General features: G+C 60.1%; 34 protein-coding genes. 25 read left to right on the top strand and 9 right to left on the bottom strand.

Annotated elements, in window-relative coordinates; genetic code table 11:
• The 6 genes from VGG64_08010 to VGG64_07985 form a co-directional block, all read left to right on the top strand.
• Nucleotides 1-1046, top strand: a 1046-nt coding sequence (locus VGG64_08010) for an efflux RND transporter permease subunit (protein ID HEY1599530.1), incomplete at its 5' end; no start/stop codon positions are given.
• A 286-nt stretch (nt 1047-1332) separates the two neighbouring features.
• Entirely contained in the window at nt 1333-3120 is a 1788-nt protein-coding gene (locus VGG64_08005; protein HEY1599529.1) for a TolC family protein, read from the top strand.
• A 1-nt stretch (nt 3121) separates the two neighbouring features.
• A complete protein-coding gene (locus VGG64_08000) occupies nt 3122-4408 on the top strand; it encodes a hypothetical protein (GenBank protein HEY1599528.1) in 1287 nt (428 codons plus the stop codon).
• Nucleotides 4409-4594: 186 nt separating this feature from the next.
• Entirely contained in the window at nt 4595-5488 is an 894-nt protein-coding gene (locus VGG64_07995; protein HEY1599527.1) for a TIM barrel protein, read from the top strand.
• 133 nt (nt 5489-5621) lie between these two features.
• Nucleotides 5622-6074: a hypothetical protein gene (locus tag VGG64_07990; GenBank protein ID HEY1599526.1), complete on the top strand. Its 453-nt coding sequence runs from the start codon at nt 5622-5624 to the stop codon at nt 6072-6074.
• A 148-nt stretch (nt 6075-6222) separates the two neighbouring features.
• The gene (locus VGG64_07985) at nt 6223-7260 is read left to right on the top strand and encodes a methyltransferase (protein HEY1599525.1); all 1038 of its coding nucleotides are present in this window, start codon (nt 6223-6225) and stop codon (nt 7258-7260) included.
• An 18-nt stretch (nt 7261-7278) separates the two neighbouring features.
• Here VGG64_07985 and VGG64_07980 read toward each other — a convergent pair whose 3' ends face one another.
• Both VGG64_07980 and VGG64_07975 read right to left on the bottom strand, forming a co-directional pair.
• Complete coding sequence (locus VGG64_07980) at nt 7279-7845, bottom strand: hypothetical protein (protein HEY1599524.1); 567 nt, start codon at nt 7843-7845, stop codon at nt 7279-7281.
• Between the two features lie 11 nt (nt 7846-7856).
• Nucleotides 7857-8633 (bottom strand): phytanoyl-CoA dioxygenase family protein, encoded by a 777-nt coding sequence (locus tag VGG64_07975; GenBank protein ID HEY1599523.1) that lies wholly within the window; start codon nt 8631-8633, stop codon nt 7857-7859.
• A gap of 321 nt (nt 8634-8954) precedes the next feature.
• On the opposite strand from VGG64_07975, the gene VGG64_07970 reads away from it, so the two are divergent.
• The 6 genes from VGG64_07970 (at nt 8955) to VGG64_07945 (ending at nt 17831) form a co-directional block, all read left to right on the top strand.
• The gene (locus VGG64_07970; protein ID HEY1599522.1) at nt 8955-9203 is read left to right on the top strand and encodes a hypothetical protein; all 249 of its coding nucleotides are present in this window, start codon (nt 8955-8957) and stop codon (nt 9201-9203) included.
• A gap of 322 nt (nt 9204-9525) precedes the next feature.
• Entirely contained in the window at nt 9526-10845 is a 1320-nt protein-coding gene (locus VGG64_07965; GenBank protein ID HEY1599521.1) for an adenylosuccinate synthase, read from the top strand.
• Nucleotides 10846-10990: 145 nt separating this feature from the next.
• Nucleotides 10991-11665: a polyprenyl diphosphate synthase gene (uppS, locus tag VGG64_07960; protein HEY1599520.1), complete on the top strand. Its 675-nt coding sequence runs from the start codon at nt 10991-10993 to the stop codon at nt 11663-11665.
• Between the two features lie 467 nt (nt 11666-12132).
• Complete coding sequence (locus VGG64_07955) at nt 12133-14757, top strand: hypothetical protein (GenBank protein ID HEY1599519.1); 2625 nt, start codon at nt 12133-12135, stop codon at nt 14755-14757.
• A gap of 370 nt (nt 14758-15127) precedes the next feature.
• Nucleotides 15128-15766, top strand: a complete 639-nt coding sequence (locus VGG64_07950) for a VTT domain-containing protein (protein ID HEY1599518.1) — start codon at nt 15128-15130, stop codon at nt 15764-15766.
• A 79-nt stretch (nt 15767-15845) separates the two neighbouring features.
• Nucleotides 15846-17831, top strand: a complete 1986-nt coding sequence (locus VGG64_07945) for a YjhG/YagF family D-xylonate dehydratase (protein ID HEY1599517.1) — start codon at nt 15846-15848, stop codon at nt 17829-17831.
• A gap of 60 nt (nt 17832-17891) precedes the next feature.
• Here the strand turns inward: VGG64_07945 and rpiB are convergent, their stop codons facing one another.
• Entirely contained in the window at nt 17892-18344 is a 453-nt protein-coding gene (gene rpiB / locus VGG64_07940; protein ID HEY1599516.1) for a ribose 5-phosphate isomerase B, read from the bottom strand.
• 152 nt (nt 18345-18496) lie between these two features.
• Complete coding sequence (locus VGG64_07935; protein ID HEY1599515.1) at nt 18497-19618, bottom strand: L-threonylcarbamoyladenylate synthase; 1122 nt, start codon at nt 19616-19618, stop codon at nt 18497-18499.
• A gap of 372 nt (nt 19619-19990) precedes the next feature.
• Between VGG64_07935 and VGG64_07930 the strand changes: the two genes are divergently transcribed.
• From VGG64_07930 to VGG64_07905, 6 genes are all read left to right on the top strand, one after another.
• On the top strand, nt 19991-20998 hold the full coding sequence (locus tag VGG64_07930) for an NHL repeat-containing protein (GenBank protein HEY1599514.1): 1008 nt from the start codon (nt 19991-19993) through the stop codon (nt 20996-20998).
• Nucleotides 20999-21057: 59 nt separating this feature from the next.
• Nucleotides 21058-24099 carry a VWA domain-containing protein gene (locus VGG64_07925; protein ID HEY1599513.1) on the top strand — a complete coding sequence of 1014 codons (3042 nt, stop codon included), beginning with the start codon at nt 21058-21060 and terminating at the stop codon, nt 24097-24099.
• A 138-nt stretch (nt 24100-24237) separates the two neighbouring features.
• Nucleotides 24238-25254 (top strand): MoxR family ATPase, encoded by a 1017-nt coding sequence (locus VGG64_07920; GenBank protein HEY1599512.1) that lies wholly within the window; start codon nt 24238-24240, stop codon nt 25252-25254.
• Nucleotides 25255-25317: 63 nt separating this feature from the next.
• Nucleotides 25318-26208 (top strand): DUF58 domain-containing protein, encoded by an 891-nt coding sequence (locus VGG64_07915; GenBank protein ID HEY1599511.1) that lies wholly within the window; start codon nt 25318-25320, stop codon nt 26206-26208.
• Nucleotides 26205-28175, top strand: a complete 1971-nt coding sequence (locus tag VGG64_07910; protein ID HEY1599510.1) for a BatA and WFA domain-containing protein — start codon at nt 26205-26207, stop codon at nt 28173-28175. The genes VGG64_07915 and VGG64_07910 overlap by 4 nt, the downstream gene beginning before the upstream one ends.
• A gap of 60 nt (nt 28176-28235) precedes the next feature.
• A complete protein-coding gene (locus VGG64_07905; GenBank protein HEY1599509.1) occupies nt 28236-28973 on the top strand; it encodes a class I SAM-dependent methyltransferase in 738 nt (245 codons plus the stop codon).
• A gap of 85 nt (nt 28974-29058) precedes the next feature.
• Here the strand turns inward: VGG64_07905 and VGG64_07900 are convergent, their stop codons facing one another.
• A complete protein-coding gene (locus tag VGG64_07900; GenBank protein HEY1599508.1) occupies nt 29059-30348 on the bottom strand; it encodes a glucuronate isomerase in 1290 nt (429 codons plus the stop codon).
• A 399-nt stretch (nt 30349-30747) separates the two neighbouring features.
• On the opposite strand from VGG64_07900, the gene VGG64_07895 reads away from it, so the two are divergent.
• From VGG64_07895 to VGG64_07885, 3 genes are all read left to right on the top strand, one after another.
• A complete protein-coding gene (locus tag VGG64_07895; GenBank protein ID HEY1599507.1) occupies nt 30748-33174 on the top strand; it encodes an MMPL family transporter in 2427 nt (808 codons plus the stop codon).
• 296 nt (nt 33175-33470) lie between these two features.
• Nucleotides 33471-34883, top strand: a complete 1413-nt coding sequence (glnA, locus tag VGG64_07890; GenBank protein ID HEY1599506.1) for a type I glutamate--ammonia ligase — start codon at nt 33471-33473, stop codon at nt 34881-34883.
• A 233-nt stretch (nt 34884-35116) separates the two neighbouring features.
• Nucleotides 35117-35845, top strand: a complete 729-nt coding sequence (locus tag VGG64_07885) for an RraA family protein (protein ID HEY1599505.1) — start codon at nt 35117-35119, stop codon at nt 35843-35845.
• Nucleotides 35846-35927: 82 nt separating this feature from the next.
• Here VGG64_07885 and VGG64_07880 read toward each other — a convergent pair whose 3' ends face one another.
• From VGG64_07880 to VGG64_07870, 3 genes are all read right to left on the bottom strand, one after another.
• Nucleotides 35928-36695 (bottom strand): 3-hydroxyacyl-CoA dehydrogenase, encoded by a 768-nt coding sequence (locus tag VGG64_07880; protein ID HEY1599504.1) that lies wholly within the window; start codon nt 36693-36695, stop codon nt 35928-35930.
• 113 nt (nt 36696-36808) lie between these two features.
• Nucleotides 36809-38110 (bottom strand): Gfo/Idh/MocA family oxidoreductase, encoded by a 1302-nt coding sequence (locus tag VGG64_07875; protein HEY1599503.1) that lies wholly within the window; start codon nt 38108-38110, stop codon nt 36809-36811.
• 229 nt (nt 38111-38339) lie between these two features.
• Entirely contained in the window at nt 38340-40640 is a 2301-nt protein-coding gene (locus VGG64_07870; protein ID HEY1599502.1) for a DUF4159 domain-containing protein, read from the bottom strand.
• A gap of 292 nt (nt 40641-40932) precedes the next feature.
• On the opposite strand from VGG64_07870, the gene VGG64_07865 reads away from it, so the two are divergent.
• Nucleotides 40933-42195 (top strand): VCBS repeat-containing protein, encoded by a 1263-nt coding sequence (locus VGG64_07865; protein ID HEY1599501.1) that lies wholly within the window; start codon nt 40933-40935, stop codon nt 42193-42195.
• 41 nt (nt 42196-42236) lie between these two features.
• On the opposite strand, the gene VGG64_07860 is transcribed toward VGG64_07865, so the two are convergent.
• The gene (locus VGG64_07860; GenBank protein ID HEY1599500.1) at nt 42237-43160 is read right to left on the bottom strand and encodes a PQQ-binding-like beta-propeller repeat protein; all 924 of its coding nucleotides are present in this window, start codon (nt 43158-43160) and stop codon (nt 42237-42239) included.
• Nucleotides 43161-43530: 370 nt separating this feature from the next.
• On the opposite strand from VGG64_07860, the gene VGG64_07855 reads away from it, so the two are divergent.
• From VGG64_07855 to VGG64_07845, 3 genes are all read left to right on the top strand, one after another.
• Nucleotides 43531-45978 carry a PSD1 and planctomycete cytochrome C domain-containing protein gene (locus tag VGG64_07855; protein HEY1599499.1) on the top strand — a complete coding sequence of 816 codons (2448 nt, stop codon included), beginning with the start codon at nt 43531-43533 and terminating at the stop codon, nt 45976-45978.
• Nucleotides 45979-45981: 3 nt separating this feature from the next.
• Nucleotides 45982-47454, top strand: coding sequence for a DUF1501 domain-containing protein (locus VGG64_07850; GenBank protein HEY1599498.1), 1473 nt, complete (start codon nt 45982-45984; stop codon nt 47452-47454).
• A gap of 208 nt (nt 47455-47662) precedes the next feature.
• The coding region (locus tag VGG64_07845; GenBank protein HEY1599497.1) for a hypothetical protein at nt 47663-48955 on the top strand (1293 nt) is incomplete at its 3' end.

The raw sequence follows: 48955 nt of genomic DNA, 5'->3' as shown, positions 1-48955 counted from the left end.
AGACAGTTTCTCAAATGATCGAAGGTGAAAAGTCGTTCGACGTCACGATTCGCTGGCCGCTACGGTTGCGGGAAGACGAGACCGATATTCTCGACATACCCGTGGATGTCACCGGCCATCAGGTGACTGTCGGTTCTCAGGCCTCGTCACAGGTTTCAGGGTCGTCGGTCGGCATCGCTTCGAAGGGATCGAGCGGCACGTTGCCGTCTCCGGTAGGGAGCTTGCGTGGCACATCGACGCTAGAAGCCACGACCACGCCGCGCGAGAGGCTGCGCGACCTGATCACGCCGCTGGGCGAGACGGATGACGACAGGCTGGACGCCGAAGGAAAGTTCGTTCGTCCCGGTGCGTCGACGATTGCTCGCGAAGAGGGGAGCCGGCTGCTTGCCGTCAAGTTTGGCGTGCGCGGCCGCGACCTGGCGAGCGCCGTGGCCGAAGCGAAGAAGAAAGTGAACCCGCTGATTCCTAAAGGTTATCGCGCGGAGTGGAGCGGAGAGTTTCAGCAGATGGAAGAGGGCGAGCGCCGCCTAATGATTATCGTTCCGTTATCGCTGGTGCTGGTCTTCGTCTTGTTGTATCTGGCGTTCCACTCCATGCTCGATGCCCTGGTCGTGCTGGCAAATGTGCTGGCCTTGTCGTTGGGCGGAATCTGGGCATTGTTTCTGACCGGCACCAGCTTCAGCATCGCCGCGGCCGTGGGATTCACGTCGATTTTCGGCGTGGCCATCATGGACGGGTTGCTGCTGGTATCGAGCTTCAACCAGTTGCGGTCCGAGGGCATGCCGCTGCGCCAAGCCATCATGCAAGGGGCCGAGCGGCGCGTGCGGCCGGTGATGATGACGGCCTTGACGGCGATTTTCGGTCTTTTGCCGGCGGCCATCTCGACCAAGATCGGCGCTCAGTCCCAGAAGCCGCTGGCTATCGTCGTGGTGGGCAGCATGATAGCAACGCTGGTGCTGACGCGCTACTTGATGCCGGTTCTGTACAGCTTCTATGGGCATCGCGAGCCGCCCGAAGGCGCTAGCGGGCTTTCTCACGACGAGTAAGCAACGTCAGCTAAATCTTGCGCCTGCCGCGCGAATTGCGCCTCTTCGCGCATCAGGTCGGGAAATTAAAACCGACTAATCTTGCGCTCTCTTCGCCACCGATAAAGCCGCTTGAAGCGCGCTAGTCTTCCCGACCGGAAAACCCGATTCGGCAACTCCCGCCCTGGACGACGGTCCGGTCGGTATGCCGGAATGCTCGGACCGTAACGCCCTGTGGCGATACGAACGGCGTCGGGCAATCACCTGGCGAATCTTAGTGGCCAACTGCACACCACACACTGCTGCCATGGCGCGGCGCCCGAAATGGCGTTCGGTCCTGTGTGGCTGCGCAGTCGTGCTGTGGGCCGGCTGTGCGGCGCCACTAGCGCCCCGCTCGTTGACCGAGACGAGGCAAGCGCCCCCGGTCATTCCCGACGAAAAAGTAAATCGTCTGCCGCCGGTCGAACGGCCCTACATGGACCCGCAGGTACAGCCAGCGGGTTTGGTTGTGCCGAGTGGGCCTGCGGCCTCGGGCCCTGGTGGTGGCGGCGAGACGTCTCGTTCGACAGCCGTAATCAACGCCGTCTCGACAAGCTCGGCGCCACCTGTCGGACGCGCGCCCGTGCAGGAGGAGGTGCCAAGGCCGCGGTACAGCGTCACGCAATCCGATCCGCCGACACTCCCCGATCGCTTGAAAATGCCGCCCGGTCTGCCGGGGGTTAATGTGCCGCCATTGTGGATCCCGGCCGATCCCCAGCAGAAGATGCAAGCCATTGAAACATTATTCCCCGACTTGCCGCCCATGCCCAAGTTGATCCAACCGGTGCGCGGGGATCAGATTTATACGCTCGCAGATCTGGAGCAGATGGCGGTCAATAGCAGCCCCATCATCGCGCAAGCACAGGCCAACATCACGGTGGCGATGGGGCAAGCAATCCAGGCCGGTGTCTATCCCAACCCTGTGTTGGGTTACGAGGCCGATACGGTCGGATCGGCCGGAACCAGGAACTACCAGGGCGTGTTCGGCACGCAAGTCGTCAAGACGGCTGGCAAGCTGGGCCTGGCACGTTCGGTGGCCAACGTGAACGTGATGAACGCTCAGTTGTCGATGCGTCGGGCGCGCATCGACTTAATGGCGCAGGTGAAGGCCAATTATTTCGCAATCCTCGTCGCGCAACAGAGCGTTTCTATCAACGAGGCTCTCGTGCAATTGACGAACGAGGCCTATCGCATTCAGGACGACAAGCTCAAGGGAGGCATGGCCACGCCCTACGAGCCGGCGCAGTTGCGCAGCCTGGCCGTAGTAGCGCGCACGGCCCTGGCCCAAGCGCAGATGAACTACATCTCGACCTGGAAGCAGCTAGGAGTGACCCTCGGCATGCCAGGACTGCCCATGGCCAGGCTGCAGGGAAGCGCCGAGATGCCGGTTCCGCGCCTCACGTACGAGGCGGCGCTCGTACGTTTGCTGAACGTGCATCCGGATGTGCAAGCCGCGCGAAACTCGCAGGGTCAGGCCCGCTTGCAGCAGCGTCTAGAGTTGGTAACTCCCGTTCCCGATGTGAACGTGTACGGCACGTTCCAGCGCGACTTTACCACGCCTAACGTGCCGCGCACTACCTACAACATTCAGTTCGGATTGCCGGTGCCGCTGTTCGATCGTAACCGCGGCAATATCATGTCGGCACAAGGTAACATCGTCCGCACCGCCGAAGACGTCCGCCGCGTCGAATACATGCTGACGCAACAACTCGTCGATGCCTTCAACCGTTTCGAGACCAGCCGCATTCTGCTGCAATACAACCGCGAGCAGATTCTGCCCGACCTGGCTCGCTCTTACCGCGGAGTCTACGAGCGCTACCAGCAAGAAGGAGAAGGACGCCGTGGCCAGCCGGCGGGCGTTGGATTCAGCGACATCGTCTTCGCGCAACAGAACCTGACGTTGCAGTTTGGCGCATATATTGGGTTGCTCGGGACGCAATGGGCCGCGGTGGCGGATCTGGCGCGATTATTGCAAGTCGAAAACCTGAGCGAATTAAATCTCGGACCGGGCGACGTGCCGGTGGCACCACAACCAGGGGAGGCCGCACCGAGGTAATATGAGCCCTGCACTTCTTATCCGCTGGTTCTTGCTGTCAGGCATGCTCGTGACGAGCGTGCTGGGCACGAGCGCGCTCGCGCAGACGCCGCCAGCGGTTGTTCCTGCGCAAGGCGTGCAAGTGCTTCCTCAGGATCAGAAATTGCGCATCGAGCCGCCTCCCGCGGACCCGGCACCCGCCAACTGGGGCGATTATGTGCAGCCCTCGCCGCCCCCCATAGCGCCGCTGGTTTTGGAATACTCATTGGCTGCGCCTCCCTCGGGTATTATTCAACAGGATGTTCCCGGCCAATACCGCGCGCCAGTCGTGGAAGCGGAAAATGTGTGGGCGCGAGATGCCTTGCTGAATCAGGCTATCGACCTGCGTCGTCCCGATGGCCTGGCGCCCGTGGGCGTATTGCAGGATGCCACGTTGCGGACCGGTCAATTCCTGTTCTCTTACCGATTCAACTACCAGGCGTTCGACAATAACTATGTGGGCGCGCATCGTGTCAGTGATGCCTCTGTGGGAGCGGCGTATCCGTTTACTCCCACGCAAATGAACATCAACCGGAATCTGCTGATCCTGCAATACGGCATCACGGACGACTTCACGTTCTTCGGCGAGTTGCCCTTCCAGCACGCGGCTTTGGATTACACACAGACCGGCGGCGCCGACTACCGCACGGGTTTTACAAACCCGAGTGACATCACGTTGTCGACGATGTACGTGCTGTGGCGTGGCGATCGGCAGCAGATCCATATGAACCTGGGCATGGACTTCCCTGTCGGTTTCCTGGATTACCTGGGGAACGTACCGTCGCCAACGATGCCGAATCTGCCCTACGTGATTCGTACGGGCTCTGGCACCTATGACCTGATGCCTGGGTTGACCTATCGCGGCCAAACCGACAATTGGACCTGGGGAGTGCAAAGCATTGGCACGATACGACTGGGGAGCAACAGGCTGGACTATAAGCTGGGGGATCGGGCCGACCTGACTGCCTGGGTCGCGCGCCGCTGGGGCGAGCGCCTGAGCACGTCGTTCCGTGTCGACAATCAGTGGTGGGGCAATGTGCGTGGTGCCGACCCGCGTTTGAATCAGGCCCTGTCGCCGACGAACGATCCCACGCTGCAAGGCGGCACGCTCACCGAATTGTTGTTTGGCATCAATCTTTTCCTGCCAGATACCAAGCTGCCAGGCCAGCGCTTCTCGGTCGAGGCCGGTGCGCCGGTGTACCAGTCGCTCAACGGACCGCAACTGGGGACTAGTTGGACGCTTACGGCGGGCTGGAACCTGGTTTACTAATCAGATCACGTTCCGACGATTCAGTGGGCGCTATTGCCCACAGCCGCGAGACTGCCCGGCAGAGCGGTTTTGCCCTGGCCGCGACACATTCCGCTGCAAACTTGCGCGGTCCATCTAGTTGGCCTATAATCGCCCCAGCGCACCACCAGACGCGCCTCCAGGTCAACCTGCAAGGAACTTCGCATCATGCCCGCTTTCGACCGTCGTTCTTTTCTTGGTTCGTCATTGGCCGCCACGGCGTTGCTGGGTGCGGGGGGAGCAGCGCGGGCCCACGCCGAGGATGAAGACACACGCAACCTCGGCCGTACGCCGCACTCCAAGTTCGCGGTCAACGTCGAAATGTGGTGGAGCAAACTTCCCTTTCTCGAACGTCTGAAGATGGCGGCTGCTTACGGATTTCCAGCCGTCGAATTCTGGCCGTGGGAGAAAAAGGATCTGGCTGCCATTGCCCGCTTGAGCAGGGACCTGGGCATCGCGATTGCGCAGTTCACGGCTTGGGGCTTCAGTCCCGGTCTGAATGATCCACGAAATCATGATGCGTTCATCAAAGCGATTCACGACGGTTGCCGCGTGGCCAAGCAACTCGACTGCAAGAAAATGTGCGTGGTCGGCGGCGACGATCAGCCGGGCATGACGCAAGAACAGATGCACGAGAACATCATCGCGGGGCTCAAACGCGCTGCACCTATCGCGGAAGAGCAGCAGGTGATGCTGATCCTCGAGCCAATGAACATTCGGGTGGATCACAAGGGACATTGCCTGTACGGCAGTCCGGCCGCGGTGCGTATTTGCCGCGAAGTAAACTCGCCGATGGTGAAGATCAACTGGGACCTCTACCACATGCACATCTCGGAAGGAGATTTGTGCGGTCGGCTCAAAGAAGGTTTCGACCAGGTCGGCTATTTGCAACTTGCAGATCACCCGGGCCGCAACGAACCCGGAACGGGCGAGATCCACTACAATCGCGTTTTGAAGGAGGCGTATAGCCTGGGGTATCGCGATTTCGTGGGCTTGGAATGCCGGCCCAAGACGACCGAACTAGCCGCAGCTCAGGGCGTGGCTGCGGCCGACATATGGTAATGGTCGCTCTGCCGCGCGCCGGTTTCTTTCCTCCGACAATCGCGCTCCAGATTCTCTCGCCGCCAACGAATACTTGGCGGCCGTGTGATTCACGCCATTGTTATGCCTGAGCGAATATCGGAACTGGGGAACAATGTTGCGACTAGTCTTGATATTTCCCACCCACCTCGTGCTGCTTGTGTTCGCATCGACCTCGTATACCATCTTGGCCGGGCGTGCCGACGCGTTGTCGTGGCAGTATTTTCGAGTCGCCTTTGTGACCGGATTTGGGCAGCCCTATCAATCGTCCTACACGCTGCCGGTAGTAATTACGTACGCGCTGGCGTACGGTCTAGGTTGCCTGGCATATTTGATGCTGTTTCGTAGCGGATCGAAAGTTCTCGGCCGAACTGGACTGGCATTATGCCTGCTGGGAGTCGCCTCGTTCACGTTTGAGGGAACCCACTGGCTCTCGGCTCATCACCGCTCGCTGATCGTTTCGTTCCCCGGCGTCGTGCTTGCTCTGGGCGTTGCCGTGACGATCATGTTGCTCGCGCAAAAGCGAGGGCTCGTCACGCGTACGGCTGGTGAATCCGTCGTCGGCTGATCGGTTGAATATCCCGCCACGACGATCATTGACCACCACGCTGTTGCTCTCACTGCCAGGGGGGTACGATTGATCGGCGTGGCTGCCGCCTGGCCGCCCGATGATTCGATCATGATCAAATTGTGCATACATCTCGGAGGAAGAGCGGATGCTGAACGAGAACGCCCTCTCAATGCCTGAGGAAAATGCCCCGCCCGAGGCACGGCTGCTGCAAATAATCAGCGGCAGTTGGATGATGCAGGCTGTCTACTCAGCGGCCCGCTTGGAATTGGCCGATCACGTTAAAGCGGGTCCCAAGACTGCTGAGCAACTGGCGCGTGATACCGGTGCCCACGCACCATCGCTCTATCGATTGTTGCGGGCGCTGGCGAGCCTGGGCATCTTCAAGGAGGACTCCGAGCGCCGATTCGCATTAACGCCGATTGCCGAAAAGCTGTGCAAAGATGCGCCGGATTCGTTGTGGAGCTCGATTGTGATGATGGGCGAAGAGCACTACGTTGCCTGGGGGCGATTGCTCGACGGTGTGCGGCAAGGCAAGGTCTCGTTTCAATTGCAATACGGCGAAGGGGTGTTTGACTATTTTGAGAAGCATCCGGAATCGGCACGGATATTTCATCGCGCGATGACGGAACTGACAAGCAAGACCCATGTGGCTGCGGTTGAAGCCTATGACTTCAGCCGCTTGCGCAAGCTGATCGACGTCGGCGGCGGCCGGGGGACGCTCATTTCGGCCATACTTAAGGCGAACCCGCATTTGCACGGAGCCGTGTTCGACGTGCCGAGCGTCATGGAACAAACGCGCAACTATCTGGCGGAGCAAGGGGTGGCGGACCGCTGCGAGGCGATCAGTGGAGATTTCTTTGCCGCGGTACCTGCCGGCGGAGATGCCTACATCTTGTCGACCGTGATTCACGATTGGCACGATGCCGACAGTCTGCGGATCCTGAAGAATGTCCATCAAGCGATGAACGGTCCAGGCACCCTGCTGCTGGTCGAACAGGTTCTCAAGGGCCGCAACGAACCCGATTTCGCCAAGTTCATGGATTTGAACATGTTGGTGATGGCCGGAGGAATGGAACGGACGGCCGAAGAGTTCCGTGTCCTGCTAAAAGACGCCGGCTTCGACCTGGTAAGAATCATCCCGACGAAATCAGCCTCGAAGGTGATCGAAGCCGTCCGCCGGTAAATCCGGAACCTTGCAAGGCTAGGCTATGCCGGTGACCGCGCCCCGTCGAATCTTGTCGACTTCCTCCAGGATCTGACGCCAGTGGTCTCGTAACATGCCAGCCATGACAAAGCGTGCAAGCGGACGATACCCGGGCAGTCGGTGAAGCAGTCCCGGCCTCACCGCGGAAACTCTAGCGTGTAGCCATTCTTCGTTCCAGCCAAAGCATTCTCCTGCGACGCTCAGCAGATTCCACCAGACCACCGGAGCGACCTCGTCATAGAAAATTGCCGTCAGCTGTTGGGGCGAGAAGGGCAAGGCGGCCAGAGATTGCGATATCCGTCCCAGCTCGTTCGTATAGTCGTCGTCTAGAAACAGCGTGGCGGCTGTCGACCAGGCCCACTTTCGTTCCTTGGGTATGCCGGCGATCCGTTGCCGATCGGCCGCCGCAACGTCGTGGATGTAGCGAACGCGGTAACAGAGCGCTAGCAGCGGCCAGTAAAGGAGCAACAGCGGCGGAATACGCATGGGAATGCCGGCCAGCGCCAGCCAACAGGCGAATTGCGCCTTGCCCTGCCGTGTCGTTTTGAAGGCCAGCGAGTGCATTTGTTTGCCGTTTATCGGGCAGCAGCCCGGTGGGCCCACTCCTTGACAGACGTATCGGTAACTTTCACCAACGGTTCGTAGCGCGGGTGGCGTGATTCCTTGTAGGGATTGTTGCGCGCCGCGTTATAGCAGCAAATCAACGACCAGCGCGAGCGCGGCGAGCGATTCTGATCCGAGCGGTGTAATAGGTTCGAGTGAAAGAACAACGCGTCCCCCGGTTCGGCCTCGATGTAGTCGAGGTCCATTCTCTTCAGAGCTTCGTCGACGCGCTCCATATCGGCACCGGCTTGCTCGCCGACTTTGCCGTGATCGATTCGGCCCAAATGGTGTGAGCCACGAAGAACCTGCAGGCAACCGTTTTCGCGATTGGCCCTATCAACAGCGATCAGGCAACTCGCCAACAGCGGGAACAAGCAGCCGTTGTGATACCAATAGCCATAATCCTGATGCCATTCCCAGGCTCCTCCCACGAGCGGCTCTTTGAGCATCATCTTGGTGTGATAGTGATAAACTTCACCGCCGAGTAAACCTTCCATACGGTCGACGATCCGCGGCGAGCGAGAGAACATGCTGTACAGATCGTCGCCCGCGTGATTCCAGAGTGCCAACCGCGTTTCATTGCCGGCGGCGTCCTTGCGGGCGTATGCCCCGGCAGCTAGCGCCGGATCATGGCGGGCATAGCTGAGCAAGATCGACATCTCTTCGGCGTCGAACAGTTGCCGCACAAGCAAATACCCGTCGCGATCGAAGGTCACCAGGTCGGCCCCGGTCAGAACGCCGGACGACATACGCTTTCCTTTGTGCTGATGGGTGCTGGCAGAGCATTCAATGTACCACGGCGTCACGGCCAAGGCTCCCATGCTCGACCGCAACCGCTGACGGCTCAATTGTTCCGGTCGTTCAGTTGAAAATTACGGGCCGCCGAGCACATTGCGCGCTCTAAGCCAGACGTGCCGCAATAATGCAACTGTCGGCGGACTCCGTATGATAGGGACGCAAACTTTGTGGCCCTTGGTTCGCGTGCTCATGCGGTTTCTCTTTTTTCTCGGTTGTCGGCGGCGACGCAACGCGCGTATGATGTTTCCAGGCACCTTAGGAGGGGATCAGGCATGCCTCCCCCGAATCGGACGAACGTCACCGTCAGCGTCGACGACGCACACCTTTCCCAGATCCATCAAGTAGCGGCGCGATTACGCGCTGCCGGCATGGAAGTCGAACAGACGCTCGACCACATTGGTGCCATTTCGGGGCACGTTGGCAACGATGGCCTGGCCGGCCTGGCCCGAGTGCCGGGCGTCGCGGCCGTCGAACCGGAGCGATCTTTCCAACTTCCGCCGCCCGACGCGAAGATTCAGTAGCGGGCGACCTTGATTTCGGCCGGCGCGACTACCAGGCTAGCGTTTCAGCCCCTTGACCGCCTGCCGGGCTGACTTAGACTGGCTGGTTTGGACCTGGGGTGTGGGTGCTGTCGTGCGCGGACGCCTTGGCGTTGCGCCTCCCGATGACTGGCCCGTGCCCTCCGCCGCGGGTCGCCCCCAGAGCTTGCTTGCGTCGCTTGTTCGGAGTGGCATTGGCCAGATCAAAATCTGTGGTATGCCGGTGCGCTCCTGCGAGCGGGATTTGTATTGACTGTCTCGCGTCGTTGTCGAAATTGGTCGCTTAATTTAAGGGTTGTGATCTGTGCCTGGACTTTGCGTTATCGGTTTGCAGTGGGGCGACGAGGCCAAGGGGAAGATCGTCGACCTGCTGACCCGCGCCCACGATATCGTGGTGCGCTACCAGGGCGGAGCCAACGCCGGCCATACAGTGGTCACAGGCGGACAGACCTATAAGCTGTCGCTGATTCCCAGCGGAATTCTTCGCGCGGATGTGCAATGCGTGATCACGGGCGGCGTGGTGCTCAACCCGCCCAGCATTTTGGCCGAGATCGACGGTCTGATCGCCCGTGGCGTGGCGGTCGGTAAGAACCTGTTGATTAGTGATCGAGCGCACGTCATCTTCCCCTGGCACCTGGAAGAAGATCGCATCAGCGAAGGAAGCGCGGCCGTTGGTCAGGCCATTGGCACCACGCAGCGCGGTATCGGGCCCTGCTATCGCGATAAGGTCGGACGCTCGAACGCTATCCGCCTGGGCGATTTATACCGTACCGGCGTACGTGAGAAGATCGAGCGCATTTGCGCGCATAAGAATCAATTGCTCGCGCTGCTCTCGGGCGCCAGCCCCGTCGCGCCGCTCGATCCGCAGAAGATCCATCAGGAATATCAAGTCTACGCCGAGCGCTTGCGGCCACATGTCGCCGATACGACCTCGCTGGTGCTCGACGCGCTCGAGGCCAAACGGCGCGTGCTATTTGAGGGGGCGCAGGGCGCGCTGTTGGACGTCGATCATGGCACGTTCCCTTATGTCACCAGCAGCAACAGCTCGGGCGTTGGCATCTCGAGCGGAGCCGGCGTGCCTGGCCGATATCTGGAAAAGATCATCGGCGTGGTGAAAGCTTACGGCACCCGCGTCGGCGGCGGACCATTTCCGACCGAGCAGGACAACGAACTAGGACAGCACCTGCGCGACCGCGGCAACGAATACGGCACCGTCACGCGTCGGCCGCGGCGCTGTGGCTGGTTCGACGCCGTGGCCGCGCGCTATACGTCTCGGCTCTCGGGCGTGGATAGTCTGGCTGTGATGCTCTTGGACGTACTTAGCGAACTGCCCGAAATCAAAATTTGCACGGCCTACGAGATTGACGGTCAGCGCGTAACTGTGTTTCCCAGCCATGTCGACGACCTCGCGCGAGCCCAACCGGTCTACGAGACTTTGCCTGGTTGGCAGCAAGAAATTTCGGATGTCCGGCAGTTGGCGGATCTGCCGGCCAATGCCCGCAAATATTTGGCCCGCTTGGGCGAAATCATCGGGCGACCTGTCGAGATAGTCTCGGTCGGGCCCGATCGGGACCAAACGATGTTTGCTGAGTCTTTGGCGCCGGTGGCGGCAGCCGCCCGTTGAGCTCGCCAGGCGGTGTGCCATGAGCCACGACCGAAGCGTTTGAGTTGTCAGGAGTATCGCGACCGTGACCAAGTCGTCCGTGCAACAGGCCACAGCTAGCTGCGACGTGCCGCTCGAGCGCCGGCCGCGACATATCGCCGTGATAATGGATGGCAATGGTCGTTGGGCGCAGCGGCGTGGCCTGCCCCGCATCGAGGGGCATCGGCATGGCGTGGCCTCGGTGCGCCGCATCACCGAAGAGGCGGCCCGCCTATCGACCGACCAACTGACGCTCTATTGCCTGTCTAGCGAGAACTGGAAGCGGCCCCAGGCCGAGCTCGATTTTTTAATGCACCTCTTGGAGCAGTATCTTATCGAGGAGCGCACGACGCTGCTCGATGAGAACGTCCGCCTGACTACGATCGGCAGTCGTGAGGGAATACCCGATTCGGTGCTGCGCGAGATGGATAAGACCATCGAGATGAGCAGCCATCACTCGGGCATGACTTTATGTTTGGCGGTGAACTACGGCAGCCGGGCCGAGATTACCGAGTCGATGCGTCGCATCGCCGACGAAGTGCGCTTGGGCCAAATCGCGCCCGAGGACGTCACTGAGGACCTGATAGCCTCGCGGCTTTACACCGCGGGCATGTCCGACCCAGACTTGCTCATTCGCACGGCAGGCGAGATGCGAGTCAGCAACTTTTTGCTATGGCAGATCAGCTACTCCGAACTGTGGGTCACCGATCAGTGCTGGCCCGAGTTCGGCGAGGCCGATCTGCACGACGCCATCCGCGATTACGCCGGGCGCGATCGTCGCTTCGGCGGCCTCAATCCGTAGCATCACGCCAGCGAGCAGTATTCGCGCGTCTTTGGCCAATGGGTCCTCTAGACGTGGATCGTTTTGCGTACCGTGTTCCAGTTCAGCATGGGCGTTTGGCACAATCTGAATGAAGTGAATTAGGCTGTCGCAAATCCATTGAATGCTGCGACAGGGCGCGACAGCCTTGCTAGCGACAGAGCATGCTTGCACGCGATACGGCACGATTTTCGACACGCTCCTTGGCGTGCTAGCTGCCGGTATTGTTTTTCTTCGCCCCGCGTGGCGAAAGTGCCGATTTAACGTCCCTGAGGGGACCGTTGAATTTGGATCGGCGAACGCTCCCCGCCAAAGTCACAAGCGCCGCCGCCGCGTGCGACGGATGAGAAATCTCAGCCGTAGACAATGGTTCGACGGGACGGCGCCGATGGGGGGCCGTCCTGCTCGATCACGGACCAGCAGAGCCGGCGCTTCGCCACGGAATCATCATGGGTCGACCGTCGAAGAGTCCGATCTGGCCATTCTTACTCGTCGTGGCGTTTCTCTTGCTGCTGAGCATTCTTGCTCCACGCGAATGGGAACACCTGGCGCGGGGGCCGTCGGCGCGCACGCACAACGACGACATTGTTGAGGATGAAACCATCAAGTTATATGGCGAGCCCACGCTGGCGCCGCCCAGGTCCGTCGAGGTTGCATCGTCGAGCGACGCTAGCGACTGGGCTCCCCGCGCCGAGTCGACCGACACCCTCGAATCGACCGGTGTTGCTGAAATCGCGACAAGCGAGTCCGCCGCACAAATCTCTGATGCGGCCCAAGCCAAGGTCTGTCAACCGGACAATGCCCCACTGCACGAAGAGCCTGTGCCGCGCGAGGCGATCGCTGAATTGTCGCCGACCGTAGTTCGTGAACGGCCTGCGCCTATCTTGACCAACGTGCGACCGAGGGAGCGCGCGGCAGCAGCTGCCGACGTCACTGCTCCTCATCCAACAGCCGCCCCTCAGGAATCTGACGATGGCGAGCAAGCGATCATCGTTTCTGACGAATTGCAAGAAGAGACCCGTCCGGACGTTGTCGTTAGCGGGCCGCGCTGGCCCGAGCCGGTCGGCTTGCTGCGGTTGTTAGAGTCGCTCGGTTCCGAATGCGAATGCAGCGACTGGGCCTGGGATACCGAACGGCTCGTTTTGGAGTTGTGCGATCATACGGCTCCCACGGACGAACGCGCCGGCGAGCTGATCGTCGAGTTGCGGTCAGCGGCCAGTGCCGTGGACGCCATGGTTTCGCAAATCAAAGAACGCAGCGTGGCTGTCGAGCTGTTGCGCGTGCGGCACGCTCTGATTCGGCGGCTGGACGTATGGGAACTGCTCCCTCCCCTGTTCGGGCAGGAAACCTCCGAAGCCGGACCCGGTCAGGTAGCCGAGGATCAGCTGGTCAAAGCACTGAATCAACTGGACTCTATCACGCGGCAGGCTGGCGCCGAGGGGGAGCAATGGCGACAATATCTGGCGCTCGATTCGTTGCGCGCTCTGACCGTCGTGGACGAACCAGTCACCGGCTCGGACGCCCGCCATTTGTCACGCGAGGTGATGTCGCGGCTTTCGCGCGACGATCTCAGCGATTCACAACGGAGGTTCATCACCAGTCGGCCGGTGGCGGACCTGGCCGCCGCGGTGCTTCCTTGGACGCTCGACCCATTCCATGCTGGACGGCTGCTGGCGGACATCGAGCGTTTTGAAGCCTCGAACCGGCCCAGTGATGCGCGGCGATTGGCCGACGATTATGTGCGTATGGTCTCGCTTAGCGATGCCAGCGGTGATCTGAAGCAACGGTTGGAAGCCAATTATCGCAACGCGAACATTCGGCTGGCGCTTGCCGAGAAACTTCTTAAGCGGCTGCTGCCTGGCGAGTCGATGTCGACCGATCCCGTTCGCGACCAGATTCTAGGATTGCCGACGCGTGGCATGAGCACCACTTCGACTTCAGTGAATGTAAAGCTCGTGCCCGACGAGCACCGGCTACGAGTCGCGCTCGAAGCCAGTGGCCAGGTTAGCGCCAACACGCGATCCACCAGCGGTCCTGCGACGTTGTACACCAACAGTGACTCTACCTACTACGCCCGCAAGGTAGTTGATCTTGATTTGCGCGGCATTCGGACGTTTCCGGCCGAGAGCGATTGCCTGGATGCCCGCACGCGATTGCGTTCGGTGAGCACGGATTTCGATGGTGTGCCGCTGATCGGAGGACTGGTGGAGAGTGTCGCGCGGTCACGCCACGCCGAGCAGCAAGCCGAGGTACGGGCCATCTTGCGTCGCAAGGTCGAAGCTCGGGCGCGGCAAAAAATGGATTCCGTAGCCGAGGAACGATTGGCAAACGTCAATCGGCAATTACGCGAGCGCGTGGTGGATCCGCTGGCCAGGATGGGGTTGGAGCCGCAGGTCATCAGCGCTGAAACCTCGGAACAGCGCCTCACCATGCGGGTGCGGCTAGCGGGCGACGAACAACTGGCCGGTCATACGCCCCGGCCGCGTGCGCCCAGCGACAGCCTGCTGAGCTTTCAGATCCACCAGTCCACGTTCAACAACGTCTGTGAAGCACTCGACGTCAACGGCCGCACGTACAAACTGCCCGAGCTGCGGGCGCATCTCATCAAATCACTGAACCTGCAGAACAGCAAGTTCATGGACGAGACCGACAAGGAAGTAACGATAACGTTTGCCGATGCCGACGCAGTGCGTGTCCGTTGCGAAGACGGGCGCATCGAACTCAGTCTGGCCGTGGCCCGGTTAACAAGCGAAGGCCGCACCTGGAAGAACTTCGTGGTGCGCGTGTACTATGCACCACAAGTCGAGGGGTTGCACGCCTGCCTGGTGCGCGACGGCATCGTGCAATTGATGGGCAGCCGAATCAGTTCGCAGATTCCCCTGCGGGGCATCTTCAGCAAAGCCTTTGCCAAAGACCGGGAACTGATGTTGGTCGACCCCAAATGGTCTGTCGACCAGCGCACTCGGGATCTGGCCTTTTCGCAGTTCGTAATTCAGGACGGCTGGATCGCGGTAGCGGTCTCTGAGCCGCACGACAATCTGGCACGTCGCAAAGACCCTCGCCAGGCGCAATAACGCCGGTTTTTCATCGCCGGTTCCTCACGCCGGCCGCGGCAGTTCTGCTGCACGGAACCCAAAGTTCAGGCCCTGTCACGCCGGGCTTGCCTCTGACCGTCGTGTGCCATGCATTTGCGGTTCACGGGCGTGTCGCTTAAGGTGCGAGTAAGGCGAGCCGGTCGTGAAATCGCTCCTGGATCGCGTTACCCAAGCGTACTGCCCTGTACGAGACGGCGCGGTGGATCATTGCGGAACGCATCTACCCTCCCTTACAGCTGTACTGGCCTGGGAGGGGATATGTAGCGAGCCTGGCGAGCTGTTTTTTGCGTAGGCGTGCGTCACACCTTCTTCCGCAAACTCAAACCTCAACGTGCTGCCAATGCGGGATATGATTCGTTGGTCGGTGGCCGTGATTCTGGTCTTGCTGGTGCCGATCATTCCATTCCTCAGCTTTGGCGAGTCGCTCGAGGCGCGCGTTGGCAGGTGGTTCGACTCTTCACTGTCACCAGTCGCTACTGCCGCGATTATCGTTGGCGTACTGGCCAGCGATGTGTTGCTGCCAATCCCTTCGAGCTTTGTCAGCACATTGGCTGGCGCGCGATTGGGACTGATCGGCGGGGCCCTCGTCGTCTGGCTAGGTATGACACTAGGCGCAATCATTGGGTTTACCCTGGCACGTGTATTCGGCCGGCCGCTGGCGGTGCGACTTTCGTCGGTCGATGATCTGCGCCGCATGGAGCTTTTGGGCGAAGACCGCGGGCCGGCGATCCTGGCCGTCACTCGTCCGCTGCCGGTGCTTGCCGAGGCCAGCGTGCTGTTGCTGGGGGTCGTTGGCATTCCCTGGCGGCGGTTCATGCCTGTCGTTGCACTGGCCAACCTCGGTTTAGCCGCCGCCTACGCGGCCTTGGGATATTATGCTGGGCAGGAAGAAAATCTGGCGGTTGCCTTATTGGCTTCGATCGCGCTGCCGCTGTTGGCCACGATGATCGCCCGTTATTGGTGGCCCGTCGCCCGCGAGGTTGCCTGAGGGCCACCGTTCTGCCAGCTGCAACGCTGCGCAGCATGTCATGCACTAGTCTTGAGTTGCTCTTGGGAAAGTCTCGACTATGAATCCACGCGGTTTATTTGATACAGAAGAAGTGCTCGGGGGCCGGCTGAATGGAGTCGCGGGCGTACAAACCCACGCTGCAGGTCCTGCCGGCGCGCTACCGCTCTCGGAGCAAATGCTGCGCGACTGGCCTAGTGGCGATATTTTCGGCCTGACGCAAAACGCCGGCATGGGCTGGCCAGTGACCGAAATGCTCGGGCCGCAATTCGTGCTGCTTAGCACGCAAGGTGGGATTCGTGCCGAGGACGGCTCGCCCATTGCGCTCGGTTATCACACCGGCCATTGGGAGGTGGGACTGTTGGTGCAGGCTGCTGCCCGCGAGTTAAAGGCCGCCGGCGGCGTGCCGTTCGCGGCATTCTGTTCCGACCCCTGCGACGGTCGCACGCAAGGGACGACCGGCATGTTCGACAGTCTGCCTTATCGCAACGACGCCGCGACGATCTTTCGGCGTTTGATCCGCTCGCTTCCCACGAGAAAAGGGGTGCTCGGCGTAGCGACATGCGACAAAGGCTTGCCGGCCATGATGCTGGCCTTGGCCGGCTCGCGCGAGCTGCCTTGCATTTTGGTGCCGGGCGGAGTGACGTTGCCACCGACCGAAGGCGAAGATGCCGGCAAGGTACAGTCCGTGGGAGCCCGTTTTGCGCATCAGGAAATCTCGCTCGAAGAGGCCGCGCAACTCGCCTGCCGCGCCTGCGCATCGCCGGGGGGCGGCTGTCAATTCCTGGGCACTGCCGCGACGTCGCAAGTCGTGGGAGAGGCCCTGGGAATGTCGTTGCCGCACGCGGCCCTTGCTCCTTCGGGGCAACCGATCTGGCTCGATATGGCCCGCCGCAGTGCGCGGGCGCTTTGGAATCTACGGGCGAGGGGAATGAAGCTGAGCGACATACTGACGGATGCGGCCGTGCGCAACGCCATGGCCGTCCACGCGGCGTTTGGCGGATCGACGAATCTGCTGCTGCACATTCCGGCCATCGCACACGCGGCCGGACTGCGTCGTCCGACCGTTGAGGATTGGCAGCGCGTCAACTTGCAAGTTCCGCGGCTCGTGGACGCATTACCCAACGGGCCTGTCGGGCACCCCACCGTGCAAGTTTTTTTGGCGGGCGGTGTGCCCGAGGTGATGCTGCACCTGCGCGAACTCGGCTTGTTGGACTTGGGCGTGCTGACCGCGGCCGGCGTCACACTCGGCGAGTCGCTCGACTGGTGGCAGCAGAGTGATCGGCGCACCACCTTGCGGCGCGTGCTCAGCGAAGCAGACGGCATCGACCCGGATGATGTGATTATGTCGCCCCGTCGAGCCCGCGAGAAAGGCCTGACCAGCACGGTTTGCTTTCCGCGAGGCAATCTGGCGCCGCAAGGGTCGGTCGTGAAAAGCACCGCCATTAGTCCGCAAGTGCTAGATGCCGCGGGCGTGTACCACAAGCTGGGGCCGGCCCGCGTCTTTACGCGCGAAGTGGACGCCATCGCCGCCATCAAGGGGCGTGGCGATCACCCGATCAAGCCAGGCGACGTTCTCGTATTGGCGGGCCGCGGCCCTGTGGGCTCGGGCATGGAGGAGATCTATCAGATCACCGCGGCGCTCAAACATCTATCCTGGGGTCATGAAGTCACGGTCGTGACGGACGCACGTTTTTCGGGCGTGAGCACGGGGGCCTGCATTGGCCATGTTGGTCCCGAGGCGTTGGCCGGCGGTCCGCTGGGCAAGCTGCGCGACGGCGACCTGATCCAAATCATGATCGACTGCAAGAATCTGGTGGGCACAGTTGATTTTGTCGGTGACGAGCACGCGCGGCTCGAACCGACGGCCGGAGCCAGGGTGCTGGCCGAGCGCGCGCCGCGCGAAGATCTGCGCCCGGACACTGCGCTGCCTGACGACACACGCCTGTGGGCCGCCTTACAGGGTGCCAGCGGTGGTACTTGGGGAGGATGTGTTTACGACGTCGACAGTATTATTGCGGCACTCCAGCGCGGAACCGTGCCATAGCGAATGCGCGTTTGCAATAACGAGACGGCGCGCCATATCGCGGCCACGGAGCCTCAGCGATCAATGGGCCGGCTGAGAGGCCTCGATCTGCGCGATTTTTTCCACACGACGCGCGTGTCGGCCCCCTTCGAACTCGGTGCGCAGCCAGATTTCGACCATGCGGTCGATGAGTTTCTCACCCAGCATGTCGGCCGACAGACAAAGCAAGTTCAAATCGTTATGGCGGCGGCTCATCTCGGCCGACAGATCGTCATGGCACGGCGCCGCACGGACACCCGGGTATTTGTTTGCGGCGATGCACATGCCGATTCCCGTGCCGCAGATCAAGATACCGCGATCGACCTCTCGCGTGCTAACCTGATGGGCTACAACAGCGGCAATGTCCGGATAGTCGACGCTATTCGCGTCGTGCGTTCCGCAATCACAGACCTCGTGTCCCAGCCGCTTCAGCAATTGGACGACGTTCTCTTTGACGGCAAATCCGCGGTGGTCGCTGCCGACGGCAATCTTCATGTCTTAATCCCCACTTGAGTGTGCCATAAGCCAGCTTTTGTATCGCGCCGCATGACGGGCCGCGTTCACACAAAGCTGGCACGCGAAATTACGGCACGGGCACTATCGGCGTCACATTGACGCGACGGGCCATACGGTTGTCGGACGCCTCGTTAAAGTTTTATCTCGTTTGCCCACTCGGCCACTTCGGCTTTGATTTGCGCGGCGCAGCGCTCGTACATTTCGGGCGGACCGCCAATGGGATCCGAAATGTCAGTGCCATTGCGCGCCAAGAGCTGCACGCGGTTAGCGAGATCAGGCCATTCGTTAAGAATGGCCTGTCGATGCGACCTGGTCATCACCAAGGTCAGATCTGCATGCTTGAGTAATTGCTCGGTCATGGGTTGGCTTTCATGCGTCGACAGGTCGATGCCCCAGCGCTTGAGCACGACCACGGCCTCGGGGCTCGCGCGGCCACCCATCATGGCGGCCAGGCCGGCCGAGACGGCCACCACGCCGCGATCTTCCAACTCGTTCATGCGGCACTTCAGTCGTTCGGCCATCGCTTGACGGAATATGGCTTCGGCCATCGGGCTACGGCAGGTGTTGCCGGTACAGACGAACAACACCACGGCGCTAGCCAGCCGCTTGAGTGTCTGCTCCGAGACGACTCCCTGACGAAGCAACTCGAAACGATCGTCATACACGCGAACTACGCTCGAGGGCTGGCCATAGCGCGACTGCCCGTCGTCCAGTACGACGTTGACGTCGTCGCCGATGGCTTGCACCACTTCCTGAGCCGTAGTCGCGTCAGGCTGGCCGCTGCGGTTGGCACTGGTCAGCACGATCGGCCCGGCCAGCAAGCGCAGCACGTCCAAGATGGCATGATGAGCCGGTACGCGAAATCCTATCGTTCCTTCGGGAGCCACGGCCGTCTGCACCGACGCGGGTAATTGACGTGTCAGCCCATCGGGATGGTGATCCTCGACGACCAGCGTTACGGGGCCCGGCCAGCAGCGGCGGGCTAATCTCTGTCCCAGCGAACTGAGATTGGGTACGTAGTCCAAGGCCTCTTCGGCGCTGCGTACAGCCAGGGCTAGTGGACGTCCTGGCGCCCGGTTTTTGCTGCCGATCAATCGCGCGACTGCCGATTCTGAGAGGGCCGAAGCCGCCAAGCCGTAGACCGTTTCGGTAGGAAACGCCACGATCTTTCCCTCGGCCAATGCTTGCACGGCGCGATGTATGCAATCACGCGAATCGTCGGCGCTGCGAAGATCAAGAATGACCGGGGGCATGGTGGGTTGGCGGTCGAGACTACAAGTGCAACGGAGAACAAACTTCCCGTGCGGCGGACGGGAAAATGCGGACTACGCCGCAGCCTGCGGCGCAACGCATTACTATATGGGTGGTTGTGATCGCCGGTCAAGGGTCCAAAAAGCTGCCATTCGGGTGGAAGATTACTTGCTTTGGGCCACTTTTTCGCCAACATGGAGGGTCGTGGCAGTTTCCGCGATGGAAACCGGCGATGAACAGTTACCGCCGCACAAGTTCCTGCTCGCCTTCGGCAGGGTAAGCCAGGGGGGTGGGTGGGAACGAAAGTGGGTAATCGAGCGCCTTGTCGCTGCGCGATCCGTGGCAGCGTGCCTTTCACTGTGACCCTGATCCGTATGGCAAATTCCGCACGCTGGTCACTGGCATGCTCGACCATAGCAGAGGCTACGCAAGGGGCGGTTCCGCGTGAGCCACCATGGCGCGAGGTAGCTTGGCCTCTATGGTCTTGGCTGCTGATCGCCTGTTTGCTGGCCACTGGCTGCGGCGAGTCGACCAATACGATTGGCAAACTGGACGTCGTCTGGGGCCGCCGTGGAATATCGGATGGCCGTTTACAAAAGCCGCGGGCCATGGCCATCGACGATCAGGATCATCTTTACATCGTCGACATGACGGCCCGAATCCAGGTGTTCAACCCGGATGGCGACTTCATTCGCTCGTGGCAGACGCCTGTTCACACGAACGGACGCCCGACAGGCATCTCGATCGATCGCCAGGGGCGGGTGTTAGTGGCCGACACGCATTACTTTCGGGTTTTGATCTACTCGCAACTGGGCGAAATGCTCGAGCAGATTGGCGGCACCGAGGGGCCAGGCCCCGGAGAGTTCGGCTGGGTGACCGACGCTGTGCAAGACCGGCAAGGCAATATGTACATCTCGGAGTATGGAGAGTACGACCGTATCCAAAAGCTGGCACCTGACGGCACGTTTTTGCTGCAATGGGGTGGGCACGGCGCGGAGCCCGGGCAGTTTTCCCGCCCGCAAGACCTGGTCATCGACGAGCAGGATCGCATCTGGGTCACCGACGCTTGCAACCATCGCATCCAGGTTTTCGACACCGAAGGAAAGCTTCTTTTCATGTGGGGCACTGCGGGGGCGGCCCCGGGAGAGCTCTATTATCCTTACGATCTGGTATTCGATGACGCCGGCAACGTTTACATTTGCGAGTACGGAAACCACCGCGTGCAGAAGTTCACACGCGCTGGCGAGTCGTTGGGATGCTGGGGGCACGAGGGACGCGGACCGGGAGAGTTGCACAATCCGTGGGCCGTGGTGCGCGACAGCAAGGGACGGATATATGTGCTCGACACGAATAATCATCGCGTGCAACGCGTGCTGATGTAGGGCACAGGCCAGTTCGGCCAGGACTTTGACGCCGGGTGGGCTAGGGACGGACCTGACGCATGTTTGGCTACGGATTCCGCTGCGACGCACCTGCCTATCTCGCGCTATTGCTATTGATCCCGCTCGTCTGGTGGTGGGGTTTTCGCAGCCTGTCGGCACTGGGGCGTGTGCGGCGCTGGTTCGTCTGCGGCCTTCGCAGCCTGGTCTTGCTGTTGTTGATACTCTCTGCGGCCGAATTGCAAATGGTCCGTCGCAACGAGCGGCTGGCGGTGGTCTACCTGGTTGATCAATCGTCGAGCATTCCCCGCGCCCAGCGCGAAGCGATGATCGACTACGTCAATGCCGCCATTCGCGAGCATCGCCAAAAAGACGACCAGGTGGGCGTGATCGTCTTTGGTCGTGAACCGGCCATCGAGATCCCGCCTTTTGACGACAACGTGCAGATGCCCAGGAAGATCGAGAGCCAACTCGATCCCGATTACACGAACATTGCCGCGGCGATCAAGCTGGCCGAAGCGGCGTTTCCCCACGATGCCGCCAAACGGATCGTAGTGATCAGCGACGGCAATCAAAATCTGGGGGATGCCTTGGACGAGGCTCGGGGTGCGGTCGACGCCGGCATCGGCATCGACGTGTTGCCGGTGCAGTACGGCACACGCAGCGAGATCATCGTCGAGAAGATTGCCATGCCCCCCGACGTGCGCAAGGGCCAGCCGTTTGACTTGCGCGTGGTGGTCAACAACACGACCGAGGCACGGCCCGGCGAGTCCGGCATCGTGGGGGGGCGTTTGGTTGTCTCGGAGCGCACCAACGATCAGCCGCACGAGCTAAGCAGCGACCACGTCGAGCTGAAGCCAGGCAAGAACTTTTTCACGGTACGGCAACAGATCGACAAGCCCGATTTCTATACCTACGAGGCGCAGTTCATTCCCGATGATCCAGCTGATGACACGATGTCGCAGAACAATCGCGCCACGACGTTCACGCACGTCCGCGGCAGCGGCCAGGTGCTGTTGATCGAAAGCCACGACGCCCGCGGCGAAAACCAGGAGTTGGTCGAACGTCTGCGCGCGAACAATCTGGAAGTTACGGTGCAGCCCAGCAATCAGCTGTTCAACAATCTTTCCGAATTGCAGCAATACGACACCGTGATTCTGGCCAATGTGCCCCGCTCGGGCGGCGAAGACGCCACCCGCATCACGCACTTCAGCGACGACCAGATCAAGATGCTGGTCCGCAATACGCAAACGATGGGAAGTGGCCTGGTCATGCTGGGCGGACCCAACAGTTTTGGCGCCGGGGGCTGGACCAACACGGAACTGGAAGCCGCTATGCCGGTCGATTTCCAGATCAAAAGCACGCAAGTGATTCCTAAGGGCGCGCTCGCACTCACGATGCACGCCTCGGAATTGGCCGACGGCAATTACTGGCAAAAGGTCATCGCCAAAGAGGCCGTCAAAGCGCTGGGGCCTGAAGACTATTGTGGGCTGCTGTATTGGAACGGTATGGAGCAATGGTTGTGGGGAGGCATGATTCCGATCCGCGATCGCCGCGAGCGCATGTTGGGCTATATCGATCGCATGATTCCCGGCGACATGCCCGCGTTCGACCCGGGTCTGCAAATGGCCGCGGCAGCATTTCGCGGTCTGACGGATGCCGCGGTGAAGCACATGATCGTGATTTCCGATGGCGATCCCGCAGCGCCGACGCAGGGAATTATCAACTCGCTCAAGACGCTCAAAGTAACCGTCACCACGGTGGCCGTTGGTTGTCACGGCGCGCCAGGTAATCCCGAGCTCGAGAAACTGGCGATACAGACCGGCGGCAAATACTACATCGTACAAAACCCTCAGGCGCTCCCCAAGATTTTCCAGCGCGAGGCACGACGCGTCGCACAGCCGTTGGTTTATGAGAACCCTAACGGGGTACAACCCAGGATTGCCTATCCCCACGAGATCACCAGCGGCATCGGCAGTTTTCCGCCGATCACGGGCTTTGTGCGGACGACGATAAAGCGCAACCCGCTCGTCGAGTTGGCGATCCTCTCGCCGGAACCACCTGATCCTGCCAATGCCACGATTCTGGCTACCTGGACCTACGGCTCGGGACGGGCCGCGGCCTTTACCACCGACGACGGCGCACGATGGGCCAAGCAATGGAAAAACTGGCCTGACTACGACAAGTTCTTCAGCCAATTGGTTCGCTGGTCGATGCGCCCGGTAAACGATCAAGGCAAATTCACCGTGGCCACGGAAGTCGAAGGAACCAAGGTCAAGGTATTCGTCACAGCGCTCGACAAGGACGACGAGTTTTTGAATTTTCTCGACATGGGCGGAAACGTAATTGGCCCCGACGTCGAGCCTCGCGAGTTAACGCTTTCGCAGACGGCGCCCGGCCGATACGTGGGAGAATTCGACGCGGCGGACGCCGGTAGCTACTTCATGATGCTCAATCCGGGCGGAGGTATGTCGGCTATTCGCACGGGCGTAAACGTTCCGTATTCGGCTGAATTCGCGGATCGCGAGCCCGACCTGGGGCTTCTCACGACGCTGGCCGAGATGTCGCCCAAGGGAGGGGAACCAGGACAAGTTATCGAGGGTACGCTCGACAGTGGCGGCATTGAGAATCTGTTGGCCATCAATAGCTTTCGACGCGATTTGCCGGCAGCTACCAACAGCCAAGACATCTGGCATCTGCTGGTCTTGGCGGCCGGATGCCTATTCTTTTTTGATGTGTTTATCCGTCGCGTGACCATAAGCTGGGCGTGGGCACCGCGAGTGGCCGGCCGGCTGCGCGATCGATTGCTCCGCCGCGAACCGGTGCCGGAATCGACCGAATACATGGAGCGACTGCGCAGTCGCAAGGCCGAAGTCGTCGAGCAACTCGATCAACAACGTTCGACGGCCCGCTTCGAACCGGCACCGGAAGTCGCGCAAGATACGTCGGTGCTCGATCAACCGACCGCGAGCGATTCAAAACCCGCCCGGCCGGTCCAGCCGCCACCATCGGCCGCCAAGCCCAAGGAAGAAGAAAGTTACACCAGCCGATTGTTGAAGGCCAAGAAGAAAGTGTGGGAAGATCGCGACAAGGGAAACGAATAGCGGCCGGAGCCAAAAAAATGAATCCGGAACATGAAGAGCAATACTCGATTCGGGTGAACAGATCATAAACAACACGTCATCCTGCCGGCCGTGGAGGAATGATCTGCGGCCATTTTCACAGCACAAGGAACCGCGCGCATGAGTATGGGCGAGTCGATGGAAAAGCAGAGTGAGGAGTTTCTGAATCGCTTCCGCGCCGTGCGCGAGCAGTTGGGCCGCGTCATCGTCGGCCACGACGAGATTGTCGACGGAGTGCTAACCTGCCTCTTCGTCGGCGGACATTGCCTGTTGGAAGGGGTCCCCGGGTTGGGAAAAACGTTGCTCGTGCGAACACTCGCCGAGGTGCTCGACCTGGACTTTTCGCGCATCCAATTCACGCCCGACCTAATGCCGGCCGACATCCTGGGCACAAACATGGTGGTCGAAGCGCCCGATGGAAAACGGGTTTTCGAGTTCCAAAAGGGCCCCATCTTCACGCAGATCTGCCTAGCTGACGAAATCAATCGTGCCACGCCCAAGACGCAGTCTGCGATGCTGGAAACGATGCAGGAGGGAACCGTCACGGCGGCGGGGCACCGCTACGTGCTCGAAAAGCCCTTCTTCGTGCTGGCCACCCAGAACCCGATCGAGCAGGAAGGAACGTATCCACTCCCAGAGGCGCAATTAGACCGCTTCTTCTTCAAGCTCGTGGTGGGCTACTCGAACCGCGCAGAACTGGCCACGATCATCGACCGCACGACGCGCGGAGTCGACGTGCGACCGATTAAGGTCATGGACGGCAGCGAAATCATCCGCTGGCAGAAGCTGATCCGCGAAGTGGTCTTGGCACCTCACGTGCAAGATTACATCGTCCGCCTGACACTAGCCACGCATCCCGAAAGTCCGTTCGCGTTCCCGGCGACCAACAAGTATCTACGCTGGGGCGCGAGCCCGCGCGGTGCCCAATCGCTGGCGCTGGCGTCGAAGATGCGGGCTTTGCTGGAACGCCGCTACAACGTTAGCTTCGAGGACGTGCGTCGCACCTACCTGGCGGCCATGCGACACCGCGTGATTCCGAATTTCGAGGCGCAGGCCGAAGGAATCACGAGCGACAAGATCTTGCTCGACCTGCTGGAAGCCGTGCCAGAGAAGTCGGAGGAGTCCGCGGCCGCTTAATAGTTCTACAGCGTGCTGTCGACGAAACGTCCCTGATGCATGAATAACGAGAAGCAACCAACCATGTCTACGGCCGACGTCCCGCTTTTGAGTCCTGAACTGCTCGCCCAGCTCGAGCGGCTGGAACTGGTGAGCCGCAAGATTTTTCGCGGCCGCATCAAAGGCGAGCGACGCAGCTTGCGCAAGGGGCAAAGTGTCGAATTCGCGGATTTTCGCAACTATGTTCCGGGGGACGACCTGCGGTTTGTCGATTGGAATACCTACGCACGGCTCGATCGCTTGTTCCTGAAGCTGTTTCTGGAAGAGGAGGATCTACATTTTTACGCGTTGGTCGACACCAGCGAGTCCATGAACTTCGGCAGCCCGACCAAACTGGAGTTCGCCAAACGTCTGGCAGCGGCGCTGGGGTTTATCGGGCTCATCCGCTCGGACCGGGTAAAGATCGAAACACTCGGCCAGCCTGTTGCCCAGCCTGGCCCCTCATTGCGCGGCCGGCAGAGCGTATGGCGGATGCTCGATTACTTGAACGGCATTCAGCCCACCGAGACCGTGTCGCTGGCGACCGGCATCAAAAACTTCTGCCTGCGCAACTCGGGGCGTGGGATCGTCGTATTGATCAGCGACATGATGGACAAGAACGGCTACGAAGAGGGGCTACGCTATCTGATGGCGCAGCGGATGGATCCCTACATCGTGCAGATTCTGGCCGAGGAAGAAGTCGAACCCGACATCAAGGGGGACTTGCGGTTGATCGATTGCGAAGACGAGGATGAGACCGAGATTTCGGTCAGCATTCCGCTGCTCAAGCGGTACAAGCAGACACTCGCGGCGTTTGTCTCTGGCTTGCAAGAATTTTGCACGCGGCGCGGCATGGGTTATCTGCTGGCGCGCAGCAGCCAGCCTGTGGATCAGTTGGTGACCGGTTATCTGCGCGAGCGGGGACTGCTGCGATGATGCCCGAGTGGTCCAATATGCTTTCGCCGTGGCAATGGGGCCTGTTGGGGCTCGTGCCGCCGGCGATCATTGCGCTGTACTTTCTCAAGCTCAAGCGGCAGCCACTGGAAGTGCCCAGCACATACCTCTGGCACAAGTCGATCGAAGACTTGCACGTGAACAGCATTTGGCAGCGGCTGCGGCAGAGTTTGCTGCTGCTCTTGCAGCTGTTGATGCTGGCTCTGTTGGCGTTAGTACTGTTGCGGCCGGCCTGGCAAGGCTCGCAGTTTACGCGCGATCGGTTGATCTTCCTGGTCGACAATTCGGCAAGCATGGGGGCCACGGACGTGTTACCCACGCGGCTGGATGAAGCCAAGACGCGGGTGCGAGAGTTGATCGATCAGATGCGCTCGGGCGACGTGGCAATGATCGTCAGCTTTTCGGACGCCGCCCGCGTGGAGCAGATGTTTACCGACAATCGCGGCGAATTGCGGCGGCGGCTGGAGTTGATCCAACCTACCGACAAGCCGACTTCGATTAGCGAAGCGTTGCGCGTCGCCAGCGTGCTCGCCAATCCGGGGCGCAGCGCCACCGATATTCGCGATACGCAGGTGGCCGAGGCTTTGCCGGCGCAATTGTTTTTCTTCAGCGATGGCAATTTTGCCAACGATACAGAATTCTCGTTGGGCAATCTGGAGCCGACACCCCCGGTGTGGATCGGTTCGCCCGAGGCAGCCAATGTAGCCATCGTGGCCTTTAGTACCGCCCGCAACGAAACCGACGCCGAGAAGATTCAGGCCTTTGCGCGCCTGGAGAATAGCGGCCTGCGCGATGTGAAGTTGGACGTAGAATTGCGACTCGCTGAAGAATTGATCGACGCGCAAGGGGTGACCATTCCAGCGGGCAAATCGACAGGAGTCAGCTTCGACCTGGAACACGTAACCGAGGGCGCGCTGGAGTTGCGGCTGGCGCACTCCGATGATCTGGCCGTCGACAATAATGCCTGGACCGTGGTGCATTCGCCGCGACGTAGCCGCGTGCTGCTGGTCACGCCCGGCAACGAGCCGTTGCAGACTGCTCTGCGAACCGAACGCGCGCGGGAGGCTGCCGAGGTTACCCAAAAGGGGCCAGATTTTCTTACCACTCCCCAGTATCGGCAGGCGGCGGCCACGGGGGCCTGGGACATGGTGATTTACGATCGCTGTCGTCCCGAAGAGGCTCCGCAAACGAACACTCTGTATATCGGCACGCTGCCGCCGGGAGATGCCTGGCGGCAGAAAGACCTGGTGAGCGTACCGCAGATCATCGATATTAATCGCGCTCATCCGCTGATGCAGTGGCTCGATATGTCCGACGTATTGGTGATAGAGGCCCGTCCCCTAGCGCCGCCGCAAGGTGGCACAGTGTTGATTGACTCGACGGCCGGGCCGCTCATGTCGGTTGCACCTCGCGCGGGATTCGAGGACGTGGTGACCGGCTTCGAGTTGGTCGGCGAGGACCGCATTGGCACGAACTGGCCGGTGCGCCCAAGTTTTCCGGTTTTTGTTCTCAATATGCTGGGATATTTGGGCGGGAACCGCGAAGTCCGTAATACCGCTACAGTTCTGCCAGGCCACCCAATCGCACTGCGACCAAGCACCGACGCCCAGCAATTGACGATCGTGCCTCCTGGCCCCGACGCGGCAGCGGTCGATGTGGCGCGGGACAAGCATAATATTTTCCATTTTGCAGGGATCAACCGGGTCGGGTTGTATCAGGTGCGCGAAGGGCGTGCCGCAGTTGACGCTTTTGCGGTAAACTTGTTCGATCCGAGCGAAAGCGACATCAAGATCGTGCCAGATCGCGTATTGAAGATCGGTCACAACGAGGTCGCCAGCGGTCAAGGTTGGGAGCCGGCTCGCCGCGATGGCTGGAAGTGGATTCTGTTGGGGGCCTTGGCAATTCTGTTGTGTGAGTGGTATATCTACAATCGTCGAGCTTACCTATAGTTTGCGTCCTGCCTATTGCCCAGACGACGGCGCCCTGGGATTTGCGACACTGGGACCCACATGATCACCAAAACGTCGTTGCGCAGGCGCCAAAAAAAGCAGTCCGCGCGGCCGCTTAAGAACGCCATCAACAAGATCGTCGAGAACGACCTGATTCGTCGGGTTAGTTACGAAGAGTACCGTGAGAAGGTGCGCGACGTCTACGATGGACCGCAGGGCGCGCTATTGGCTACTGCCAGTCTGCTTTCCGGTCATATGGCGCTGGGAGATCGCCTGCTGCGCGAGCGAAAGTTCGATTTGCGCGGGGCGAAGCAGATTCTCGACGTGGGAAGCGGCGCCGGCCAGATTGCCAAGCATCTATTGAAGTACGCCGACGAAGACGCGCATCTTACCTGCTTTGATCTGTCGTTCGAGATGCTGCGACGTGCGCGGAATCGTCTCAAGAGCGACGCCCCGCGCCACCTAGTGGCCGACCTGACGCGTTTACCGTTTGCCAATGAGTCGTTCGATTGCATCACCTGCGGTTACGTGCTCGAACATCTGCCCGAGGCGCGCAGCGGCTTGGCAGAACTGGCACGCGTGATGCGTCCCGGGGCGAAGATGCTGTTGCTGGCGACCGAAGATAGTTTCTCGGGCGCATGGACGAGCCGTTTGTGGTGCTGCCGCACGTACAATCGCCAGGAGTTGTACAATACCTGCCAGGACCTAGGCCTAGTGTGGAACAAGGAACTTTGGTTCTCGCGGATGCACAAGATCTTCCGCGCCGGCGGCATCTGCGTAGAGTTGGTCAAGGCGTAACGGATGCCCGTCGCGGATATGCCCTTCAGCCAGATGTGGCGCGGATAACTAGCGTCGGATCCGCTTGGTGCTGCCCGACGTAATGCTACTTGGCGTCGAAAAAAATCGTCTCGACGTTCCCGCGCAACACCTGCCGGCCTAGTTCCAAGGCCCGGCCCTCGCTCCAACCACGGTCGACGCAATATCGTTCGGCGAGAATCTTTGCCAGGATGCGCTTGTACATGGCGAATTTTGGCAAAGCGAACTCCAGCTTGTACATGTCGCTGTAGTAGCCGATCTGCTTGGTACGCGGCACCGCTTCGAGCCTCGCCGCGGCGTCGTGTTCGATATAGGTGGGCGTGTTGGAATACCACCAATGCCCGTTGGTGACCACGTTGGGAAAGATCCAGCTATAGCTGACCAGTTCCTGATTTGTCACGCTGGCCAGCACCGAAATCGGAAACACGACCTGGGGAAACGCGTTGAAAAGCTCGCGGTATTGAATCAAAGAGACGCGGCTGTCATACAGGTCTTGTCCCCGAAAAACGCCGGCCTGGTAGACGGCGCGATTGACGCCAATCATCAGATCGAAGGGCAAATGGAAATCCGCGCAATACTCTGCCAGGGTCCAGAAAACGTAGTTTGCGGCATCGCGCCGATGTTCAACCGACGCCGCAACGCCTTGTTTACCGAGCGCCGCCAGGGCCGTGTCGGCGGAGCTCGTGCTAACTCGCGTGGGGGCAAAGTCCGGCGGTAACGAGATAGCGCAGGCTCTGGCCCCGTGATGTTTGAAATGCTCGAACCGCTGGCCCACTGCCTGCCGCAACTGCGCCGCGGAGTTCACCGAGACGCCGGATGCTTTTTCCAGCCGGGCCCGCACCTCGGGCTTGCCAAGGTGAAACACCAGGTCGTCAGTTCGCAAACAGGGGATATAAACGCGCGTGTCGAACCCGGCGAGCGGATCGTCGAAATCGTTAGTAAGGAAAACGGCTTCCAGGCGGCTCTTGGCCAATACCTGTGCGGCCCAATCGGAAGATTGCATCCGCGCCGCGGCCGTGTCATAGAGCACCTCCCAGTTCGCCAGCGTGACGCGTTCGTCACGAAAGTCGAATAGCGCGCGGGCCATCTCCATCAGCCAACTGTATTGGATCGTGTTATCCAAGGGGGCCAGACATTCGACCAGGCGGCAGACTTTCTCCTTCAGGTCGAGGCCTGGCTCTTCGATTCTCGCCTTGGGCATGCCGGCCGAATGTGCGAGCTCGGTGTAGTAGTGATAACCCAGCACGTCGGCTAACGTCGTCGCAGCCGGCGCATGAGGATTGATGTGTGTATGCGGGTCGATCAGGACCATTCGATCGAGCTCGTCAAACAAACGTTGGCGAAGTGCGGCGGACATCGTTGTGGCTCAAGGGGATTGGGTGCGAAGCGACTTCGTTCCTGAGAAACGCCCACCGTGCAAAACCGCAGGGGCTAGTTCGATCATAAAATCGCCCAGGTCGATTGCGACCATGTATACCAAATTCGCCTTGGCCAGCCAGTTAGGGTGCCGTCCCGGGTGGATGCCATCAGGAGCAATAACTCCGGTTGGGCAAGGTGTGGCGCACTTTGGGCGATGGCTAGATTATTCTTACGGAAACAAACGCTCAGCGTGACGGTCTGTCCCACGGCTCGCCAGCCCCAGAGATTATTGTGTACTGGACTGCGGCCTTGAACCGGGTAGGATCGACTGAGGGCGTATCAGAAGTCGAGCCGTTTCCTCATTACCTCCGCCGGCGAAACTCGTCCTTACTTCTCGATGTACAAAAGACTCGGCGAGTTCGTGGCGCGTTATTGGATGGCGATTATCGTCGCCTGGGTGGCGTTGGTGCCGGCCATCGGCTGGTTCGCGCCCAGCTGGGACTCGGTAACCAACGACGGTGACCTGGCCTACCTGCCCGACCGCATGACCACCGTCCGCGGCGAGCGCTTGATGGCCGAGGCCTTTCCCAATAACCGCTCGCGGAGCCAGTTCGTGCTGGTCTTCGAGCGTGACTCGGGACTAACGGGGGAAGATCGCCGTGCGGTCGAACGCCTCGCCGAATGGTTTACCGAGGACGAGGGTCATGGCCTGCCAGTCGTTAGTGTGGTGACGCCAAAGGCCGAAGTGATTGGCCGCCGGCTCTTGAGTGCTGACGGTCAGGCGGCACTGGTGATGGTCAACTTGAACCGCGAGTTCATGACCTTCGCGAATATCGAGAGCCTGGCACGCGTCGAACAGATGGTCGAGGCGGCGCGTCAGGAGAGCGATTTTCCGACGGGGCTGAAAGTACGCATTAGCGGATCGGCCGCCGTCGGCGGCGATATGCTGGCCGCGGCCAACGACAGTATCAAAAACATCGAGAAAGCGACCGTCTTACTGGTGGTGGCGATTTTGCTGATCGTCTATCGCGCGCCCTTGCTAACCATCATTCCCTTGGCGGCCATTGTCGTGTCGGTGGTCATCTCGATGGACCTGGTGGCCATGTTGACGCAGCTCGGCACGCTGCCCGATTTCGAGTGGTGCCACTACAAAGTGTTCAAGACGACCAAGATTTTTATCATCGTCGTTTTGTTCGGATCGGGCACGGACTATTGCCTGTTTCTGATCTCACGCTTTCGCGAAGAGGTCGAACGGGGGCTCGATCGCCGCCAGGCGGTGGCCACCGCTGTCGAGCATATCGGTGAAGCGGTATTAGCCAGCGGGCTGACGGCCATCGTAGGGCTGGGCATGATGTTCTTTGCCGACTTCGGTAAATTCTCAAACAGTGGACCAACCATCGCATTGTGTCTGGCCGTAACTTTGCTGGCCTGCCTGACCCTAGCGCCCGCCATTTTGATGGCCACCGGGCGATTGGTTTTCTGGCCGTTTCACTTACAGACTAAGCCGCCGCTGGAAAACACTTCCAGTGATGAAACAGACGGTGGATTCTGGGACCGGCTTAGTCGCGTGATCATCGCCCGGCCGGCGACGATCCTTTTGGTGAGCGTCGTTGTTCTGTCTCCGTTGGCCTACGCGGGTTGGCACGACGTGCCGATCAGTTACGATTTGATTCGCGAATTACCGCCCGAGCGTGCTAGTGTGGTGGGCACGAAGCTGTTGCGCGAGCACTTTTCGGCGGGCGAGACCGGACCGATCACCGTGCTGGTCTACAGCAAGAACGGCGCGTTCGACACGGTTGAGGGAGAGCGGGAAATTGCCCTGCTCACCAAACAACTCTACAACGTGGACGGCATTGTCAGCGTGCGCAGCGTTACCGAGCCGCTGGGGGACAAGCCCGGCTCCGGCAGCACGCCGCTGACGGCGGCTGGGCGCCGCAAGCTCGCCAGCCGCAAGCATCCTCGCACGCAGGCCCTGTACCTGACGCAAGTGCCCGAGTTGCGTGGGCAAGTCACGCGACTTGACGTTGTCACGCGCTACGAACCATTCTCGCGCGAGGCAGCCAACCTGGTCGATGTGATTGACGGTCATTTACAAGAACTGTCGCACGATCCTGAAAGTTACTGGCGTGATGCCGAGTTCGACCACACCGGGCCCACGGCCGGCACACGCGATTTGCGCGGCGTCACGCAAAGCGACCAGCAGTTGATCGAGCGGCTGGTGCTGCTGGCCGTGTATTTCGTGCTGATTGCCCTGGTGCGACGGCCTTTGATTTCGATCTATCTCGTGCTGTCGGTGTTGTTCAGTTACTACGTGACGCTTGGCACGACGAAGCTAGTTTTCCGTTGGGTCTATGTCGACTTCGATGGCCTGGATTGGAAAGTGCCTTTGTTCTTGTTTGTGATCCTGGTGGCCATCGGCGAGGATTACAATATTTACTTGATCAGCCGCGTGCTGGAAGAGCAGCAGCGGCGCGGGTTATTGGCGGGTTTGCGGGTGGCTGTAATACGGACCGGCGGGATCATCACCAGCTGCGGCGTGATTATGGCCGGCAGCTTTGTTTCGATGCTGACCGGAACGCTGCGAGGGATCGTGGAACTGGGGTTCGCTCTGTCGCTGGGAGTCCTGTTAGACACTGTGGTGGTTCGGCCGGTGCTGGTCCCTGCGTTTTTGGCACTTTGGTGGCGCTGGCGCGAGGGCACAACGGAGCTGCCATCGATAGGAGGCCGGGTCACCTCTAACGCGTCCCCGCATGCTAGCGGAAACGGCGCCGTGCCATCGGCGGCCGCGACAAGCCGTCGCCCTGGCGAAGTAGAGGCGCGCTAATCATCTGCGGTGCCGACTAGGCGTTTGCCATCCGGAGTGCCATCATTTGCGCAAAAGTTGGGCAGAATCGTGGTGCCGAATTTTTGCGGAATTCCTTCGCGGCGAATTGCAAACAGCAAATTAGCTCCTATCATTCGGGTTCCGCCGACGGAATGGCAACTGGTTTGCGTTTTGCAGCTTTTTACTTCTCAGCCCGAGACGCCGTCTGGCGCTCGCGAAAGCGAGCCGCGGAGGAAGAATCTCTGGGCGAGATTTAACGTTCTTTCTGGGTTTATTTGTGAGCGAAAGGAGCCACCGTGAAACCAAAAGAAGTTTTGGCACTTTGTCGTGAGAAAAACGTCAAAGCGATCGATCTGCGCTTCATGGACTTTCCAGGGATCTGGCAGCATTTCACCATCCCGGTGAACAAGCTGGACGAAGACGTCTTTGAAGATGGTCTCGGATTCGACGGCTCCAGCATCCGAGGCTGGCAAGCGATCAACGAAAGCGACATGATCCTGGTGCCGCAACCCGAGACGGCTGTGCTGGATCCGTTCACGACGCTGCCGACGCTGTCGATGATTTGCAATATCCAGGATCCGATCACGCGCGAGGATTACTCGCGCGATCCGCGCAACGTGGCCCGCAAAGCCGTCAACTATTTGAAGAGCACGGGCATTGCCGACACTTGCTATATCGGCCCCGAGGCCGAGTTTTTCGTCTTCGACGACGTGCGTTTCGACTCCCGCGCGAACGAAGCCTATTACCATCTGGATAGCATCGAGGGGGAATGGAACCGCGGCCGGGTTGAAAGTCCGAACCTGGGGTACAAGCTGCGTCACAAGGAAGGTTATTTCCCGGTGCCGCCAGCGGATCAATTGATGGACATCCGCAACGAGATGATGCAGACGATGATCGACTGCGGCATGGACGTTGAAGCACAGCACCACGAAGTGGCTACGGCCGGTCAATGCGAGATCGACCTGCGCTTCCAGAACCTGGTCAAAATGGCTGACCAGATGTGCATGTACAAGTACATCATCAAGAACGTGGCCAAGAAGCACAACAAGACCGTCACCTTCATGCCCAAGCCGCTTTACGGCGACAATGGCTCCGGCATGCACACGCATATTTCGCTGTGGAAAGGGAGCGAGCCCTTGTTCGCGGGAAGCGGGTACGCGGGCCTGAGCGAGATGGCCCTGCACGCCATCGGTGGGCTTTTGAAGCATGCCCCGGCGATTTTGGCCTTCAGCAACCCAACGACCAACAGCTACAAGCGCTTGGTGCCGGGTTACGAGGCTCCGGTGAACTTGGCCTACTCGCAACGCAATCGGTCGGCGTCGTGCCGCATTCCGATGTACAGCGCCAGCCCCAAGGCCAAACGTGTCGAGTTCCGCTGCCCCGATCCTAGCTGCAATCCGTACCTGGCCTTCTCGGCCATGTTGATGGCGGTCATCGACGGCATCCAGAATAAGATCAATCCGGGCGATCCGCTCGACAAGGATATCTACGACCTCGCTCCGGAGGAGTTGGCCAAGGTGCCCAAGACGCCGGGTGCCCTGGACGAGGCGCTAAGCGCACTCAAATCGGATCACGAGTTCATGCTCCGCGGCGATGTGTTCACCGAGGATGTGGTGAGTACTTGGATCCATTACAAGACGGAAAAAGAGGTTGACGCCATGCGGTTGCGTCCGCATCCCTACGAGTTTTGCCTGTACTATGACATCTAAAGCTCATTGTCGACGCCGGCGATCGGCCACTGGCCATTTGTCGTAACGAGCCGAAAGTCCCAGCGCGAGGCCTCGCTCCTAACGAGAGCGCAAGCCTGGAAACGAGTTCGCTTGACTCAGAACGCTGGGTTGGTAGCTTGGCTGCCAGCCCAGCTTTTTTGTTGGACGTTGGTTCGTGCTGCGGCCCGTGGCGTGTGAATGATGCGTTCTATTCAAAGTACAGGTAATTTCTGATGCCGATTACACAAGCGACGCTCGATAAGCTGCAGAAGTTCGACACGCCGACGATTTGTAACGTCATCGAGCTTTTCGACGCGATACCCCGTAATCGCGGCTACATGGACGGACGGATTCGCTCGTGCTTTCCCGAAATGCCGCCGATGGTTGGATTTGCCTGCACGACAGCGTTCCGCAGTGATGCCGCACCGGCGGGCGGAGACGCTTACGGCTCGATCGAGAAGCAACTGGCCCTGTTTGCTGACTTGCCAGGACCGGCCGTGGTGGTTTTTCAGGATCTCGACGATCCGGCCGTCGCTGCTACGTTCGGCGAGATCATGTGCTCCACTTATCAGGCCTACGGTTCGGTGGGCCTGGTGACCAGCGGCGGCGGACGCGACTTGGACCAGGTTCGCGCGATCGGCTATCCGGTCTTCACCGGCAGCACGATTTGTTCGCACGGCTATTGCCACATGCTGCACCTGGGATTGCCAGTGCGCGTGGGCGGGCTGATGGTCTCGCAAGGGGACCTATTACATGGCGATACCAACGGCGTAACCAGCATTCCGCTTGGCATCGCCACGGCCGTGGCCGAAGTTGCGGACGAATTCGTAGCAGCCGAGAAAATCATCCTCGACTATGTCCGTGCGCCGGGAAAGAAAACCGTAGCCGGCTACACCGAAGTGCGCAAGCAGTTCGGCGAAGTTGTGGCTAAACTGACCGAGCGAGCCAAGGCAAGCTGCTGACATAGGCCCCCGCACCGTCTGTGATGCTGCTCTGCACGGCCAAGCTGGCCGACTTTGCATGGGGGGACCCGAGACACGCGTTCTATTTGGGTGCCATCCGAATGGCGCCGTCGAGACGGACTGTCTCGCCGTTGAGCATGCTGTTCTCGACCATGTGCCGCACCAGGGCCGCGAACTCGTTCGGTTGGCCCAGCCGTGGTGGGAACGGAACCTGCAGGCCCAACGACGCTTTGGCCTCTTCCGGCAACGCCGCCATCATCGGCGTATCGAACAGCCCTGGCGCGATCGTCAGCACGCGGATTCCGACGCGGGCCAACTCGCGAGCGATAGGCAGCGTCATGCCCACCACGCCCCCTTTTGAGGCGGAGTAGGCCGCCTGGCCGATCTGCCCGTCGAAGGCGGCGACGCTGGCCGTATTCACAATTACGCCGCGCTCGCCGTCGGCCAATGGTGGCTGTTCGGAAATCGCAGCTGCCGCCAGGCGGATGACGTTGAACGTACCGATCAGGTTGATCCACACCACGCGTGCGAACATCGCAAGATCATGCGGCCCGTCCTTGCCTAACACGCGGGAGGCGATTCCGATGCCGGCACAATTAACCGCTCCGCGCAGTCCACCGTACGCGCCTGCGGCCTCGGCCACAGCAGCACGTACGCTAGCCTCATCAGTAACGTCGGTTTTAACGAAGCGTGCCGCGTCACCCAGTTCCGCGGCCAATGCGCGGCCCACCGGTTCATTGACGTCCGCGATTACGGCGTTCCCCCCAGCAGAAACGATTTCGCAGACCGTGGCCGCCCCCAAGCCCGAACCGCCGCCGGTAACCAGGAACGCGGCACCCTTGATCTGCATGACATCTCCCGTGAATTTGTGTGAGGTGCGCGTAGCACCAAGGTATCTCCGGGCAACAAAATATCACATGCCCTGCACGCGCCGCAGACGGCGCATCACCCGGAGCTAGCGGCTTACAACGTCCAGCCGGGTCGATACTCGCGCTGTAAGAAATTGTCAGCCTCGGGGCAGTTGGTGGCCTTCAAACGTTCGGCATCCCAGTCCAAACGCTTGCCGCCGGCGCGATACGACACGTTGCCCAATAGCACTGCTTCGGCCAGCGCACCCGAGTAGTCGAAGTTGCAGGTGGTTTCGCCACGGGTCTTGCAGGCCTGAATCCATTCCTGATGATGCCCGATCGAGGCTGGAATCGTCTGCGGGGGAGTATCTGCCGAAATCCCCGGCTCGAGAAACAGCTTGTGCGTACCGTAGTCGGCCAGCAACCGGCCGCGTTCACCTTCAAACAGCACCGCGTTCGCCTTGCCATAGGCCTCGGCACCCTCGGGCCGCCACTTTCCGTGATACCACGTGAGTTGCACAGGCGGCTGGTCGCCGCGTGCGGGAAATTGATAGTCGACCTGCATGTTGTCGGGCACGTCGTTGTCGCCGGTGTAGGTGATCTCGCCTTTGGCCTCGACGCTGGTCGGATAGCGCAGCCCTAGAGCCCAGAAGGGTAGGTCCATAAAGTGACAGCCAAAGTCTCCCAGGGTGCCGCCGCCGAAGTCCCACCAGTAGCGCCAATTGAAATGGAAGTGCGACGCATCGAACGGCCGCATCGGGGCGGGCCCGATCCATAGGTCGTAGTCGACGTACGACGGTGGAGTCCCGTCCTTAACGCGTTTGCCATTGCCGATGCGCGAGTCGCCATCTTTCCAAACATGGACGCGATTGATCTTGCCGAGTGCGCCGGCTTGTACCAGTTCGACGACGCGGCGGTAATTATCGCCGGCGTGGATCTGCGTGCCCATTTGCGTGACGGCTTTTTTCCGCGCGGCCCAATCGCGAATCTGGCGAACCTCGTATACAGAGTGCGCCAACGGCTTTTCGCAGTAGACATCTAGCCCGCGCTTCAGCGCCCACACGACCGGGATTGCATGCGAATGATCGGGCGTGGCGACGACCACCGCGTCGAGATCGGGCTGATCCAACATCCGCCGATAGTCGGCATATTTCTTTGCCGCGGGAAACTTCTCGGCGGCGACGCCTAGGCGTTGTTCGTCGATGTCGCACAGTGCGACGATATTCTCCGTAGCCACGTTGCCCAGGTTGTACGCACCTTGGGCCGCCACGCCAACGACGCCGATATTGAGCTTTTCATTCGGCGAACGCGGGGCGGCCAGCAACAGCTTGGGAGCGGCGCTAACGGCGGCGATGCCAGTGCCAGCCAATGCCGCCCGGTGAAGGAACTCTCGACGTGTGAAGGACGAATGCGTCATGGCAAACTCTGCATTGGTGAACGACGGAAGAAACTGCACGCGAAACCATTGGCCAACACTGCTGTATGCTAACCGCCCGTCGCAGGAGTCGCAATTCAAGGCGATGCCCCGTGCGAAAGGCGCCCGTCATCTGAGGGGATCTCTTTGGATGACCCCCTGATCAAAGGCGAATCGTGCAAATCGCCGCGGGCTCCGGGCCGGTCGAGACTTATTGCAGTTTCACGTCGCGCTACTGTTCGAGTGCATACAGCAGCACATTCAGACCAATCCGCGCTGCCGAGTCTGCGGTATAGCCCAGGCACTCGACAGTCTCATGCTTCTCCAGTGCGCAGCTCAGATCGAAGCGCGAGAAGACCACGGCGTAACGGTCTCCCAATCGCACGCCTTCCAAGTCCGGCTCGACCTCGCGAACGATCGACTTGGGTGCTGCGGGGCCTTCCGCAGCGAGCGCCTCGCGACGTCCCACTTTCGGCAGGTTGAAGCCGCCATATTTTGGCGTGAACAGAGAATCGTCCGAGGGGATCTTTTCCAGCGGGTGCTCTGGGAAAATAGTCGCCATCTCTTGGCGAAAGGAATTGGCAAACAATTCGCTCGTACAGATCGCGTCAGCGAACAGTACTCCCCCTCGTTCCAGATACGTCTTCAGCTTGCTGCGCTCCAATTCGCTTAAGGCGAATTTGTCGCGCCCGTGCATAAAGAGGATGGGGAATTCGAACACGCGATCCTCGGCCAGCCCGAGCTCGCGTTCGTCAGTGTTCGCGCGGATGCCTAACTCGCCGGAGAGATAGCGCAGCAGATTCGGTAGCGCCAGCGGGGCTAGGTGCCCACCACCAGTGTGCTTGACCGTGGCGACGTAAACTTTGGCGCGCTGGAAGGCTTCCTGAGGTCCAGCGCCGGCTAACTGCGGCAGGTCGAGCTTGTATTTGGGATCGCGATTGGTGGCGTAGGCCAGCACGTTGACGCCGATTTTCTTAGCGGCGTCGACGCGTCCTTCGATCTCGGCTGGATATTTCTTCTCGCGATGAGGGCGCGCCAATTCCCAGTAGCACGACAAGTTCTCGGGACAATATGCCACGCAGGTGCGGCAGCCGAGATCGATACCCCACAGCGAGCGTTGAAATTTCGCATCGACAGGCTCCTCGGCCGACCAGATGGGATGCTCAGGAGGCAGCAGGCGCAGCTTGAAATCGGGCTCGGGAAAGACGCGCTCCATCAGCGCGCGGAAACCGCGGTCGAAGTCCTGGCCTTCGCACACGGCGTCGGCGAAAATGAAGCCGCCGCGATTCACGTAGTCGCGCAGCATGTGGCATTGGTCGTCGCTGACCTCAGGCGCGAGCTCGCCGCCAAGATATAACACCGGCGCTTCCAAGAGGTCTTCGACCGCCGCGTCGAGATCGATGATCTGCCAGGTCAGGTCGCGCTTCCAACGTTTCTCCGCATAGGCGACGACATGCGCCAGATCCTTGCGATGATGATTCCAATCATCCTCGGGATGGTGCTTGAGCTTCGCCACGACGACTGGTCGCCGCCCTTTGGCCAGAAACAATAGCGCGAAACTGGTGCCGATGTTGGCATTGCGCTCGCCCAGCCCACGTTCGATCCACGCACCCGATACACGGTCCTGTTGCCCGATGAGCGCCTCGGACCCCTCGCGATACCAATCGTGCCGGCCGATAAAGCGCTGATTCGTCAAGCGACCCGCACGCTCCAGGCCATACAGGTAGTACAGGGGCCACATGCCATTATTCGGGTTGCTGCGGACCGAGAAATGGCGGGCCAGCCACTCCAGGGCCCGATCGATCGACGGCAAATTGCGCTGCGGCCGGCAGCAGCGGACGCGATTTCCTTCGACCGTTGCATCTCCTTCTTCCAGAATATCGAGCGTCAGCGCCACCGCGCCGATACCGGCACAGGTCATGCTGCCGGTCCCCTCATGCCCGGGCTGATAACCCCACGACCCATCCGAGTTTTGCGCGGCGTGCCAGTAGGCAAGTGCCGCGCGCAGATTCGTGGTACCAACTGCAATGCCCGCTCGTTGCGCTTCGTACATCGCCAGAATTGCGAATTGCGAATTCGAGTTGTCCCCTGGTCCCAGCGGATACGCCCACATGCCACGGTTGCGTGCGTCGCGCTTTTGCGATTCTTCAAGCCATTGCACATTGCGGCGAAGCAAGGCCGCATCTTTCTCGGGCTCGGCGATGCTGAAGACCATGGTTTCAAGCGCCACTACATAATTTGCCTGTGGCGGTATGGCGCGCAAGATCTCGAGCGAGGCTTGAATCTGCGGATCGTCTTTGGGAACGCCAGAGTTTAGTAGAGCCAGTGTACACAAGGCCGTGACGCCACCGGGCATCAACGGAGAAACTTCTTGCCAAGAGCCGTCTTTGAACTGCGAGCGTCTGAGAAAGGTGACACCCAGGTCGATGGCCTCCCGCACTTGCTCGGCGGTGACATCCGCTCGCGCGTCCTGCGCCAGCGCGGCAACCAGGACGACAACCACCAGTAGCCAACGCAGATGCAGGCGCGGCATGAGATGACCCCCACTGCCCGAGACAAACGACTCTATTGCATCTTATTTACCTGGCGGCGGGGGGACAACAATGCCAGCTAGATTGCAGGACAGCTCCAGGTTCCAGGATACCATGCCCGACAGACTCGCCGCGGTTCGTTCGCTAGGGCGCCAGGCGTAGAGGCGCAGGTCCCAAGCCTTAACGTGATTGTGGTGTCGCGGCGCCTGGGGGGCTATAGTTGGCGCGGATCAAACGGGATGCCGTTGCAGCCCCACCAGGTGCAAATCAATCATCTTCACGAGGGAAGAAGTCATGGCGCGTCGAAGCGGGTGGCTGGTGCTGGTGGCCTTGGTCATTCCTGTTGGCGGTGCCCAGGGTGCCGAACCTGAGTTGGATCGCTTCCGAGTTGTCCCGTTAAGCGACGTCTATTATTCGGAGGGGGCCAATGTCGGCGACATTGATGGCGATGGCGTTACGGACGCCGTCTACGGACCGTATTGGTTCCGTGGTCCCGACTTTGCCGAGAAGCACGAAATCTACGCCGTCAAACCACAGCCGGTCGAGCGCTATGCGGATCATTTCTTCTGTTGGGTTTATGATTTCAATGGTGATGGACATCAAGATGTGTTCGTCGCTGGCTTTCCGGGTACGCCGGGCTTCGTGTACGAGAATCCCGGCCCAGATGGTCTCGATAAGCACTGGCCGAAGCATCAGGTGATCGATTCGGTGGCCAACGAATCGCCACAACTGGTCGACATTGTAGGGGACCAACGGCCCGAGCTGGTTTGCACGCACGACGGCTACTATGGCTACGCCACGATCGATTGGAGCAAACCACTTCAGCCGTGGGTGTTTCACAATGTCTCGGACCAGGTGGCGCCCAAGCCCTTTGGCCACGGTTTAGGAATCGGCGATATCAACAACGACGGGCGCCAGGACATCATCGCGAACAACGGCTGGTTCGAGCAGCCTGCATCGCTCGCAGAAAACGGCAAGTGGACGTTTCACGAGGTGGCCTTCGCTCCAGCGGGCGGGGCCGAGATGTATGCCTACGACGTCGATGGCGACGGCGATAATGATGTGATCACCAGCCTCGCCGCGCACGAGTTCGGTCTGGCCTGGTTCGAGCAACGTCGGCAAGGAGAGCGGATCGAGTTCACTCCGCATCTAATCATGGGACGTGCTCCCTCAGACAATCGCTATGGCCTGGTATTCAGCGAGTTGCACTCGGTCAACCTGGCCGACATCGATGGCGACGGTTTGAAGGATATCGTCACCGGCAAGACGTACTATTCGCACCACAAACAAGCGCCGCAATGGGACGCTGGCGCGGTCGTCTATTGGTTCAAGCTTGCCCGCACGAAGGATGGGATTGATTGGATTCCGTTCCGCGCGGCGGACGACACCGGCATTGGCCGGCAATTGACCGTGGCCGATGTTAATGGTGATGATTTGCCCGACATGATCGTCGGCGGAATGAAAGGCGCGCATGTGTTACTGCACGAGCGCAATAAGGTTACCGCCGACGAATGGCAAAAGGCGCAACCCACGCCAGTGCCGACCGGCGACAAGTAGCCGGTAGCGAGACAACCGCGCCGAATGGCGCACGGCCGGGTTCAATCGAGCAGCTGAGAGTTCGAGACCGAGTTGCCGAAAGTGTCGAATTCGTCAAACTTCCAGACCACGTGCTTGGTTTTGGGATCGAATTCGACCAAAAGCGGTTGCCCCGCCCCGGCGTGGCAGTTGCCAAGGCAATAGTTTCCATTGGGCAACACTTGCAGCGTAGTGACCCACGCGAGCGTGATGCCCGGGAAATCGTTCTGGCCGATCTGCCAAACAATTTTCTTTTGCGGCGTGACTTCCAGGACGCCATGCCCATTGCCGGTCGTAATGAGCGTGTTGCCGTTTTCCAACCGCACGGCCGCAAAGCATTTGTTGCCGAATGCCTCGGGCCCGTGCCCTGGTTTTGGCTCGTGACCGAAAAGTGGAACAGCGAATTCCCAGGTCACGTGGCCTGCCTGGTCGTATTCGCGCACGACGCCGTCCCCTTCATGGCAGACCAGATAGCTACCGTTACCGAGCTTGCGCGCCAGTCGCGTATCGGTATGTGGATGCGGATGGTCGATCACGAGTTTTATCTCGTGCAACAACTTGCCGTCGCGGTCGATCTCGATGATCCGTCCTGGCCCACTTTCGGCAATCATCACACGCCCCTCGCCAAGCGGTTGAAAGGCATGGACCTCGACCGCTTTGCCAGCGTTGCCGTTGCTCGTGGCAGAGTCATATGTCCACACGACCTGCTTCTTGGCGGTGTCGATTTCGACGACCTTGCTTGCCCCTTGCTGCACCATGATGTTTCCGCTGGGGAGCACTTGCAGATCATGGACTCCGCCCCAGGGCATTTGCCATTCGATCTGGCCGCCGCGATCGACGATCGCGAGTTTATCGTTTCCTTGGGTGATGAGCCGATGTTGCGCCTGCGCCGCAGTGCTGGCCGCCATGGCAATTGTCGAAATCAATAGACAAAGTCGAATTTTCATACCTGCTCCTGGCAAATGGTGAGCCCGCCATTCTAGCGGCGACAAACCTCAGCGCACATCAAGCCGACGCTGGCGTCGGGCGTGCTCTTCACCCTGCCGAGGCGTGCCAATCACCCGGGACCTGCAGAAATCATCGCCAGAGCGGACGGGCGGCACAGAATCCGATGCGATTCACACAGTCGGAAAAGTCGATCGTCGCACGCGCAAACCCCCCCGTTGAAGCAACAACTGGCACTGTACCAGGAGAGGGACCGCGGGAAATCCGGCTTTCCTGCAGGCGGAAAACGCTGCACGATTCTTGTATACTAAAGGTCTTGATGAGCCTGCCCGCGCGACAGCGCCCGCCTCGGAATCAAACCTGCTTTTCCGCATGATCTTCCCCGCACTCAGAAAAACGACGATCGACCGCACGGCCGCGACCGGGCTGTTTGCGATCCTGGTGTGGTGCGGGCTCGCGCGGACGTCACACGCGGCCGAGCCGGCGGTTTCCGAGTTACCCAGTGTGAACTTTCGCACAGACGTGCAGCCCATCCTTGCGCAGCGCTGCTACCGCTGTCACGGGCCTGACCAGGCCAAGGGGGGCCTGCGTCTCAATAGTCGCCAAGCTGCCTTGGCCGAGTTGGATTCCGGTCAGCCCGCAATCGTTCCCAAGAACGCCGACGAAAGCGTACTCGTCGAACGAATCAGTTCGACCGACGAGGGACTGCGCATGCCGCCCGAGGGCAAGCCACTCTCGCCTCAGCAAATTCAAATACTACGCCGCTGGATTGCCGAGGGAGCACCCTGGCAAAACCACTGGGCCTTCGAGTCGGTTACGCGCCCGGCCGTGCCGGCGGTCGAATACGCGGACTGGACGCGGAATCCGATCGATAACTTTATTCTCAGCAAATTGTCGTCGCACGGGCTCATGCCGGCGACTCCGGCAGAAAAGTCTTCTCTGTTGCGACGGGTCTGCTACGACCTGACCGGATTGCCACCCACTCCAGAGGAGGTCGATGCGTTTCTGGCCGATACTTCGAGCGACGCATACGAACAAGTTGTCGATCGGTTGCTGGCGTCGCGGTACTATGGCGAACGGTGGGGACGGCATTGGCTGGATCTGGTTCGCTATGCCGACACCAATAGCTTCGAGCGTGACGGCGTAAAGCCCAACGCCTGGCGATTCCGCGACTATGTGATCCGGTCGTTCAACGATGATAAACCCTATGATCAATTCATCCGCGAGCAACTGGCCGGCGACGAGTTACCGAGCGTAACGACCGACACGCTCACCGCCACCGGATACTATCGGTTGGGTTTGTGGGATGACGAGCCGGCCGACGTGCTGCAAGCTCGCTTTGACGAGTTGGACGATATCGTTGCGACCACCGGCCAGGTGTTCCTGGGACTGACGATCAATTGTGCGCGTTGCCACGACCACAAGCTCGATCCCATCCCGCAGGCCGATTATTATCAGATGGTGGCCTTCTTCAACGAAATCGATCGTTACAACACAAAAACGTCTCAGATCGATGTTTCGTCCCCCGAGCTGGTCGCACAGCATCGCGAACAGGCCGAGCAAAAAGCCGCAATTCAACAGAGGATGCTGCCGATCGAGCGGGCGGGCATCGCGCGTATGTCGGCCGAGGATCAGCGTAAGACAGAAGGCCCTGAGCGGGCGAAGGTGCTGGACGAGAAGTTGCAATTGCAGCTCGATGAAGACTCCTGGCGCGAGTACGTACGACTGCGAGATGAGCTAGCACTGGTCGAAGCGACCAAGCTGCGACCGCGCGACACGGTGCTGGGCATCGGAACCTGCTTCAATGAGCCGCCGCAAACGTTTGTCCTGGCCCGCGGTAATCCTCACGTCCCGGGCACGGAAGTGCAGCCGGCATTTCTTACCGCACTGGGCGGCGGACAACCTGCGATCGCGCCGCGCGCGGCGGACGCTCGGAGTTCGGGCCGGCGGACGGCGCTAGCAGACTGGATCGCATCGCCGGCCAATCCACTCACCGCGCGGGTAATGGTGAACCGCCTGTGGCAGCATCACTTCGGGCGTGGTTTGGTTCGTTCGACGAGCAATTTCGGCAGCCTGGGGACACCGCCAACGCATCCTGAATTGCTCGATTGGCTGGCTACGCGATTGGTTGACGAGCAGTGGCGTCTGAAACCGTTGCACCGATTGATAGTGACTTCGAGCGCATATCGCATGTCCTCGGCGGCTTGCGCTAAAGCGTTGGCTAAGGATCCCGAGAACGACCTGCACTGGCGATTTGACATGCGGCGACTTGCCGCCGAGGAGGTGCGAGACTCGATGCTCGCGACGAGCGGTCAGTTGAATCTACAACAGTTCGGACCGGGCGTTTTCCCCAAGATGTCGCAAGAAGTTCTGCAAAGTCAATCGATTCCAGGCAACGGCTGGAGCGACTCCTCGCCCGAGGAGCAGAATCGGCGTAGCATTTACATTCATGTAAAGCGTTCGTTGGTGCTGCCCCTTCTGGCTGAGTTCGACGTCTGCGACAGCGACGGTAGTTGCGCCGTGCGTTTTTCAACGACGCAACCGACGCAGGCCCTAGCGATGCTCAATGGTGAATTCGCACACAGTCAGGCGTCCGCCTTGGCGAATCGCGTGCGGCGGGAAGCGCCGGATGACTTAGCTGGACAAGTCAAGCGCGCGCTGCGACTGGCACTTTCTGGTCCGGCTGATTCGCGGCATGTCGATCGCGGGTTACGGCTCGTCGCGCGGCTGCAATCAGAGCATGGCGTATCGGCCGACAAAGCTCTCGACTATTTCTGCCTGATGGTGTTGAACCTTAACGAATTCGTCTACCTGGACTGAGACATGGCAAACAGCGAAAAGCCTACAGGCTCGTTCTGCCGTCGCACCCGGCGTGAATTCCTGTGGCAGGCGGGAGGCGCCTTTACGTCGGTCGCGATGACGGGGCTGTTGGATGGCGACGGATTCCTGGCGACGCAAGCCCGGGCCGCCGACGGTGTGACGCCGTTTGTCAATCCGCTCGCGCCCAAGCCGGCGCACTTCGCGTCGCAGGCCAAGAGCGTGATCTTTCTCTTTATGTACGGCGGTCCCAGTCATGTCGATACGTTTGACTACAAGCCAAAGTTGTACACGCTGGACGGTCAGACGATTCCCGTAAAGACCAAGGGGCGTGGCGGCGCCAAGAACGAAGGACGCGTCGTCGGCCCGAAATGGAACTTTCAGCAGTACGGGCAATCGGGTCAATGGGTATCGGATCTCTTTCCGCATCTCAGCCAGCACGTGGACGACATCGCGTTCATCAAGTCGATGACGGCCGATTCGCCCATTCACGGTTCGGCCATGTTGCAGATGAATTCGGGTCGAATTCTAAGTGGCAGTCCGGCCTTGGGATCTTGGGTCAACTATGGGTTGGGGAGCGTCAACGAGAACTTGCCCGGTTTCGTCGTCATGCTCGATCCGAGCGGTGGGCCGATCAGCGGTGCCAAAAACTGGTCGAGCGGCTACATGCCCGCCACGTACCAGGGAACGTTGCTGCGCTCCAAAGGAGCGCCGGTACTCGATCTGAACCTGCCGGAGGGAACGACCCGTGCGGTAGAGCGCGAACTGCTCGATGCTTTGCACGAGGTGAATTCCGAGCACTTAGCGCAGCGCGCCGACAATAGCAATCTGGCCGCGCGGATCGCCAGCTATGAGCTAGCTTACAAGATGCAGCAGCACGCACCCGAGGCCATCGACCTCGGCCAAGAAACGCAGAGCACGCTCGACATGTATGGCCTTGATCGGGAGCGAACGCGCGACTTTGGTCGCCGTTGCCTGCTCGCACGACGGCTAGTAGAGCGCGGCGTGCGATTTATCCAGCTTTACTCGGGTGGATCGCACAACGACGCCAACTGGGACGCTCACGGCGATTTGGAGAAGAATCATAACTTCCATGCCGGCAACACCGACCAGCCGATCGCCGCGCTGCTGACGGATCTCAAGCAGCGCGGGCTACTCGATGAGACGTTGGTTGTATGGGGAGGCGAGTTTGGACGTCAACCTACCGCCGAGTACGCCAAGGGGACGGGCCGGGACCACAACGCCTATGGCTTTACGATGTGGATGGCCGGTGGCGGCATCAAGGGAGGACGCCACGTCGGCGAAACCGACGAGCTTGGTTCGGCAGCAGTGGAGAACCCCTTCCACGTGAAGCACCTGCATGCCACGATTCTGCACCAACTGGGCTTCGATCCGAACAAGCTCGCCTATTTCTACGGCGGACTCGATCAGAAGCTGGTCGGAGTCGAACAGGTCGAGCCAATTCGCCAGATTCTGTAGGCGATAGTTCAAGGCAGAATTGCCGCGGGACGCAGTGCGATTCCGCATGGGCGACATCGACCGGATTTCGTTCGACTGGGAGAAATCCGCTTCCCAGCACCCCCCGTATGCCAGCGCGGACAGCGGCCGACTCCTCGACGCGGCGCGACTGTGCGGCGATAATGCCGTCCTTTGATCGGGTAATATCAGCGCTCGGAGAGGCACTTAAATGCGATGGTTACATGGCCAGCACGCGATTCTCGCGTTGTTCGCGCTTAGCAGTGTGGTTTTCTGCAGCGACACATCGGCTGCGCAAGTGGCATGGGATGCTGGCGGTGGGGATCAAAGCTGGGGCACAGCTACGAACTGGAGCGGCAATGTGATCCCGCTAGGCACGGACAGCGTGCTCTTCAACGACACGGGGTCAAGCAACGTGCCGGGCAATCCCACGAGCGTTCTCGACATTCCGCGCTCGATTGTAAACCTTTCGTTCGCAAATACGAATGGTCATTTTCAAACGATAGATCTGGGCACGAATGCGCTGCAGGTCAATGGTAATGTCGACGTAAATACAAACGTCGGCGATAACACGTTGGCCACGATCGAGCATGGGACGGTCAATCTCGGTTCGCCAGCGAGTCCTATCAATTTGTCAGTTGGTCGTGTGACGTTGAATACCGGAGCGCAAGAGTTTGCGACGTTTGATCTAACGGGTGCCACGGTCAACGGTAATGTACAAAACTTGATCGTCGGCGAAAAAATATTAGGCGGCAATGGGTACGCCGTTGGCACGTTGAGCCTGGGGGCAAAGGGCGCTCTAACCGTCGGCTCGACCGCCACTCCCGGCGAAATTCTGATCGGCCACACGGCCAACAGCAATGGCTCAGCCGGCACGGTCGATTTGAGCCAGCAGAAGATGTTTACGGCGAACGTGTCGAACTTGCTTGTCGGGACTTCCGAGGTTGGTGCTGCCACTGGAACATTCGATTTGGCAGGCACCAATGTTTTAAATGCCACGACGATTCGCGTCGGCTATTCGACGGCGACGGACAATCAATCGACCACCAGTGCGTTGCATCTTGGGAGCACAAACACGATCACCGCCGGTGAGCTAACCGTGGGTGGAAATCTCAGCACTGGCACGCTCGATATCCCGTCAGGCGGCAGCGTCAACCTGGGAAGTAGTGCGCAACCGACGAACTTGAACGTTGGTCAATCATCGAGTCAGACTAATCAATCTCCGCAGGGCTTGATGGCGCTTTCGGATGCCACCTTTAACGCCACGCTCGGCGAACTTTCAGTCGGTGTAAAGGGCGGCGGCGGAAGCGGCACTCAAACCGGAGCGTTATTGGGCGGAAACGCCGGAAATATTACGATCGGGTCGCCTACCGTATCCGGGTCGATCATCATCGGGCAGGTTACGGGTGGCGGAAACGCCGCGGGTACTGTCGACCTCAGCGGAGAAACCTCGCTTACGGCCAACGTCTCGAACCTGCTCGTAGGTTCCGCCTCGGTCGGTAAT

Source organism: Pirellulales bacterium, assembly GCA_036490175.1.
Classification (GTDB): domain Bacteria; phylum Planctomycetota; class Planctomycetia; order Pirellulales; family JACPPG01; genus JACPPG01.
Note: the sequence above shows the minus strand (reverse complement) of the source record. Positions and strands in the feature narration are given on the sequence as shown.

What these genes read in the sequence shown, in the direction of transcription:
- VGG64_07945 (HEY1599517.1), top strand. Translation starts at nt 15,846, where the DNA reads ATGAATCCACGCGGTTTATTTGATACAGAAGAAGTGCTCGGGGGCCGG.
- VGG64_07915 (HEY1599511.1), top strand. Translation starts at nt 25,318, where the DNA reads ATGTCTACGGCCGACGTCCCGCTTTTGAGTCCTGAACTGCTCGCCCAG.
- VGG64_07925 (HEY1599513.1), top strand. Translation starts at nt 21,058, where the DNA reads ATGTTTGGCTACGGATTCCGCTGCGACGCACCTGCCTATCTCGCGCTA.
- VGG64_07990 (HEY1599526.1), top strand. Translation starts at nt 5,622, where the DNA reads ATGTTGCGACTAGTCTTGATATTTCCCACCCACCTCGTGCTGCTTGTG.
- VGG64_07870 (HEY1599502.1), bottom strand. Translation starts at nt 40,640, where the DNA reads ATGCCGCGCCTGCATCTGCGTTGGCTACTGGTGGTTGTCGTCCTGGTT.
- VGG64_07935 (HEY1599515.1), bottom strand. Translation starts at nt 19,618, where the DNA reads ATGCCCCCGGTCATTCTTGATCTTCGCAGCGCCGACGATTCGCGTGAT.
- VGG64_07875 (HEY1599503.1), bottom strand. Translation starts at nt 38,110, where the DNA reads ATGACGCATTCGTCCTTCACACGTCGAGAGTTCCTTCACCGGGCGGCA.
- VGG64_08005 (HEY1599529.1), top strand. Translation starts at nt 1,333, where the DNA reads ATGGCGCGGCGCCCGAAATGGCGTTCGGTCCTGTGTGGCTGCGCAGTC.
- VGG64_07905 (HEY1599509.1), top strand. Translation starts at nt 28,236, where the DNA reads ATGATCACCAAAACGTCGTTGCGCAGGCGCCAAAAAAAGCAGTCCGCG.
- rpiB (HEY1599516.1), bottom strand. Translation starts at nt 18,344, where the DNA reads ATGAAGATTGCCGTCGGCAGCGACCACCGCGGATTTGCCGTCAAAGAG.
- VGG64_07920 (HEY1599512.1), top strand. Translation starts at nt 24,238, where the DNA reads ATGAGTATGGGCGAGTCGATGGAAAAGCAGAGTGAGGAGTTTCTGAAT.
- VGG64_07995 (HEY1599527.1), top strand. Translation starts at nt 4,595, where the DNA reads ATGCCCGCTTTCGACCGTCGTTCTTTTCTTGGTTCGTCATTGGCCGCC.
- VGG64_07865 (HEY1599501.1), top strand. Translation starts at nt 40,933, where the DNA reads ATGGCGCGTCGAAGCGGGTGGCTGGTGCTGGTGGCCTTGGTCATTCCT.
- VGG64_07955 (HEY1599519.1), top strand. Translation starts at nt 12,133, where the DNA reads ATGGGTCGACCGTCGAAGAGTCCGATCTGGCCATTCTTACTCGTCGTG.
- VGG64_07880 (HEY1599504.1), bottom strand. Translation starts at nt 36,695, where the DNA reads ATGCAGATCAAGGGTGCCGCGTTCCTGGTTACCGGCGGCGGTTCGGGC.
- VGG64_07885 (HEY1599505.1), top strand. Translation starts at nt 35,117, where the DNA reads ATGCCGATTACACAAGCGACGCTCGATAAGCTGCAGAAGTTCGACACG.
- VGG64_07900 (HEY1599508.1), bottom strand. Translation starts at nt 30,348, where the DNA reads ATGTCCGCCGCACTTCGCCAACGTTTGTTTGACGAGCTCGATCGAATG.
- VGG64_07910 (HEY1599510.1), top strand. Translation starts at nt 26,205, where the DNA reads ATGATGCCCGAGTGGTCCAATATGCTTTCGCCGTGGCAATGGGGCCTG.
- VGG64_07855 (HEY1599499.1), top strand. Translation starts at nt 43,531, where the DNA reads ATGATCTTCCCCGCACTCAGAAAAACGACGATCGACCGCACGGCCGCG.
- VGG64_07985 (HEY1599525.1), top strand. Translation starts at nt 6,223, where the DNA reads ATGCTGAACGAGAACGCCCTCTCAATGCCTGAGGAAAATGCCCCGCCC.
- VGG64_07950 (HEY1599518.1), top strand. Translation starts at nt 15,128, where the DNA reads ATGATTCGTTGGTCGGTGGCCGTGATTCTGGTCTTGCTGGTGCCGATC.
- uppS (HEY1599520.1), top strand. Translation starts at nt 10,991, where the DNA reads ATGGATGGCAATGGTCGTTGGGCGCAGCGGCGTGGCCTGCCCCGCATC.
- VGG64_08000 (HEY1599528.1), top strand. Translation starts at nt 3,122, where the DNA reads ATGAGCCCTGCACTTCTTATCCGCTGGTTCTTGCTGTCAGGCATGCTC.
- VGG64_07970 (HEY1599522.1), top strand. Translation starts at nt 8,955, where the DNA reads ATGCCTCCCCCGAATCGGACGAACGTCACCGTCAGCGTCGACGACGCA.
- VGG64_07980 (HEY1599524.1), bottom strand. Translation starts at nt 7,845, where the DNA reads ATGCACTCGCTGGCCTTCAAAACGACACGGCAGGGCAAGGCGCAATTC.
- VGG64_07975 (HEY1599523.1), bottom strand. Translation starts at nt 8,633, where the DNA reads ATGTCGTCCGGCGTTCTGACCGGGGCCGACCTGGTGACCTTCGATCGC.
- VGG64_07860 (HEY1599500.1), bottom strand. Translation starts at nt 43,160, where the DNA reads ATGAAAATTCGACTTTGTCTATTGATTTCGACAATTGCCATGGCGGCC.
- VGG64_07895 (HEY1599507.1), top strand. Translation starts at nt 30,748, where the DNA reads ATGTACAAAAGACTCGGCGAGTTCGTGGCGCGTTATTGGATGGCGATT.
- VGG64_07930 (HEY1599514.1), top strand. Translation starts at nt 19,991, where the DNA reads ATGGCAAATTCCGCACGCTGGTCACTGGCATGCTCGACCATAGCAGAG.
- VGG64_07850 (HEY1599498.1), top strand. Translation starts at nt 45,982, where the DNA reads ATGGCAAACAGCGAAAAGCCTACAGGCTCGTTCTGCCGTCGCACCCGG.